This is a genomic window from Ruminococcus sp., from assembly GCF_024684275.1.
The window spans coordinates 1-57,671 of sequence record NZ_JAIKXF010000087.1 but is presented as its reverse complement, the minus strand read 5'-3'; the positions used below and the strand labels follow the sequence as shown (position 1 = coordinate 57,671).

The 57,671-nt window shown below is 47.5% G+C and carries 47 protein-coding genes (1 of these 47 running past the window's edge); 32 read left to right on the top strand and 15 right to left on the bottom strand.

The window, feature by feature from the left end:
* A protein-coding gene (locus K5677_RS09035) for a glycosyl hydrolase (RefSeq protein ID WP_296727055.1) crosses the window boundary here: on the top strand, positions 1-1,729 show its 3' portion. 512 nt of this gene lie to the left of the window's left edge; only the last 1,729 of its 2,241 coding nucleotides appear in the window; its start codon lies beyond the left edge, outside the window; it ends in the stop codon at positions 1,727-1,729.
* 425 nt (positions 1,730-2,154) lie between these two features.
* On the opposite strand, the gene K5677_RS09030 is transcribed toward K5677_RS09035, so the two are convergent.
* Together K5677_RS09030 and K5677_RS09025 are read right to left on the bottom strand one after the other, a co-directional pair.
* A complete protein-coding gene (locus K5677_RS09030) occupies positions 2,155-2,751 on the bottom strand; it encodes a cytidylate kinase-like family protein (protein WP_296727053.1) in 597 nt (198 codons plus the stop codon).
* Between the two features lie 20 nt (positions 2,752-2,771).
* Positions 2,772-4,124 carry an SLC13 family permease gene (locus K5677_RS09025; RefSeq protein ID WP_296727051.1) on the bottom strand — a complete coding sequence of 451 codons (1,353 nt, stop codon included), beginning with the start codon at positions 4,122-4,124 and terminating at the stop codon, positions 2,772-2,774.
* Between the two features lie 471 nt (positions 4,125-4,595).
* Here K5677_RS09025 and K5677_RS09020 point away from each other — a divergent pair, with 471 nt between their 5' ends.
* From K5677_RS09020 to K5677_RS09010, 3 genes are all read left to right on the top strand, one after another.
* Positions 4,596-5,534 (top strand): calcium/sodium antiporter, encoded by a 939-nt coding sequence (locus K5677_RS09020; protein ID WP_296727049.1) that lies wholly within the window; start codon positions 4,596-4,598, stop codon positions 5,532-5,534.
* A 13-nt stretch (positions 5,535-5,547) separates the two neighbouring features.
* Entirely contained in the window at positions 5,548-5,922 is a 375-nt protein-coding gene (locus K5677_RS09015) for a hypothetical protein (RefSeq protein WP_296727048.1), read from the top strand.
* A 90-nt stretch (positions 5,923-6,012) separates the two neighbouring features.
* A complete protein-coding gene (locus K5677_RS09010; RefSeq protein ID WP_296727046.1) occupies positions 6,013-6,375 on the top strand; it encodes a hypothetical protein in 363 nt (120 codons plus the stop codon).
* A gap of 62 nt (positions 6,376-6,437) precedes the next feature.
* Here the strand turns inward: K5677_RS09010 and K5677_RS09005 are convergent, their stop codons facing one another.
* Positions 6,438-8,861: a beta-propeller domain-containing protein gene (locus tag K5677_RS09005; protein ID WP_296727045.1), complete on the bottom strand. Its 2,424-nt coding sequence runs from the start codon at positions 8,859-8,861 to the stop codon at positions 6,438-6,440.
* Between the two features lie 19 nt (positions 8,862-8,880).
* Positions 8,881-9,390, bottom strand: coding sequence for a sigma-70 family RNA polymerase sigma factor (locus K5677_RS09000; RefSeq protein ID WP_296727043.1), 510 nt, complete (start codon positions 9,388-9,390; stop codon positions 8,881-8,883).
* A 339-nt stretch (positions 9,391-9,729) separates the two neighbouring features.
* Between K5677_RS09000 and K5677_RS08995 the strand changes: the two genes are divergently transcribed.
* On the top strand, positions 9,730-11,895 hold the full coding sequence (locus tag K5677_RS08995) for a substrate-binding domain-containing protein (RefSeq protein WP_296727042.1): 2,166 nt from the start codon (positions 9,730-9,732) through the stop codon (positions 11,893-11,895).
* A 174-nt stretch (positions 11,896-12,069) separates the two neighbouring features.
* Here the strand turns inward: K5677_RS08995 and K5677_RS08990 are convergent, their stop codons facing one another.
* The 3 genes from K5677_RS08990 to K5677_RS08980 are packed head-to-tail and all read right to left on the bottom strand — an operon-like array spanning position 12,070 to position 14,766.
* On the bottom strand, positions 12,070-13,023 hold the full coding sequence (locus K5677_RS08990) for an ROK family protein (RefSeq protein ID WP_296727039.1): 954 nt from the start codon (positions 13,021-13,023) through the stop codon (positions 12,070-12,072).
* A gap of 13 nt (positions 13,024-13,036) precedes the next feature.
* Entirely contained in the window at positions 13,037-13,996 is a 960-nt protein-coding gene (locus K5677_RS08985; RefSeq protein WP_296727035.1) for a type I phosphomannose isomerase catalytic subunit, read from the bottom strand.
* Complete coding sequence (locus K5677_RS08980) at positions 13,993-14,766, bottom strand: GH25 family lysozyme (protein WP_296727033.1); 774 nt, start codon at positions 14,764-14,766, stop codon at positions 13,993-13,995. The genes K5677_RS08985 and K5677_RS08980 overlap by 4 nt, the downstream gene beginning before the upstream one ends.
* A gap of 234 nt (positions 14,767-15,000) precedes the next feature.
* Between K5677_RS08980 and K5677_RS08975 the strand changes: the two genes are divergently transcribed.
* On the top strand, positions 15,001-15,516 hold the full coding sequence (locus K5677_RS08975; protein WP_296727031.1) for a hypothetical protein: 516 nt from the start codon (positions 15,001-15,003) through the stop codon (positions 15,514-15,516).
* Positions 15,517-15,587: 71 nt separating this feature from the next.
* Here K5677_RS08975 and K5677_RS08970 read toward each other — a convergent pair whose 3' ends face one another.
* On the bottom strand, positions 15,588-16,622 hold the full coding sequence (locus K5677_RS08970) for a hypothetical protein (protein ID WP_296727029.1): 1,035 nt from the start codon (positions 16,620-16,622) through the stop codon (positions 15,588-15,590).
* A 240-nt stretch (positions 16,623-16,862) separates the two neighbouring features.
* The gene (gene gap / locus K5677_RS08965; protein ID WP_024861751.1) at positions 16,863-17,900 is read right to left on the bottom strand and encodes a type I glyceraldehyde-3-phosphate dehydrogenase; all 1,038 of its coding nucleotides are present in this window, start codon (positions 17,898-17,900) and stop codon (positions 16,863-16,865) included.
* Between the two features lie 256 nt (positions 17,901-18,156).
* Between gap and K5677_RS08960 the strand changes: the two genes are divergently transcribed.
* The 24 genes from K5677_RS08960 to K5677_RS08845 all read left to right on the top strand — a co-directional run bounded on the left by K5677_RS08960 (position 18,157) and on the right by K5677_RS08845 (position 43,477).
* Entirely contained in the window at positions 18,157-18,903 is a 747-nt protein-coding gene (locus K5677_RS08960; RefSeq protein WP_296727024.1) for a hypothetical protein, read from the top strand.
* Between the two features lie 150 nt (positions 18,904-19,053).
* On the top strand, positions 19,054-19,566 hold the full coding sequence (locus tag K5677_RS08955; protein ID WP_296727022.1) for a hypothetical protein: 513 nt from the start codon (positions 19,054-19,056) through the stop codon (positions 19,564-19,566).
* 5 nt (positions 19,567-19,571) lie between these two features.
* Positions 19,572-20,540 (top strand): PhoH family protein, encoded by a 969-nt coding sequence (locus K5677_RS08950; RefSeq protein ID WP_296727020.1) that lies wholly within the window; start codon positions 19,572-19,574, stop codon positions 20,538-20,540.
* Positions 20,533-21,045, top strand: a complete 513-nt coding sequence (gene ybeY / locus K5677_RS08945; protein WP_026053048.1) for an rRNA maturation RNase YbeY — start codon at positions 20,533-20,535, stop codon at positions 21,043-21,045. Before K5677_RS08950 ends, ybeY begins: the two co-directional genes overlap by 8 nt.
* Positions 21,045-21,938, top strand: coding sequence for a GTPase Era (gene era, locus K5677_RS08940; RefSeq protein ID WP_296727017.1), 894 nt, complete (start codon positions 21,045-21,047; stop codon positions 21,936-21,938). Before ybeY ends, era begins: the two co-directional genes overlap by 1 nt.
* Positions 21,939-22,104: 166 nt before the next feature.
* Positions 22,105-22,848 (top strand): DNA repair protein RecO, encoded by a 744-nt coding sequence (gene recO, locus K5677_RS08935; protein WP_296727015.1) that lies wholly within the window; start codon positions 22,105-22,107, stop codon positions 22,846-22,848.
* Between the two features lie 135 nt (positions 22,849-22,983).
* Positions 22,984-24,891, top strand: coding sequence for a GGDEF domain-containing protein (locus tag K5677_RS08930; RefSeq protein WP_296727013.1), 1,908 nt, complete (start codon positions 22,984-22,986; stop codon positions 24,889-24,891).
* A 424-nt stretch (positions 24,892-25,315) separates the two neighbouring features.
* On the top strand, positions 25,316-26,086 hold the full coding sequence (speD, locus tag K5677_RS08925) for an adenosylmethionine decarboxylase (RefSeq protein WP_296727011.1): 771 nt from the start codon (positions 25,316-25,318) through the stop codon (positions 26,084-26,086).
* Complete coding sequence (locus tag K5677_RS08920) at positions 26,079-27,530, top strand: aminotransferase class I/II-fold pyridoxal phosphate-dependent enzyme (protein WP_296727009.1); 1,452 nt, start codon at positions 26,079-26,081, stop codon at positions 27,528-27,530. The genes speD and K5677_RS08920 overlap by 8 nt, the downstream gene beginning before the upstream one ends.
* Positions 27,531-27,565: 35 nt before the next feature.
* Positions 27,566-28,063 (top strand): hypothetical protein, encoded by a 498-nt coding sequence (locus tag K5677_RS08915; protein WP_296727007.1) that lies wholly within the window; start codon positions 27,566-27,568, stop codon positions 28,061-28,063.
* A gap of 186 nt (positions 28,064-28,249) precedes the next feature.
* Positions 28,250-29,101: a polyamine aminopropyltransferase gene (speE, locus tag K5677_RS08910; RefSeq protein ID WP_024862200.1), complete on the top strand. Its 852-nt coding sequence runs from the start codon at positions 28,250-28,252 to the stop codon at positions 29,099-29,101.
* Positions 29,091-29,942 (top strand): agmatinase, encoded by an 852-nt coding sequence (speB, locus tag K5677_RS08905; protein ID WP_296727001.1) that lies wholly within the window; start codon positions 29,091-29,093, stop codon positions 29,940-29,942. Before speE ends, speB begins: the two co-directional genes overlap by 11 nt.
* 24 nt (positions 29,943-29,966) lie before the next feature.
* Positions 29,967-30,563: a DUF3592 domain-containing protein gene (locus K5677_RS08900; RefSeq protein WP_296726998.1), complete on the top strand. Its 597-nt coding sequence runs from the start codon at positions 29,967-29,969 to the stop codon at positions 30,561-30,563.
* A gap of 35 nt (positions 30,564-30,598) precedes the next feature.
* Positions 30,599-31,057, top strand: a complete 459-nt coding sequence (locus K5677_RS08895; RefSeq protein ID WP_296726995.1) for a GNAT family N-acetyltransferase — start codon at positions 30,599-30,601, stop codon at positions 31,055-31,057.
* 12 nt (positions 31,058-31,069) lie between these two features.
* On the top strand, positions 31,070-31,516 hold the full coding sequence (locus K5677_RS08890; RefSeq protein ID WP_296726992.1) for a DUF3592 domain-containing protein: 447 nt from the start codon (positions 31,070-31,072) through the stop codon (positions 31,514-31,516).
* 93 nt (positions 31,517-31,609) lie between these two features.
* Positions 31,610-32,812 carry a saccharopine dehydrogenase family protein gene (locus K5677_RS08885; RefSeq protein ID WP_296726989.1) on the top strand — a complete coding sequence of 401 codons (1,203 nt, stop codon included), beginning with the start codon at positions 31,610-31,612 and terminating at the stop codon, positions 32,810-32,812.
* Complete coding sequence (locus tag K5677_RS08880) at positions 32,802-33,302, top strand: VanZ family protein (RefSeq protein WP_366849194.1); 501 nt, start codon at positions 32,802-32,804, stop codon at positions 33,300-33,302. The genes K5677_RS08885 and K5677_RS08880 overlap by 11 nt, the downstream gene beginning before the upstream one ends.
* A 5-nt stretch (positions 33,303-33,307) precedes the next feature.
* Complete coding sequence (locus K5677_RS08875; protein WP_296726985.1) at positions 33,308-33,973, top strand: peptidylprolyl isomerase; 666 nt, start codon at positions 33,308-33,310, stop codon at positions 33,971-33,973.
* A complete protein-coding gene (gene nspC, locus K5677_RS08870) occupies positions 33,973-35,109 on the top strand; it encodes a carboxynorspermidine decarboxylase (RefSeq protein ID WP_296727107.1) in 1,137 nt (378 codons plus the stop codon). The genes K5677_RS08875 and nspC overlap by 1 nt, the downstream gene beginning before the upstream one ends.
* Before the next feature lie 37 nt (positions 35,110-35,146).
* Positions 35,147-36,193, top strand: coding sequence for an acyltransferase family protein (locus K5677_RS08865; RefSeq protein WP_296726982.1), 1,047 nt, complete (start codon positions 35,147-35,149; stop codon positions 36,191-36,193).
* Positions 36,194-36,226: 33 nt separating this feature from the next.
* On the top strand, positions 36,227-36,799 hold the full coding sequence (locus K5677_RS08860) for a histidine phosphatase family protein (RefSeq protein WP_296726980.1): 573 nt from the start codon (positions 36,227-36,229) through the stop codon (positions 36,797-36,799).
* 380 nt (positions 36,800-37,179) lie between these two features.
* Positions 37,180-40,611, top strand: a complete 3,432-nt coding sequence (locus tag K5677_RS08855; protein WP_296726977.1) for a pectinesterase family protein — start codon at positions 37,180-37,182, stop codon at positions 40,609-40,611.
* A 294-nt stretch (positions 40,612-40,905) separates the two neighbouring features.
* Positions 40,906-41,739, top strand: coding sequence for an AraC family transcriptional regulator (locus K5677_RS08850; protein ID WP_296726975.1), 834 nt, complete (start codon positions 40,906-40,908; stop codon positions 41,737-41,739).
* Positions 41,740-41,749: 10 nt separating this feature from the next.
* Positions 41,750-43,477: a DNA mismatch repair protein gene (locus K5677_RS08845; RefSeq protein WP_296726973.1), complete on the top strand. Its 1,728-nt coding sequence runs from the start codon at positions 41,750-41,752 to the stop codon at positions 43,475-43,477.
* An 89-nt stretch (positions 43,478-43,566) separates the two neighbouring features.
* Here the strand turns inward: K5677_RS08845 and K5677_RS08840 are convergent, their stop codons facing one another.
* The 6 genes from K5677_RS08840 to K5677_RS08815 all read right to left on the bottom strand — a co-directional run bounded on the left by K5677_RS08840 (position 43,567) and on the right by K5677_RS08815 (position 51,422).
* Positions 43,567-45,543 (bottom strand): bifunctional 4-hydroxy-3-methylbut-2-enyl diphosphate reductase/30S ribosomal protein S1, encoded by a 1,977-nt coding sequence (locus K5677_RS08840; RefSeq protein WP_296726971.1) that lies wholly within the window; start codon positions 45,541-45,543, stop codon positions 43,567-43,569.
* Positions 45,536-46,174 carry a lysophospholipid acyltransferase family protein gene (locus K5677_RS08835; RefSeq protein ID WP_296726969.1) on the bottom strand — a complete coding sequence of 213 codons (639 nt, stop codon included), beginning with the start codon at positions 46,172-46,174 and terminating at the stop codon, positions 45,536-45,538. Before K5677_RS08835 ends, K5677_RS08840 begins: the two co-directional genes overlap by 8 nt.
* Before the next feature lie 67 nt (positions 46,175-46,241).
* Positions 46,242-46,907, bottom strand: a complete 666-nt coding sequence (gene cmk, locus K5677_RS08830) for a (d)CMP kinase (protein WP_296726966.1) — start codon at positions 46,905-46,907, stop codon at positions 46,242-46,244.
* Between the two features lie 31 nt (positions 46,908-46,938).
* Entirely contained in the window at positions 46,939-47,976 is a 1,038-nt protein-coding gene (locus tag K5677_RS08825) for a dockerin type I domain-containing protein (RefSeq protein WP_296726964.1), read from the bottom strand.
* Between the two features lie 40 nt (positions 47,977-48,016).
* Positions 48,017-50,620, bottom strand: a complete 2,604-nt coding sequence (locus K5677_RS08820) for a DNA translocase FtsK (protein ID WP_296726962.1) — start codon at positions 50,618-50,620, stop codon at positions 48,017-48,019.
* A 91-nt stretch (positions 50,621-50,711) separates the two neighbouring features.
* Positions 50,712-51,422, bottom strand: coding sequence for an ATP-dependent Clp protease proteolytic subunit (locus K5677_RS08815; RefSeq protein ID WP_296726961.1), 711 nt, complete (start codon positions 51,420-51,422; stop codon positions 50,712-50,714).
* A 379-nt stretch (positions 51,423-51,801) separates the two neighbouring features.
* On the opposite strand from K5677_RS08815, the gene K5677_RS08810 reads away from it, so the two are divergent.
* Both K5677_RS08810 and K5677_RS08805 read left to right on the top strand, forming a co-directional pair.
* Complete coding sequence (locus tag K5677_RS08810; protein ID WP_296726958.1) at positions 51,802-54,366, top strand: glycoside hydrolase family 9 protein; 2,565 nt, start codon at positions 51,802-51,804, stop codon at positions 54,364-54,366.
* 320 nt (positions 54,367-54,686) lie between these two features.
* Positions 54,687-57,671, top strand: a 2,985-nt coding sequence (locus K5677_RS08805) for a glycoside hydrolase family 9 protein (RefSeq protein WP_296726957.1), incomplete at its 3' end; no start/stop codon positions are given.

Genomic DNA, 57,671 nt, shown 5'->3' with positions numbered 1-57,671 from the left:
GGCAACAGTTGAAACACAGAGCCTTATGGCTTATCTTGCTGAGAACTACGGCAAGCATATAATCTCAGGTCAGCAGGAGATATACAGCGGCGGTCCTCACGGCCTTGAAACAGAATTTGAGTACCTAAAGGATACCACAGGTCACTATCCTGCTATCCGCGGCTTTGATTACGGCAACTTCTGCTGTCCTCTCTACGGCAGTGATGACGGCTCAACAGACCGCGTTATCGACTGGGTAAAGAACAAGGGCGGTATCGCTACTGCTTCTTACCATATCAACGTCCCGAAGGACTTCGCAAACTACACCATAGGCACAAAGATGGACTGGTCACTGTCCACATATACAGCTAAGGACACAGATTTTTCACCCTCAAAGGCTGCTACGGCAGGCACAAAGGAAAACGATTATTACCTCTCAACACTAAAAACTCTCGCTAAGGAGTTTAACAAGCTTGAAGCTGAGGGCATACCCGTTATCTGGAGACCTCTCCACGAAGCCGAGGGCGGCGGCGGAGAGAACGGCTCATGGTTCTGGTGGGGCAGAGAAGGCTCAGCAGCCTACAAGAAGCTCTGGATATACACCTATGAGACTCTCACAAACGAGCTGAACTGCCACAACCTTATATGGGAGTGGAACAGCTATAACTTCGCTACCTCTAAGGATTGGTATCCGGGCGACGCTTATGTTGATATAATCGGCTACGATAAGTACAGCTGTACAGACTGGTCAACAGGCAGCGCAAGATACTATCACAACGACAGCCCATTCTCCTCAACATTCTACGGTATCATGGAGAAGTACGACAGTGCTAAGATGATCTCACTTGCTGAGAACGACAGCTTCTCAACTCCCGATAAATTACAGGAGGAAAAGGCTGGCTGGCTCTACTTCTGTACATGGTATGACGGCGGATCGGACAATAACAACTTCCTGTCAAATCCGACTTTCAATACTAAGGAAGACACTATCGCAATGTATCAGAGCGATTACTGCATAACTCTTGATGAGCTTCCTGCTACCCTCTACAAGAAGGAGGGCGTAACTCCTCCCGATCCTTCAAAGACAACTACTTCTACAACAACTGCGACTACTACGGCAGATCCAAATGCAACAACAACTACAACTGCTTATAAGTTTGCTATCCAGAAGAAGACTGTTACTATCCCCGAGAAGCCTGACCTTGCAGTAGGCAAGACCATGACTATCGACATCACAGGCGCACCAAACGCTTCTATCGGCGGTGCTATCGGCTTCGGCACAACAGCTGACGACTGGCAGAACATTGAGTGGAAGGGCAATGCCGATAAGGACGGCAAGCTCACAGTAAATGTTGACCTCAATGAAATGCCTGATACCTTCAAGAGCTGCGAGGTGCAGGTATGGTGGTCAAATGTATGGAATGCTGCTACAGAAAAGGCTATCGACCAGCCTTATACTATTGACAGCTGCAAGGTGAATTACCTTATGGGCGGAGCACTTGAAGCCATATGGGGTGACGCTAACTGCGATAATACAGTAGATATGAGCGACGTTGTACTCATAATGCAGGCTCTTGCAAATCCGAACAAGTACGGACTTGATGGCACAGAAAAGACACATATCACGGAAATAGGCTGGAATTGGGCTGACGTTGATCTGTCCAGCAAGGGCGTAACCGCAAATGATGCTCTCAAGATACAGGAGTATCTCCTTAAAAAAGTGGAGACACTTAATCCTGCTGCAAAATAAAGCATAACGAAAAAAAGCTGCACTTCATGTGCAGCTTTTTTATGTGCAAATGCATGGGCGGATAAAATATCAGCCCATTAGGGGATGCCCTCACTTGCAGGGCGTCCCCTCTCGAAAAACAATTCACTGGATTGTTTTTCGATTCACCTCTTGCGGTGACTCCCTGTAGTACAGGGAGATGTCAGCGTAGCTGACAGAGGGTACTCGCTCCTGTTAGGAGCGCTTTGTAACTTCGGGGCTTTGCCCCAGGCTAACCGCCCCAGCCCCTCTGTCGCTTTGCGACATCTCCCCATTTTATGGGGAGTCACTCTGCCAAAGGAACGCAGTCCCTTTGGAATCCCGTTCATATTGTCAGGCAGTAATTACAACATTGAAAATACTATTTTCTAATTGCTTAGTTCTAAGTTCTTAGCTCTCAGTTCTAATTACTCTTCGCCCATTCTTGACCTGATATATTTCTCCAGCAGGTCAACTGTCCTGTCAAGTCCCAGACGTGAGCTGTTTATGCTGAGGTCGTAGAGACGTGAATCGCCCCAGTGACCGTCGCAGTGATAGTTGTGATAGCGCTTTCTCTTGCGGTCTTTCTTGTCAATGAACGCCTTTGCCTTGTCCTCTGTGAGGTTATATACGTTCATGACGCGCTTTATCTTTTCTGACATATCTCCCAGTATGAAAAGTGACACAAGGCACTTGAAATCGCGGAGCTTTGTTTCAGAGCAGCGTCCCACTACAACGAAGGACTCGCCGCCTGCTGCTTTTTCTCTCAGGAAGCTGAACTGCATTTCTGCGATATTGTCCTCGATAGAGTTGCTGTAGCCGTTGACTCTGCGCGAAAGCAGGTGATTCTTTGGCTTTTCGTTGTACTTCTCGATCTCATCGGGAGTAAGACCTGTTTTGTCAGCGATCTCCGTAATGAGATGACGGTCGTAGATCGGGATATTGAATCGCTTTGCAAGCTGCTCGGCAATAGCCTTGCCGCCGCTTCCAAACTCTCGGCCTACTGAAATGATTACCTGTGACATATGTATTCCCCCTTATTGAATTATAAATAACGAACAAATAAATAAACAGTTGATATTGCAAGTACTATGACTGTAGCAGGAGCAAGCTTCTTACAGTATCTGCCCCAGCCGATAGGATAGCCGTTTTTCTGTGCGACTGATGTTCCAACAACGTTTGCAGAGGCTCCGATAGGAGTAGCGCTTCCGCCTATATCTGTACCTATTGCAAGTCCCCATGCGAGAGTAGAGATAGGAACTCCCGAGGTATCGGCAAGGCTCTGAATGATAGGCACCATTGTAGCTGCAAATGGGATATTGTCCACGAATGCGCTGGCGATTGCCGATACCCAGAGTATGATAGCAAGCATGAGCATTACATTGCCGCCGCTGATGTCGCCGATGAAGTTTGCGATGAGCTTGAGTATGCCTGTTTCTTCAAGTCCGCTTACCACGATGAACAGACCGATGAAGAAGATGAGCGTTTTGTAGTCCACCTTCTTTATGAGCTCAGAAGCGTGTCTGCCAAAGGCGATAAGTGTTATTGCTGCGATAAACAGACCGATAGTGGCAACGGTGAGATGAGTTGTTGCATGGGTGACGAGGAGAAGAACTGCAAGAGCGAAAATTATGCTGCTGATAATGAAGTCCTTCTTGTTGGTGATAGCCTCTGAGGGCTTAGGGAACTTGCTCATATCCGTTTTTTCCTTGCTGCTTCCTGCGATCTCCTTGCGGAAAGCAAAGTACAGGAACACAACTGATACTGCCAGTGATATAGCGGCACAGAGACCGGTATTTGTAAGGAAATCGAAGAATGAGAATCCCAGTGAGGTACCGATGATGATATTCGGCGGATCGCCGCACATTGTAGCCGAGCCGCCAAGATTTGCGCAGAATATCTCGGAAAGTATCATAGGTACGGGATTGAATTTGAGCAGAGAAGAAAGCTCAATGGTAACTGCTGCAAGGAACATGATAACGGTGATACTGTCGATGAACATTGAGAGGACTGCCGACATTATCATGAATGTGATGAATATAGGAACTGTCCTGCATTTTACCAGATAGGCTATCTTCATGCAGAGCCAGCGGAAGAAGCCGGCTTTAGCCATGCCCTCTACCATGACCATCATTCCTGCGATAAAGATTATAGTTGCCCAGTTTATTCCTTTGCTTTCGCTTTCCGTGACCTGATACCAAAATTCCTTTGTAGCGAAGCTTTTAATAGCGAGGGTATCCATAATAGCGCTGCCGCTGCGCATACAGATGCCGAATACGGCGACAAGGGTGAGGATACCGCTGCCGAGGGTGACGTAGTGCCGTTCTATCTTGTCGAGAACTATCATGATGAACATTCCCACGAAGATGATAACGGCGAAGATCTGTGCTGCTGTCATATAAACCTCCATGTTCGCGGTGAACTACCGCATAATTGTTCTTCCTATTAAATAGGAAAAAATATACCAATCCGAATTATAGCACAAATGCGAAAGCAATTCAATACAAATATTGTTTTTTTTAAAATGAAGCGAAAATTTGGATAAGCTGTTGGAAATTGCCGAAAAATGCGATTATTTTTGGTCAGAGTGTCAAGGCAGGGCGGTTTTAGTTGAGAGTTGAGAGTGCAGAGTTGAGAGTTTATGTGTTCGCTTCGCTCATAAATTTAATAATGTCTCCGCAGGAGACACCATAACTCTTAACTCTCAATTCTCAACTCTCAACTGAAAAATCCGCAGGATTTTTTTTCGCCGTGGGTATTGCAAATAGTCAAAAGATGTGGTATAATAAAATATGCAGTCAAGAGACTTTTGAGCTTGTGATAGGTTCAAAAGAACCTATAATAATACTGCATAGGAGAGAATGGATAAATGCTGATGTATATTTTGCTCATAGGCGGATTTGTGCTTCTTATCAAGGGCGCCGACTTCTTCGTTGACGGAAGCTCTGCGGTAGCCAAGAGGCTGAAGGTGCCGTCCCTTATCATAGGAATGACCATTGTTGCTATGGGTACGAGCCTGCCTGAGACCTCTGTAAGCGTAAGTGCCTCGATATTAGGCAAGAACGACCTTGCCATAAGCAACGCCGTGGGCTCAAACATTTTCAACCTCATGGTAGTCTGCGGAGTCTGTTCGCTGCTGTGTCCTATGGCAGTAAGCAGGGAAACTCTGAAAAAAGACCTGCCGTTTTCTGCAATAGTTGCAGGAGTCCTTCTAGGACTTGGTGCCTTTACGGGAATAGTAATGCGCTGGGGCGGAGCTGTCCTTCTTGCGCTGTTTGCGGTTTTTCTGTACATGATGATAAGCTCGGCAAAAAAAGCCCGTGATTCCGGTGAACAGAGCGATGAGGACGAATACAAGGTAATGCCCGTGTGGAAATGTCTGTTGTGCATCATCGGCGGCGGAGCTGCCATAGCTGTAGGCGGAAAAATGGTAGTCGAGGGAGCTTCGGATATTGCCCGTACCTTTGGTATGTCGGACAACCTTATCGGAATGACTATCGTAGCTCTCGGTACAAGCCTGCCCGAGCTGGTCACCTCTATCGTTGCAGCCCGCAAGGGAGAGGTGGATATGGCTCTCGGAAACGTCGTAGGCTCAAATATATTCAATATCCTGTTCGTGCTTGGCATTGCGGCAGTTATATCACCAATTGCTTTCACTGTGCAGAACGCCATAGATACAGCTGTTCTCATTGCTATGAGCCTGTTCGTGCTCCTGCTCTGTGCGCCCAAAAAGAAGCTGGTGCGCTGGCACGGCGCTTTGATGCTGGCGGCTTATGCAGGCTATACAACGTATATTTTTATGAGATAAAGGGGAGAGGAATATGTATTGCTCGAATTGCGGCTCAATAATGGACGAAAGGCAGTCCTGCTGTCCCTTCTGTGCGGCTCCGAATCCGAATTATCGGCAGAATGTCCCGCCGCCTCAGTACGGACCGTATAACTATAGTCCGCCGCAGTTCTATCGTGACGTATCTCCTTATTCTCCGTATAATATGTCTCCTGAGAACGAGCCTGCGGAAACAGCACTTTTGGTCTTTTCTGCAATTGAGCCTATAATAGGACTTATCGCAGGCATAACAAGTCTCAGCAGGCACGAAAAACGTGCAGGAAGAGCTTATCTGCTGGCGGCAGGCATAAGCTTCGGCGTAAGAGTATTGCTTTTGCTTATGTACATATTCAGCATATTAATGATGTGACAATTAAACCTTGAAGTTCAGACTAAGTATCAGATTCAGGATTTGGTTGATACATAAATATTAGTTTCATGAAATATTGGGGGGAAGAAAATGACCTGTAAACACTGTGGAGCTTCTATATCCGAGAATGAAGTAAAATGCCCGTACTGCGACAGCTACATAGACCACGGTACGGCAAATAACAATGCCAACACTTACAATAACGGCTATCCGAGACAAAACAGACCTGTATTCCGCGTTCAGGGACCTGACGAGCCTCAGGCGATACTGATAGTTTTTTCGCTGCTGATACCGGCTTTAGGCGTCATACTCGGTATTCTGAATCTGACAGGCGGACACCCGAAATGCGGAAAGCTCTATCTGATACTTGGTATTGTTTCGTTCTTCATGGTATTCTGCGGAACTTTTATGTTTCCCGTTATGTTTATGCTGCCTTTTTACCATATGAAATGAGCAAAGCTCCCGTGTTTGGTCACGGGAGCTTTTTATTGCTTTCAGATATATGATCTCAAAAATCAGAATACGAGCTCGTCTGTTACTTCTAATGTGTTTATGTCAGCAGCTGTGAATTTTTTAGTACAAAGGACATAGACATAATCGCCTATATATACACAGCGGTCAAGGGAAGCCCAGTTTCCGTAATCCTCCCAGCCGTTATGAACCATAGTTACATCGCCCTTCTGTACGAATTTACCGTCCTCAAAGCTGAAAAATACATACTGTGAGGTGTGTTTGTAATCGCTTCCTCCGCCGTTGCTGTGATAGGTGTATTCGTCAAGCCCGACAGGTACGCCGATAAGGTTCTTTTCGGGAACTATGAGCAGAGCCTTTCTGTCCCACTGAGCAAAGGAGCTGTAGACTATCTCGTTCTTGCCATCGCGGTTTTCCCAATCGTCATCTGTCATATATTTGTTGTTCCATGTAACTGTGTCAACTGCCTTCAGATCATTGGGATCGGAGTTATCAAACATAGTCAGCTTGACGCCTGTTATCCTGCCGTCATCATCAGCGTCGCTTCCGAAGCCGAGGAGAAGTCCCTCGCTCCATGACTGCATATATGAGCTGAAACCGTTTATTTTCAGCTCGTCAAGAACTACAGGAGCTGTTGGATCACTGAGATCTACTGCGTAAAGGGGATCAGTCTGGCGGAATGTGACGATATAAGCCATATTTCCGCTGAAGCTTGCAGAACGTATCTGCTCATTGATGCCGAGACCATCGATCATGCCCACCATGTTCATATCCAGATCAAAAACGTAAACTCTGTTGTCCTCTTTTACTCTTTCATAGGTGTAGTAGCCGTCGCTCTCGCCCTTTATTCTGCTCCATAATCCGTCTATGAAGCCCTCGTCATCTGTGTATCTGTGGAAGGTCTCCTTCATTTCGGTATAGCTTGCGGCAACACGGAAGTATCCGCCGTACTCGCTCATTGAGAACTGATTATTTACTGTGCCGTCGATAGTACAGCCTGCCTGCGGCTCGATATTGCCGTCCTTTATAGAGATACGGGTGATTGTTGTGGTGCTGTATCCGTCCCATCTGGCTGCCGCGCAGTAAAGATTTTCTGCTGAGCAGTAAATATCTCCCAGATAGCCTGCAAGAGTCTTTGTATCCTTTACTGTGGGAGAGTCTGACTTGTTGAGGTCAATACTGCTGATAATGCCGTACTCCAGTGTGAATGAAGAACCGAAATCCTCGGGAAGGAGTATATCCTGCGGAGACATGACCTTGAAATCCTTAGTCATACCGCAGTGGGGGATATATCTTTGAACGTCATCAATGCCGCTGAGCGCTTCAAATGTGCAGGTGGAGTATGTTGATGTCATGAGCATATATCCCTCGGGACTTATTCTGACGTCACCGAAATATCCGTCCTGCTGGTAGACATCTATGAGCTCCGGCTCATCACCTGTTGTAAAGAAGGCGATATATGTGCGTGAGCCTGATGCATCTATATCTGAATAGCTCCATGTCTCTCCGATGATGATTATCATGTCGTTGTAGATATACATATCTCTGACGCTGTTGGTGTTTGTGCCTTCTCCGCAAATATAATTGAGCTCGATTGTGAAGCTGCCTGTGAATTTGCCGTCCTTTACGTCTGCTACGCGGAGTACATTTGCAAATGAACCGTTTTCGTCATAGGAGGTCCCTACGTAATAGATGCGCTTGCCGTCAGTCTTGACGATGTCGGCTTCGAGAACGTCCTGCTCCTGATAGTAGGTCTCTGAGTGCTCGGTGTCAGCCTCTGTAGTGGGCTCCTCTGTGGGAGCTTCTGTTGTTTCCTCGGTAGTCGGCTCTGTAGATGTTTCGGTGGTAGGCTCTGTAACAGGCTCGGTATCGGGCTCTGTGGGGAGCTCGCCGTCTATTACAGGTATCTCGGGCTCGGAGCTGTAGCCGGCATCACCGCCGCCGCCCTTGCCTCCTGTGAATTCGCCGTTTGTCATTGGCGCCTCGGCGTATGACTCATCAGCCCCGGCTATAGCAGCAGAGGATACATCAGCTTCTTCTGCATATACTTCTTCGTCCACTGCGTATTTACTTGTGTTTCTTGTGTTTTCTTTCTTGTATTTATCGGAAGCTTCTTTGAACATGGTGTATACCTGTTCATAGTCCTTTGCGCCGCTCATATAGCTTGCCTGCTTTTTTATTTCTGATGCAGGTTCTGTGCTGACGTCGCTGTTTTTCTGCTTTTCAGGAGTTTCTAAAAAGCTTGCTGTATTTTTATCAAACTTTCCATTGTTCAGTGTGTATGCGGCAGTTCCGCCTATAACAGTGCAGGCAGCCGCAGCGGCAGCTATCCTTCCTGCAAGCTTTATGCCGCTTCTCTTTTTCTTGGGTGCTTTGTTATCCAGCATTATCTTTATATTCTCGGGTTTGAGCCTGTCGGGAACGGGCTCTGACTTCATCTGCTCTCTGAGCTTATCATCGTTATTCATGTTGATTCTCCTTTCACGATCATAATTCGGGAGTCAGCTCAAGGCGCAGCTTCTGCTTTATCCGCGTCAGCTTTGAGCGCACAGTACCCGATCTGATACCGCACATTTCCGATATCTCGCCACTTGTATAGCCGCCCAGTACGGACATTGAAAGCAGCAGCCTTGATTCGTCGTCCAGCTTGCCAACAGCCTCGCGGAGCTCCACCGACTCGAAGCTGAAACCCTCCGAAAGGGGCGAGTCATCGCTGAGCTCGTCGGCAGGCTCAAAATACGAGCGCTGTTTGCGTTTTATCTTAGCAGCGAGGATAGACATGATCCAGCTTTTAAAGCTTTCGGGACTGCGGAGCTTTTTTATAGAGCAAAAAGCGTCCAGCACAGTATCGCTTACTGCGTCGGCAGCGTCATGGGAGCTTCGCAGGCTATATAGGGCTATATGGTAAAGGTCCTCGTATACTGTAGCGTAGAGTCTTGCGAAAGCTTCGGTATTGCCCTGTCGGGCGAGATCGACGTCATTAGAAAAGTCGTTCATGCGAATCCCTCCTTTGAATCCGAATTCATAACATAAGTGTCGACAGAGGTGTAAATTGCTGCAAAGGCAGTGACAGATTCTGCTATTTGCACAAAAAATTGATTGCTACATTATGCAATATAACGACATATAAATATTCAACCCACAAAAATGCGTTTTTGGTGGAAAAAACGCAGGAAACTTCATTGACATTTCTTAATAAATAATGTATAATATATGTGAATTCTAATGCTCCATATCTGAAATTATACATTAAAGTACTGTGAAAGTAAAGAAATATCATAGAAAATAGGGAAATAAAAATTGTGTCTCCCTGACAAAAATTAACGGGGTGGGAACATGGTAAGAAAAAAGAGAATGATTTTCGGCGTTGTGGCAGGGGAAGCCAACAGCATCGAACAGAGACAGGTCATAAAGGGCATTGCACGATTCGATCAGTGTGTCGGAGTGGATACTGTCGTTTTTTCAAACAATTATAATCCTAACGTCAAGGAAAATGAGCTTTTCTGCGAAAACAGGATATATGACCTGATACTTTCAGATGAGCTGGACGGCTTGATACTGCTCTCTGAATCTTTTGTGAATGAGGAACTGAAAAAGCTTATTGCCGACCTTATATCGCGCAAGAGCATACCTATCGTAGTTGTCGGCACTTATATCGCAGAGCTGAATCTTCCAAACTGTACCTTTATAAATACCAGCGATGAGAACGATATGGAGGATATTACCGATCATCTCATGGACGTTCACGGATTTAACGATATAGATATCCTCACAGGCTATGATTTCATCAAAGCCTCAAGCCTCCGCGTAAACGGATACAGAAAGTCTCTTGAAAAGCACGGCGTTGAGTTTGACGAGAGCCGCGTTCACTTCGGCAACTACTGGATGAATTCGGGCGAGGAGCTTGCCGAGCGCTATCACAGCGGCGAGCTGAGACTTCCGCAGGCGATAATCTGTGCAAATGACTATATGGCTTACGGACTTATCGACAAGTTCGACGAGCTTGGCATAAAGATACCCGAGGACGTTACCGTAGTGGGCTATGAGTACATAGGCGACCGCTTCATGCATACTCCTCTGCTGACTACATATAAGCGCAACCGCGAGACAATAGGCGAGGACGCCGCAAATATGGTCTACAGCCGCATAAAGAAAAGAGAATTTCTCTTTGCTCCCCCACAGGGCGAGATAATCTGCGGTACAAGCTGTACCTGCGGAGTTGACCGCAGGATATATACTACCGAGCTGAAAAACGCAAGGCAGAAAAAGGAATATGACAACTGGAACCTGTTCAATCCTCTCGACCAGAAGCTGACTGAGTGCCGTACTCTCAACGAGTTCGTGGATATATGCGGTCAGTTCCACTGGCAGGTAAGAGGCATACAGAGCTTTTATCTGTGCCTTTACAAGAACTGGTACGACAGCGACGCAGAGCTCAGTGATATACTCTCCTGTCAGAGCATGGTCAACTGGGACGACAAGACGCCCTTTGATATGCAGAAATATAATTTCTCGGCACTTCTTGCCCAGAATTATGAGCCCGCAATATACTATTTCAATCCGCTGTTCTTCAATGACCGCCTATTTGGTCATCTGGTGCTCAAATTCCACGATCCCGATACCTACGACGATATCTACAGAAACTGGCTTAAATCCGTTTCCAACGGTCTGGAATTCCTGAGAATGAAGAACGATATCCAGTATCTGACGCAGTGCCAGAACCTTTCCGACCTCCGCGATACTCTCACGGGAATGTACAACGAAACAGGAATGAGAAAGGCTTATCATACCATAGACTTTGAAAATCAGGAGCACTGCCTTGTCATGATGAGGATAGGCATCTCAAACGCAGGCTTCTATGAGCTCAGCGGCAAGATACCTGCTATAATGGACGCCGCCGAGGCTGTAAAGCAGTTCTGCGGAAGCAACGACATCTGCGGCAGGGTAAACGATAATACCTTTGCCTGCATTATCAGCGGCGAGAACGATGAGGCTCTCCTTGAAAACAGGCTAAACTCAATAATGCTCCAGCACGGAGTATATATCGACCAGTACGGACTTGACTCCTTCGTGTGTGCGTCGGTGAAGTGTACAGAGAAGTCATACACCCGTATTACGGGAATATGCTCGGATATACTTGCTGAGCGCCAGAGAGAAAAAATGGAAATGCGTATGCGTCCCCACTACGAGGATATGCTCCATATCAGAAGCTATATCTACAGCAATCCGCAGGACAGCTTTGAGTCGGAGAAACTCCAGAAGCTCTATCCCTACAGCGCAGGTCATCTCCGCGAGGTATACAAGAAGTGCTTCGGGGTAAGCATACATAAGGACTGCATAAACGCCCGAATGGCAAAGGCGACCTACTGCCTGACGGTAACGCCGCTGAGTATGGCGGAAATTGCGGAGCAGTGCGGCTATGTGGACAGCAAGTACTTCCTGCGCCAGTTCCTTGCAACAGTTGGCGTAACTCCAAATCAGTACCGCAATATGGCTAAATGAGCCCTTAGGCTTTAGCTGTTAATGACTGCATAAATAAACCAAAAAGCCCGAAAGCAATTACTTTCGGGTTTTCTTTTTTTGATATCCAAATTAAAAGGGCGGATAATATCCGCCCATACAAGGAATGCCGAGGCGTCATTCTCTGCTTAGATCGAAGTTCTAAGATCTAAGTTCTTACTTTGCCTTGCCGAGGAATGCTGCACCGATGATACCTGCGTCGTTGCCAAGCTTTGCGATAACGATCTCGGTGTTCTTAGGTGAGTTGCGTGTGTAAACCTCCTTTGCAACAAGCTCCTTCATAGGCAGGAGGAGAGGATCGCCCTCGTTGCACACGCCGCCGCCGATACAGAGTATATCGGGCTGGAAGATATTGATAGTGTTTGTGATACCTGCTGCAAGGTACTTGATGTACTTGTCAACAACAGCCTTTGCGTACTTGTCGCCTGCTCTCATGCAGTCAAATGAGGTACGTGCAGTTACCTTGCCCTTTTCCTTTTCGGACTTAGCCATGATACAGTCAGGGTGCTCTGCAATAGCCTCCTTAGTCATGCGGATAAGACCTGTAGCTGAGGAATAAGCCTCGAAGCAGCCCTTTCTGCCGCATGAGCACTGTGCGCCGTCCACCTCGATAACTGTATGACCTATCTCAGCGCCTGCAAAGTTAGAGCCTGAGTATATCTTGCCGTCAACGATGATACCGCCGCCGACACCTGTGCCGAGAGTAATGCATACTGCGTTCCTTGCGCCCTTTGCAGCACCTGCCACGAATTCGCCGTAAGCTGCTGCGTTAGCGTCATTCTCTATGAATACAGGCTTGTCGATAGTTTCCTGTATGTATTTCACCATAGGAGTATCCTTGAAGCCCAGATTGTTTGAGTACTCGATGATACCTGTCTCGCTGTTTGCAATACCGGGAGTACCAACGCCTATCCACTCTATCTGGTCAATAGTGAGGTCAGCATTCTTTACAGCTTCAAGAGCCATTTTTGCCATATCGTCTGCGATCTCTTTTGCAGGACGAGGGCAGTTTGTCTTTGTGCTTGCCTTAGCGATGATGTTGTATTTCTCGTCAACAACACCTGCAACGATGTTTGTGCCGCCGAGGTCGATACCTACGTAATATTTCATGTTTATATCCTCCTTATTGGATAGTTGTGACTATTATATCACAGTTTCCTTTTATAGCAAATGCGCCTGTTCCTGCGGGAACGAAAACGCTTGAGCCCATAGTAAGTGGTAATGTACAGTTATCGGCGATAAGCTCGCCGCCGCTTCCGCCTATGACAAGGACGTGTGCGAATGAGCTTTTGTCTGCGAAAAGCTCCAGCTCCTTGATTATCCTGTGGCGGTTCACATTGAAGTACTCGCAGTCTGCGAGGAGCTGAGTGACAACGCCGTCAAGCTCCATGCCGTAAACAGGGCTTTTCGGCTCGGCAGGAGAGGTGTTTGTGACCTCAAGAGCCTTTTCGATATGCAGCTGACGGGGCTTGCCGTCAGTGCCGAGCCTGCCGTAATCGTATACGCGATAGGTCACATTGGAGCTCTGCTGTATCTCGGCGATAAGGATACCCTTGCCGATAGCGTGGAGAGTTCCTGGTTTTATGAAGAAAACGTCGCCCTGACGGACGGGGACTCGGCAGACCTTGTCCATGAGGGTATTATCCTCGATAGCCTTTCGGAACTCATCTTTAGTGAGCTCCTCCTTGAAGCCGTACACCAGCTCTGAGCCTGTATCCGCAGAGATGACATACCACATCTCGGTCTTGCCGCTGTCGTTTTCGTATTTTCTTGCGTAGTCGTTGTCGGGGTGTACCTGTACGGACAGGTCGTTCTCAGCGTCGATGAGCTTTACAAGCACAGGGAAGCTGTCGCCGCTTTTAAAGCTGCTGCTCACAGCCTCGGGGTGCTCCTTTACGAAGTCGCTGAGCTTCGTGCCGTCGAAGTCTCCGCCGATTATGCTGCATTCACCGTCGGGGTGACAGCTGAGCTCCCAGCTCTCGGCAAGCCTTTCGGTATCGCTTTCTTTGCCGAAGACGGTGCGGAGCTTTGTACCGCCCCATATATAATCCTTGATAGGTGCTTTCAGAAAAAATGGTCTCACGTTGCTGCCTTTCTTGTCGGAATTGCGGAATTATCCGCTTTTTTTGTGATTTTTGCAAATTCTCTCACGAAATCCTCCTCAGAGCCGTTATATACGTTGAGGTCGATGTGCTCCTCGTCGCCGTCATAGCCTGTGAGGGTACCCTTGTCACTGTACTGCCAGAACTTCCAGTCCATAAGGTCGGGCTCAAAGCCGACGCTTCTTATCCACAGGGGATAATCCGAGAAGCTGCTCCTCACGTACCTGAGGTAAACGGGGAGAGTAGTGTATATGATCGGCTTTACGCCGTAATAGGCTTCAAGCCGGCTGAGAAGGGGCTTTAGTATGCTTTCCGTTTCCTCCTGAGAGGGTTTGTTTTTTCGCTTGTCGCCGTAGTATTCAATGTCCACCACAGGGGGCATATCTATCTCGTCCCTGCCCACAGAGGCGATGTAGTTGTCAGCCTGAGTTTCGCCTGCGCTGTCGAAGCTGAAGAAGTGGTATGCAGAGACACTGATGCCTGTACCGGCGGCACGGTCAAGGTTGCGCCTTACGGATTCGTCGGTATGACCGCTTCCCTCGGTAGCCTTGATAAAGGCAAATGAAACGTCCTGCGCTTCCAGCTCCTGCCAGTTGATGTCGCCCTGATAGTTTGATACGTCAACGCCGAAAACGGGATATTTAGCTCTGTTAACCTTTGCGGTCGAGAAGAGCATAGCGCCTGCGGCTGCGGCTGTCATAAAGACCGAGCCCAGCAGGGTACACAGGATATTACGTTTTAAGGTCTTCATATTACGGGCAACACCTTCCGAAGCTCACTGAGGCTCCTACAGAAGGAGCGGAGCAAAAAGTCATACTCTATTATAATAAACTAAAATTGCAAAATAGTCAATAGTTTTCGTGAAATTCCGGAATAGAACTAAGAACTTAGCGCTTAGAACTCAGAGCTGAGCTTATATGTATTGACATTTTTGAGGAAAAATGATAAAATCTTTCTGAAAAGTCATTTTTCGGAGGCGATGAACATGGAGTATGAGGAAGAATACAAACAAAACAGAACAGCAATGAAAAAGCTGAAAAAAGAAGGCACCATGATACTTATTATATTTGCAGGATGTTTAGCAATGGCTGTATGGATGCTTGTTGCTTTTTTTATAACTCAGAATAAGATGATATTGCTGTCTTCTGTTCTGGGAGCGGCTGCCGCGGTAACAGGATTTTTCAGCGCATACAGGAAGGATTCAGCCCTTGCCATAGCGGCAGGAGTGCTCCTTCTGGCAACAATAGCAGTCATGTTCTTCTATGATGGCTTTTCTGTCTTAGGAGTTGCAGAACTTGCCGTATTCGGCTGGTTTGCAGCCAGAAACTTCCTGAATATAAAAAAGTACAAATGGCTTGAACAGCAGGAAGGCTTTCCGCAGTTTGAACCAAAGCTCAGGGAATACGACATGGAAAAAGCACAGAGAAATATCGGGGATACCTATGCTGCAAAAACGGAGGAAAGGCAGAAGAACTCCACAGACAGTATGGACGAGCTCTGAATCAGGAAATAAATGCAAAAAGCAGCCGAGTGAAAGGTGATCACAGGCTGCTTTTTTATTTGTTTATAATTTTATAATATAGTAAACAACTGCTCCATATCACGGGGGTCAAAGCTTACGAGCTCTCGGCTTTTGTGTGACAGTACGAGTCCGTCGGTGCAGTTCACAGAAGTAAGACTGAAACGTCCCTCAAAGCGGTGGGCGGCTCTGAAAATGCTGCCGAGACGGGTGTTTACCGGAGTTCCTTCATGCTCAAAGGTGATACCTCTTTCGGTTACCCTGACCTCAAGGGGAGGGAAGTCGCCGAAGGGACGGCAGGTCATACCGTCTGCGATATAGTGACCGTGAATGGCGTCAACCCTTGTGTCACGGTAAAAGCGGTACAGCAGTGCGGCAACTGCGGACTCGGTATCGTAAAGCCGTTTTTTTATCTCTGCCTCGGGAGAGGTGAATAGCTCCGGTATCTCTCTGCAAATTGCAGCGGCGTTCCTGTTCAGTGCAGCTGTAAAGCTGCTTCTCATGGCGAATCGGCGGAGCTGTTCATAACCGATGTGCTGTTCGGGTACGAACTCGGGATACATAGCACGGGCAAGCTCCTCGTAATTTATATGGATAATGCGCTTGCTTGAAAAATAGGTCATCTTTGCGGCGTGGGGCAGACAGCACATATCCGAAAGCATATGCACAGCACGGGCAAGGTAAACTGCACCCTGCTTGACAAAGCCGCCGCAGTACATAGTCAGCGCCATTGTGTAGTCCTCCTCGAACATAGTACGGGCACTTTTTGCGAAGAGGTCCTTGCCGTTTCTGAGGTAGCCGCGGACGGGCTTTTTTATAGTTCCGTTTGTGTCACAGCCGCAGTAATAATGCCTGCCTGCGCCGTTTTCGCGGTCACCCTTCTGGTCTGCGATTATGGTGTATGGCAGCATAATGCCGAGATACTGGCGTATGAGGGCTTCGGCTTCATGGGAGACCTCACCCAGCAGTTTCAGTGCGCGTATTAGTATTTCCTGATGTATTTCGGTGGGCGGCAGGAGCTTTTCTGCCGTATAGCTGTCTGCAAGGCGTCTCAGCTCCGCAGCGGCTTTTTTCCATTTATTGTACATATCAGACTCCTTGTGTCGGTCAGGAATGTAAACGTTTTGTCTGTTCATTGTCTTTAATTATACCACAACCTGCGCAGTATTGCAAGCAGCGAGCCGCTGCACCCTGACTCCGCGCATGGATTTATTTGTGTGGGTAGTTTTAGCCGCGAGGGATAATAAACAGCGCCATGCTCTCAATGCATTATAAATAAAAAGGGCACTCATAAAGAGTGCCCTTGAATGTTGCATATATATCAGCTATTAGCCGAGCTCTGCAAAGTACTTGATAGTTCTTACCATCTGTGATGTGTAAGAATTCTCGTTGTCGTACCATGAAACAACCTGTACCTCGTAGAGGCCGTCACCGATCTCAGCTACCATTGTCTGTGTAGCATCGAAGAGTGAACCGAATCTCATACCGATAACGTCAGAAGAAACGATCTGATCCTCGTTGTAACCGAATGACTCGGAAGCAGCAGCCTTCATAGCAGCGTTGATGCCTTCCTTAGTTACGTTGCTGCCCTTAACAACAGCTGTGAGGATTGTTGTAGAACCTGTAGGAACAGGAACTCTCTGAGCGCTGCCGATGAGCTTGCCGTTGAGCTCAGGGATAACAAGGCCGATAGCCTTAGCAGCACCTGTGCTGTTAGGAACGATGTTAGCAGCACCAGCTCTTGCTCTTCTGAAGTCGCCCTTTCTGTGAGGACCGTCAAGGATCATCTGATCGCCTGTGTAAGCGTGGATTGTGCTCATGATACCGCTCTGGATAGGAGCATAATCGTTGAGTGCCTTAGCCATAGGAGCGAGGCAGTTTGTTGTGCATGAAGCAGCAGAGATGATCTTGTCATCCTTTGTGAGAGTCTTCTCGTTTACGCTGTAAACGATTGTAGGAAGATCGTTGCCTGCAGGAGCAGAGATAACAACCTTCTTAGCACCTGCATCGATATGAGCCTGTGACTTGTCCTTTGAGCAGTAGAAACCTGTGCACTCGAGAACAACGTCAACGCCGATCTCGCCCCAAGGGAGCTCTGCAGCGTTAGCCTTAGCGTAGATTGTAAGTGTCTTGCCGTCTACAGTGATTGTGCCCTTCTCATCGTCTGCAGAAACAGTGTGAAGATTCTCACCGATCTTTCCGCAGTAACCGCCCTGAGCTGTATCATACTTGAGAAGCTGAGCGAGCATTGAAGGCTTTGTAAGGTCGTTGATAGCAACTACCTCATAACCTGGAGCATCAAACATCTGTCTGAATGCAAGACGACCGATACGGCCGAAACCGTTAATAGCAACTTTAACTGACATTGGATATACCTCCTAAAAATTTGTATGAATTAATTATACTCCAACTTGCAAATTTTTTCAAGTGGTTCGATAAAAAAATAACAGAATTTTCTATAAAATCACAGATTGTATAAAACGGGCACTGTTGAAACGAAAAATTTTGTCAGCATTTTACTGTGTAAAATCCTCTGTGTAACTATTTCTTTTTTTACTCAAATGGTGTATAATATATACATATATTATGTCTCTGCATATTTGCAGAGAGACTGGAGATATTATGGACGATAAAAATGATCTTGCAGAGTTTTTTATGAGTTCCTTTGCTTCTGAGCTAATAAACAGCACAGAAAATGTGATAAGGCGCTCTGTATCCGGGATAGCGGCTTCCTGTGAGAGCCTGCGCGAATCGGCAGACAAAAAGCGCTCAAAGCAGGATAAAAGGCTCATCGACGGCATAATGGCGTCGTGCCGTGACCTTATGCGCACTGCTCAGCTTGGCAGGGCTCTGACGGCGGAAAGACTCACCGATGAGGATATGTGTACGATCCGGGCTGACATCTTTCTCAGGGACTTTGCGTCAGGCTGCGAGGCGGCTTCAAAAGGCAGATGTACCGTTAAGGTCGGAGAGGTATGCCCTTCATATATCAGGACTGACAGAGAGACTCTGCGGTTTCTGCTGCTGAGCTTTGTCAGGAGACTTACCTCGGGCGGAGAGGACGGAAAAAACGCCTTTGAGGTGTCCTGCGAAGAAAAGTTGAAAACTTTAAACATTTCTGTCAGGGCTTTGGGGACATTTGTGGACGAAGCTCATGCGGGGCAGACTGATATTTTTGATTCGCATTACGGTGAAGTGTGCATGGGTTTCGCAGAGCATATAGGCGCATTTGCAGAGCTTTCGGACGATGTGCTGACAGTCGGTATTCCGCTTAGTGACGGCAATAGCAGCGCTGTGGCAGAGGCTGTGCTGCCTGAGGCTGAGAGCAGCGGCTTTGATCCCTTTGGCGTTATGCTGGGAAATATTTGAAGCTGTGTGTGACAGGATTGTGACAAATTCGTAAAACTAAGCAATATTGACAGAATACTCCGAGAATTTTGTTGACATTATTCAAAAAAAGATGTATAATAAAAATGTTGAAAGATCTCAGCGAAAAATTCATTGTTTTGGAGTGCTTTTATGGGAAAGAATTATGAGATCGAGAGGAAATTCCTCGTTGAATTCCCTGATGTTTCACTGCTGGATGTAAAGCGAAGGATAGCTATAGTCCAGACCTATCTCAAAAGCGGCAGCAACGGCTCTCAGCGGAGAGTAAGGTCTGTTGACGAAAACGGCAGTGTCAGATATACCTACACGGAAAAGATATTCCTTACTCATGTGACAAGAGAGGAAAATGAATCCGAGATAACCAGCGAAAGGTATCAGCAGCTTCTCAGAGAGCGCCGCTTTGACTGCCCTTCTGTGGAAAAGGTGCGTTACTGTTTTGACTATAAGGGACAGCTCTTTGAAATGGATAAGTATCCCTTTTCGGATAAGCTGGCTATTATGGAGCTTGAGCTCAGCTCTCCCGAGCAGGCTATTGATTTCCCCGACAGAGTCAGAGTTATCAAGGAAGTATCCGATGATCCGCGTTACTCCAATGCGGCTCTTGCAGCAGCAGGGGCATTTCCCAAACAGCAGATTGGAGAATAGATTCAATGTCGGAAAAATTTGTACCCGCTGACAGCCCCGAACAGCTCTCCGCTTTATTCGGACAGCTTGACGGCAATATCAGCGGTATCCAGAAGGATTTCAATGTTACCGTCGTAAGCAGGGACGGAGGCATTAAAATAATCGGCGACGGCGATACCGAGGGCGCCGAAAAGGCGCTGAGGGCTCTTATGAGGATAGCAGGCAGCGGCAGCTCGGTCAATGAGCAGACCGTCCGCTATGTCACCTCTATGGTGGCTGACGGCGTAGAGCAGGAGCTTCAGGAGCTCGGCGGCGACGGCATATGCGCTACAGCCTCGGGAAAGATACTCCGTCCGCGAACCGTCGGTCAGAAACGCTATACCGACGCTATAAAGAACAATACCATAGTCCTGGGAATAGGTCCTGCGGGTACTGGCAAGACCTATCTTGCTGTGGCTATGGCTGTAAAGGCGTTCCGCGAGCACAAGATAAAAAAGATCATTCTTACCCGTCCTGCCGTTGAAGCAGGTGAGAAGCTGGGCTTCCTTCCCGGCGACCTGCAGGATAAGGTGGATCCTTATCTTCGTCCGCTCTACGACGCGCTTTTCGATATGTTCGGAGCAGAGAGCTTTGCCCGATACATGGAAAAGGGGATAATCGAGGTGGCTCCGCTGGCTTATATGCGCGGACGTACTCTCGATGAGGCTTTCATTATCCTTGATGAGGCACAGAACACTACCTCCGAGCAGATCAAGATGTTTCTCACACGACTGGGAAACGAGAGCAGAATGGTCATCACAGGTGATATCACACAGATAGACCTGCCTGATACGAAAAAATCGGGACTTGTTGAAGCCATTAAGGTGCTCAGGGGAATAGATGATATCGAAATACACCGCTTTACCGAGAAAGACGTTGTACGCCACAGATTAGTACAGGATATCATCAAGGCTTATGAAAAATACAATGAAGGGAGAAAGAATTATCATGGCTAAGTTAAAGGTTTATGTTAAGAACAATCAGACAGAGGTGAAGGTGCCTGTAGGTATCAGACTTCTTATCAGAAGATGCTGTCAGGCAGTACTTACTACAGAGAATTTCGGAAAGGACGCTGAGGTGAGCGTTTCCTTCGTAAGCAACAACGAGATAAAGAATCTCAATAAGATATACAGAAATAAGGACGCTGTTACAGACGTTCTCTCGTTTCCGCTCACAAGCGAGGACGGCACTGTTGAGATAAATCCCGAGACAGGCGCTGTTCAGCTGGGAGATGTTGTTATCTCACTGGAAACTGCCGTAAAGCAGGCTCAGAATTTCGGCCACTCACTTGAGAGAGAGGTGGGCTTCCTTACTGTTCATTCAATGCTCCACCTGCTGGGCTATGACCACGAGACAAGCCAGCTCGACCAGCGCATCATGCGCGAAAAGGAAGAATCCGTGCTTGAAAAGCTCGGTATCTCAAGAGATGCCACATTTATCGTCAACGGAGAAAACAACTGATGTCAAGAACGGCTTTCGTTACTATCGCAGGACGTACAAATGCAGGCAAATCCTCTCTCCTCAACGCTATAGTGGGCGAGAAGATAGCTTCTGTCAGCAACAAGCCCCAGACTACCCGTACGCGCATAACGGGTATCAGAAATATAGATGACGTTCAGCTGGTATTCTTCGATACCCCCGGGTTACATAAGCCCGTGAACAAGCTCAGCGAGCATATGCTCAATACCGTCAGGGAGTCAGTAAGCGACATCGATGCGGTAGTGTTTGTCATGGACTGCACCAAGAAGATAAACGAGCAGGAGCTGAACCTGCTGAAGTCTATGAACAGCTCAAAAATGCCCGTGATACTTGTGCTCAACAAGATAGACCTGCTGAAAAGCAAGGACGAGCTTGCTCCCGTTATCGCTGAGCTTACGTCAAAAATCAAGTTTCAGGCGGTAGTTCCCGTCAGCGTTACTGAAAACAGCGGAGTTGACATCGTTATCGACGAGATAATCGCCCTTTCTGAGGAGTCTGTTCACTTCTTCCCCGGGGATATGATAACAGACCAGCCCGAAAAGGTGCTGGCGGCAGAGATGATACGTGAAAAGCTCCTTATGCTCCTCAGCGACGAGGTGCCTCACGGCATAGCTGTCGGCGTTGAGCAGATGAGCGAGCGCGAGGACAAGGATATCCTTGATATATCCGCTGTTATCTACTGCGAGAAGGAGTCCCATAAGGGCATCGTCATCGGCAAGGGCGGAGCTATGCTGAAAAAGGCTTCCACAGCCGCAAGAATAGAGCTGGAGGACTTCTTCCAGATAAAGGTCAACCTCAAATGCTGGGTAAAGGTGAAGGAAGACTGGCGCAACAGGGAGAACCTCATCAGAAGCTTCGGACTTTCAGAGAAATAATTACCGCAAATAATAACAGGCTTTCCGCAGATGATATTTTCAGAGCTATGGCTCGTATCTTATCTGCGGAGACTTTTTATGAATGAAGACATTTTATGGAATAATTTCGCCGAAAGCGGCTGGATAGCGGACTATCTTCTGTATTCGGCATATAAGGAAGATAACCATGACTACTGTTGAAGGCATCGTCCTTAAAGAGCGTTCTGTCGGAGAACAGGACAAATTTATTGATATACTCACCAAAGAGAGCGGAGTTATCGAGGTTTCCGTGAAAGGCGCAAGGAAAATAAACGGAAGATCGGGCAGCTCTACTCAGCTTCTGGCGTATTCTCGGTTCTGCATAGACAAAAGGGGCAGCTATATGTACCTCAACAGTGCAGAACCGATACATATTTTTTACGGACTTCGTCAGTCTCTTACCAAGATATCTCTTGCCTCTTATTTTGCAGAGGTCCTTCGCTTCTGCATAAGACCTGAGACTCAGAACGGGGATATACTGCGGCTCATGCTGAATTGCCTCCACTATCTGGAGAGCGGTGAGCGCGATGAAGCCTTCCTCAAAGCCGTGTTCGAGCTCCGCCTTATGTCAGAAACAGGCTATATGCCTGATATAGTGGCTTGCAGGGGCTGCGGAGTTTTTGAACCTGATGAGCTCTTTTTTTGTATCTGCGACGGCGGATTTTTCTGTACAGACTGCTTTGAGAGCGAGACAGCCGACGACTTTATGAAAATAAAGCTGCCTGTGCTCAGCGCAGTCCGCCATATAGTGCTTGCGGATATGGGCAGACTTTTCAGCTTCCGTGTGTCCGAGGGAACTCAGCAGAGACTTTCGGCGCTGGCAGAGTCCTATGCGCTGACTCATCTTGAGCGTGGCTTCGGAACGCTGGATTTCTATAAATCACTTCTCTGAAACAGCTTTTTTTACACCTGAAAGACGTGATTTTTATGATTTTTAGCATAAATAATAAAAAGTTATTGCAATGTCACGTTTTTTGATGTATAATTATAATACATGATTATATGTTTTCAGAGGGAGGTGCGCACTGTGAAAAAGAAAAAAACCATAGCGGTCATTGCTGCTGATGTGTTCAACGACTATATGAACCGCATTTTTGTGGGCATTTCTGAGCAGTGCAGGGCGCTGGGCTATGACGTCCTGACCTTCCTCATGGCTTTCAATCTTGACAGCGGCAACCTTATCCAGCAGGGAGAGGAGAATATCTTCACCCTTGTAAAGAAGAATATCATTGACGGCGTGGTGCTTATGGCAGGAAATCTCGCCAGCCAGAACCTTATTGACAAGTTCGTCAAGGTGTTTTCTCAATGGAGCATACCTGTTGTGGCACTTGACCATGACTTTGATTTCTGTGAAAGCGTCTATGCCGAGGATTCTGCTCTGTTCGAGCACATGACCGACCACTTTATCGAGGTACACGGGTGCAGCAGGATAATGTGCCTTACAGGTCCCGAGGGCAGCAAGCCTGCGGAAACAAGACTTGCGGGCTATAGAAACTCTATGGAAAAGCACGGTCTTGAGGTGCGCGAGGAAGATATAGTCTACGGCGATTTCTGGAAAATAGTTTCGCAGAGACTGGCTAAGGAATTCATAGACGGGAAAAGAGAAATGCCCGAAGCGGTCGTCTGCGCTAACGACACTATGGCAAGATACCTTGCAGGCGCTCTCGTCAAGGGCGGAGTCAATATCCCCGATGATATAAGAATATCCGGCTATGATGGCACTAACGACGCTATACTGAATATCCCGTCCATATCAACAGTGCTCCCCGAGAACGAGCGCATGGGCGCAAGAGCAGTATGTATGCTCCACAAGAAGATAACCGGCATTACCGCTGAGCCTGTTGAGACACTTGCTCACGGAAGACTGCTTTTTGCACGTTCCTGCGGCTGCGGAAGCGCTACATATCACAGCGTTTCTACCCGTGATGAGTATCACAACCGTGTGGAAAGATACGAGAACTACTTCAGAAAGAGCGGTATGCTGGAAAGCCTTATGGAGGAAGAAAACCTCGACGGACTTCTCCATAAGCTCAACGGTTTTGTTTACGTCATAAACGGATTGGATACATATATGCTCTGCCTCAATAAGAACTGGGACAACATCGAGGGCGATGAGAAGGATTACGTCCGTGACGGCTATGCCGCCTTAATGGAGGCAAGAATGGTCTATACCAGAACAAGGACGGAGTTCGGCAGCAGAAGCTTCCGCTCAAATGATATACTGCCCCATTTTATCGACGAATACTGCAGTGAGCCGTCTACATATTTCCTGCTGCCCGTTCACTTTATGGACAGGTGCTTCGGCTACTCGGTATTCAGATTCAGTGATATACGCTGTGCGGCAAGCAATGTTTTTGCTCTCTGGAACAGGAATATCAGCGTTGCGCTGGAGTTCCTCCGCGTCCGCACAAAGCTTCTCAGCATAAATCAGCGTATTTTTATGAGCTCTATCCGTGACACCCTTACGGGTATCTATAACCGTCATGGCTTTAACCGTATGGCGGAGGGAATATTCCGCAAGGCTTGTCAGGAGAAGAAACAGCTCTTTATCATTATCGCTGACCTTGACAGGCTCAAAATGATAAACGATAATTACGGTCATATAGAGGGTGACACAGCTATTACGGCTGTGGCGAATGCCCTTAATACCTCATGTGAGCTGAACGAGGTCTGCGCACGTACAGGCGGCGACGAATTTGCGATCATAGGCTGCGGAAACTATACCCCCGATAGGATACAGGAGCATTACAGGTATATTTACGACTACCTTACAAGATATAATGCCTCTGCGAAAAAGAGCTATACCGTGGGAGTCAGCCTCGGCTGCTTCTGTGAGGTGCCCGATGAGAACGAGCCTCTGGATAAATATATCAAAATAGCTGATACTCGTATGTACGAAAACAAGGTCAAGCGCAAAAAGCTCCGCGAGGACTGAGGCTGCTGTGGAAACACGGCAGCTTTTTTGTGCGTTTTGCCTTAATATAAAATATGTATTGCTATTGACAAAAACACTGAAATATGATAAAATAAACTGAATTGCAAAAGAAGCTTCGGTTTCAGCGCAAGACTATTGACCACTCCTTTCGGAGTCGAGGCCATACGGACAGCCGGGTCAAATGCCGAATGCCGAATTATCGGCTGGCAACTTCTGTTGCCTTATTGATTCGACTGTGCGTCGATAAAGTTTTTATAAGTTCTCATCAGCTTGTGAAAGGTCAATAAGAGTAGTAAAAGGTAGTACTTGCTTGTATAGACTCTGAAACCGTATATGAAGTTTCTGCGTTTTCCGCATAATATTTCATGCACACAATGGCTGATAAGGTCTTTTGTGTGCATTTTTTGTTTAAAGGTGTGGTATTATGGAGAATAAACTGAAACTTTACGGATTCAATAACCTTACGAAGTCTTTGAGCTTCAATATATATGACGTCTGTTATGCCAAGACAGCCCGCTCTCAGCAGGAGTACATCGCCTATGTTGATGAGCAGTACAACTCTGAACGTATAACCGACATAATGACTCACTTAACAGAGATGATAGGAGCTCAGGTGCTCAGTGTTTCCCGTCAGGATTATGATCCTCAGGGAGCCTCCGCTACCTTTCTTATCGCCGACGATACTATGATACCCGCAGGCGGTACCGAGACTGTGGCTCACCTCGACAAGAGCCACGTAACAGTCCATACCTATCCCGAGTTCCACCCCGATACTTCCATCGCTACCTTCCGCGTGGACATCGACGTTGCTACCTGCGGCAAGATAACTCCGCTGACTGCCCTCGATTACCTCATCGGAAGCTTCGATTCGGATATAATCACAATGGATTACAGGGTAAGAGGATTTACCCGTAATCTTGACGGCGAAAAGCTCTTTATCGACCATAATATCACTTCTATCCAGAACTATATCGACTCTAAGATACTCGATAAATACGACGCTGTGGACATAAACGTATATCAGGCGAATATGTTCCACACGAAAATGCTCATAAAGGAGCTCGACCTACAGAATTATCTGTTCAATACAGATGTTGATGAGCTTCCGCCGAGGCGCAGACTTGAGATAACAGATGCGCTGAAGCGGGAAATGATAGAAATTTTCAGCGGAAGGAACGTGTTCGGAAATGGCTGAACTCTCACAGGTAAATGCGCCTATCTATGAGGCACTGAGAAAATTCCGCCGCATGAGAGTCGTGCCCTTTGATGTTCCAGGGCATAAGCGCGGCAGAGGAAATATGGAGCTCACCGAATTTCTTGGCGAGGACTGTATGAACGTGGACGTAAACTCCATGAAGCCTCTGGATAATCTCTGCCACCCTGTATCCGTCATCAAGGACGCGGAAATGCTGGCGGCTGAGGCATTCGGCGCGGCTAACGCCTTTTTCATGGTGGGCGGAACTACTTCTGCGGTACAGAGCATGATAATGTATGCCTGCAAGGAGGGCGACAAGATAATCATGCCCCGAAATGTCCACAGAAGTGCTATAAACGCCATAATACTCACAGGTGCTGTGCCTGTGTATGTAAACCCCGACGTCAATCATCAGCTTGGCATTGCGCTGGGTATGTCTGTTTCTCAGGTGGAGCAGGCTATCCGCGAAAATCCCGATGCTAAGGCTATTATGATAAACAACCCGACATATTACGGCATATGCTCTGATTTGCAGAGGATAACCGATATTGCTCACGCACATGGTATGCTGGTGCTTGTTGATGAGGCTCACGGTACTCATTTCTATTTCGGGGATAATTTCCCATTGACTGCTATGGCGGCAGGTGCGGACTGCGCCTCGGTAAGTATGCACAAGTCGGGAGGAAGCCTTACCCAGAGTTCTTTTCTGCTCATGGGAAAGAACATCAACGCCGACTATATGCGGCAGGTCATAAACCTCACCCAGACTACAAGCGCTTCCTACCTGCTTTTGTCAAGTCTGGATATTTCAAGAAAGAGACTTGCTCTCAGCGGTAAGGAGATATTTGCTCAGACTGTGGAAATGGCGGAGTACGCACGTTCAGAGATAAATGAGATAGGCGGTTATTACGCCTATTCAAGAGAGCTTATCAACGGCGACAGTATCTATGACTTTGATGTTTCAAAGCTGAGCATCTACACTCTGCCAATAGGTCTGGCAGGGATAGAGGTCTATGACCTTCTCCGCGACGAGTACGATATACAGATAGAATTCGGCGATATAGGCAATGTTCTCGCCTACATCTCAGTAGGCGACAGAAAACGCGATATTGAGCGCCTTATAAGCGCCCTTGCCGAGATAAAGCGCCGCTTCGGAAAGAGCAGCGCCCATATGCTCACTCAGGAGTACATAAGCCCTGTAGTTACAGAGACTCCGCGAAAGGCGTTCTATGCGCCAAAGCGCTCACTGCCTCTTGCAGAGGCGGCAGGTCATGTTTGCAGCGAGTTCGTTATGTGCTATCCGCCGGGTATACCTATACTTGCGCCCGGAGAGCTTATTACTCCCGAAATAATCGAATATATCAGATATGCTAAGGAAAAGGGCTGTCAGATGACAGGCACGGAGGATATAAATATCGAGAGACTCAATGTCCTTGATATATAGAGCAGCTTGAATTTTTTTATCTGGGGGGAATGGATATGAAAAAAGTCGGTATCATTATGAGCGTGTTTATGGGAGTTACCATGAGCTTTTGCCTTTCACTTACGAACTCTATTGTGTCAGCGGATAAATTCGATATGACACAGTTTCTCATAAGCTTCGGTGCAAGTACGGTATTAAGCCTGATAATAGGCTTTATAGTGCCTATGAAAAGGGTAGAGGACAGAGCCTGCCGGGCTATGAAGCTGAGAGAGAACAGTGTTCCTGCAAAGCTTGTGTCTGCATTTATCTCGGATATTATATATACTCCGATACTCACATTGTCAATGATAATCATAGTGCGCAAAATGGTCATGAAGATGAGCCACGGACACGCAGTGCTCCCACCATTTGCGACAATGTTCATAAAGTCTTTTATACTCAGTCTGGTGGTTGCGTATGTCATCATTCTTATCGTAACACCGATATTCCTGAAGCTGTCATTGAAGCTTGCAGGCGTTAATCCCGCAGGAGGTCCGCCTGCTGATAAAAAATAATTTGCGCATAAGCGCAAAAGTTGAGAGTTGAGAATTGAGAGTTGAGAGCTGTGGTATCGCCTGCGGCGATATTATTCAAATAATGTGAGCGAAGCGAACACATTAACTCTAAACTCTTCACTCTAAACTTTAAACTTGATACCAATTTTGCAAAGCATAATGGGTATCATAGAACGGAGGTATTGTATGGAATTATGGTTCACGGAGAGACATACTCCAAACGTTAAATTTTCTATAAAGGTCGATCATCAGCTCTACAGCGGCAACAGCGAGTTCCAGCGTATCGACGTTTTCGACTCAAAGGAGTTCGGGCGGTTCCTCACTCTTGACGGCTACATGATGCTGACAGAGAAGGACGAGTTCATCTACCATGAGATGATAACCCATGTGCCTATGGCTGTCCACCCAAATCCTAAGAATATACTCGTTATCGGCGCAGGCGACGGCGGAGTTGTCCGCGAGCTTACGCGCTATGCTTCTGTTGAGAGCATAGACCTTGTAGAGATAGACGAGCTTGTAGTGGAGGTCTGCAAGAAGTACCTGCCCACTACTGCCTGCCGATTCGACGATCCGAGAGTTCACGTATACTACGAGGACGGCGTTAAGTTCATACGCCGCTGCACTGACCAGTACGACGTCATCATCGTGGATTCTACCGATCCGTTCGGTCCCGGAGAGGGACTTTTCACTAAGGAGTTCTACGGAAGCTGCTTCAAGGCGCTCCGTGATGACGGTATCATGGTGAATCAGCACGAGAGCCCGTTCTATGACGAGGACGCAGCCGCTATGCAGCGTTCACACAAGCGCATAGTGGAGAGCTTCCCCATAAGCAAGGTATATCAGGCTCATATCCCCACCTATCCCTCGGGACACTGGCTTTTTGGCTTTGCTTCAAAGAAATATCACCCCACCAATGATTATAACGGCACAAAATGGAGTATGCTTGGTATCAAGACACGCTATTACAACCCAAGACTCCATACGGGAGCATTTGCACTCCCATGCTATGTAGAGGAGCTTCTCAGAGATGTTGAATAAGAATATACAGACCTTTATTGCCTGCGACAGCGAATATAAGGACGCAAAAATAGCCCTTTTCGGTGCAGGCTTCGACGGTACCACAAGCTTCCGCCCGGGAACGAGGTTCGCTCCCTCGGCTATCCGCAATGAGAGCTTCGGTATCGAGACCTACAGTCCATATCAGAATAAGGATATGACAGACTACAGCTACTTTGACAGCGGAGACTTAGAGCTGCCCTTCGGAAGCACCAAGCGAGCAGTTGCTGACATCGCTGTTCGTGCAGACGAGATACTTGCCGACGGCAAGCTGCCTTTTATGATAGGCGGCGAGCACCTTGTTACACTGGGCTCGGTAATGGCTGTGAATGATAAGTATGATGACCTTTGCATCGTACACTTTGATGCACACGCTGACCTCCGTGACGACTATCTCGGGCAGAAAATGTCCCATGCCTGTGTGCTGAGGCGTTGCCATGAGCTTGTGGGTGACGGTCATATCTTCCAGTTCGGTATCCGCAGCGGAGACCGTGAGGAGTTTTACTTTGCGGACGAGCATACGGAAATGCATAAATTCAGTTTCGACGGACTTGAAGAAGCCGTTGAGAAGCTCAGAGGCAGAAATGTTTACTTCACCCTTGACCTCGATGTGCTTGATCCGTCAATATTCCCCGGTACGGGTACCCCCGAGGCAGGAGGCGTCACCTTTGATGAGCTGAGAAAGGCTGTTACTCTTGTTTGCAGCAGGCTCAATATCGTTGGCTGCGACGTAAACGAGCTGAGCCCTGTTTACGATCAGAGCGGAGTATCTACAGCAGTTGCCTGCAAGATCATCAGGGAGATGCTTCTGGCTCTTTCATGATTTGAGCTGGCAAGGGGGAGCATTATGGAACATAACTCTTATAATGATACAAATACTGAAGAAAACAGCAGGAAAAGTCCTGCTGCAAAGATAATCATTGCAGCTGCAATAGTTATATTCCTTATATGTGTCGGTGTAATGATACCGTTTATAATGGCAAAAAATCTTATCGGAGATGCCATAAAAAAGGACACTACTCAGTATAATGTCCCTATTACTGCGGTCATTACGGAAAACCGCGTCAGAGAATCTGACGGCGTCAACAGTGCAGACACCAAAACGGGCAAGGTCTATACTCCCGTTTACGAATATGAATACAGAGGCAAGACCTACAGCGTGGCAGGCAGTGTAGCATCAGCTGATAAGAAGTATGATGTGGGACAGAAGGTGAACGTCCTCATATCGGATGTTAATCCGGGCAGAATGTACGATCCCGAATATAACCCCACTAAGGTCATAGATGACTTCGGGCATAAGGTGTCGGGGACGCTCATACTTGTGCTGGTTATCCCGCTGATACTGCTTGCAGCGGTGACGGCTGCTGTTATTATAATAATCGTCCGTGCTTCAAAAAAGAAAGGTACTGCCAAAACAGATGAAGCAAACAATTATGACGGCTGAAGAGACTGAACACAACAAGAAAGGCAGGATATGACATGAATATTTTCAGAGCACAGAACGTCTCGGGACTTGCAGAGATACGCATGAAGTATCTCCGTGAGGATTTCCCTGAGATGACTACAGCACAGGCAGCACAGATCAAGGCTAAGCTGCCGAGGTACTACTCAGACCACCTCAACTGTGATCTTTTTGCATACCTTGCAGAGGACGGCGGAAAGATAGTCGGCTCGGCATTCCTTACGGTAAGGGAGCTTCCGCCCAATCCCAACTTCCCCAGCGGACGTGTGGGAACGGTGCTGAATGTATTCACTGAGGCAAGCCACCGCCGACAGGGCATAGCTACGGCGCTTATGGAGCTGCTCATATCCGACGCAAAGGTCATGGAGCTTGACTACATCGAGCTGAAAGCCTCTGAGGACGGCTTCAAGCTTTACAAGCAGATGGGCTTTGAAGTTGAAAACACAGGCTTTACAAATATGAAGCTGAAAATTTAAAAGGAAAACGCTATGATTCCAATAATGTTATTCATTGCATTAGCTTTTCTGATTATTGCTTTTATATTTCTTATATTTGAAATGATCAAGGAGATAAAAAGAAAAAGTCGCTGTACGGAACGTGTTTTGGCAGAAGTAGTCAGTTATACCGATGTCAGGTTTTATGACAATGAGACCAAGTCATATTACAATAAAAGGGCACCTCTTTATGAGTATTCCTACAATGGTGAATTATGCAGACTTGCAGGCAGCACCGACAGTAAGTGGGTCAAGAAGGTTGAAATCGGTTCGCACACCGAGGTTTTTGTGGATCCAGATAATCCGAAATCATTTTTTTGTCCTGAGGAAACACGTTTTGTCAGGATCCATGGCATAAAAATTACGTGTGTTATCATTGGAGTTTTGCTGCTGATATTTCTGACGATCGCGATACCTGTGTGGTATGCTCAGCAAGTATAAAACGAATTTGGCTGACATTAAAAAGTAAATCAGAAAAAGAAAAGTATTTTTGAAGTATATAAAAAAATAAATTAAGATACGGAGGAATAAAAAATGGGAAAATGTATGATCATCGGCTGCGGCGGTGTTGCGTCCGTAGCGATCCACAAGTGCTGCCAGAACAGCGAGGTATTTGAGGGCATAATGATCGCAAGCCGTACTAAGTCAAAGTGCGACGCGCTGAAGGAAAAGCTCCAGCCTACAACAAAGACAGTTATCGAGACTGCACAGGTAAACGCTGACAACGTGGACGAGCTCGTTGCTCTTATCAACAGCTACAAGCCTGATGTAGTGCTCAACCTTGCGCTCCCATATCAGGACCTTACTATTATGGACGCTTGTCTCGCTACAAAGACTCATTACGTTGATACAGCTAACTATGAGCCTCTTGATACTGCTAAATTCGAGTACAAGTGGCAGTGGGCTTACCGCGAGAGATTTGAAAAGGCTGGTATCACAGCCCTCCTCGGCAGCGGCTTCGATCCGGGCGTTACAGGAGTATTCTCCGCTTACGCCATGAAGCATGAGTTCGACGAGATAAACTACATCGACATTCTCGACTGCAACGGCGGCGACCACGGTTATCCCTTCGCTACAAACTTCAACCCCGAGATAAATATCCGTGAGGTCTCCGCTAAGGGAAGCTACATCGAGGACGGCAAGTGGGTAGAGACTGAGCCTATGGAGATAAAGCGCGTTTACAACTTCAAGGGCGTCGGCGAGAAGGATATGTATCTTCTCCACCACGAGGAGCTTGAATCACTGGCTCTCAACATCAAGGGCATCAAGCGTATTCGCTTCTTCATGACATTCGGTCAGAGCTACCTCACACATCTCAAGTGTCTCGAAAATGTCGGCATGACATCTATCGAGCCTATCATGTACGAGGGCAGGGAGATAGTACCTCTCCAGTTCCTCAAGGCTGTACTGCCAGATCCTGCTTCTCTCGGTCCGAGAACAGTGGGCAAGACCAATATCGGCTGTATCTTCCGCGGAAAGAAGGACGGCAAGGACAAGAACTACTACCTCTACAATATCTGCGATCATCAGGAATGCTACAAGGAAGTGGGCTCACAGGCTATTTCCTATACAACAGGCGTACCTGCAATGATAGGTGCTATGATGATAATGACAGGCACATGGAAGAAGGCAGGCGTTTACAATATCGAGGAATTCGATCCCGATCCGTTCATGGAGGCTCTCAACAAGTGGGGACTTCCGTGGGAGGAGGACTTCAATCCTACTCTTGTTGACTGATTTGAGAATAAAAAGCATCATTGTCTTTACGCTTTTTGCTGTTTACCTTATATGCGCAGTCTTTATGCTGTTCTTTATGAGGGAAAGCCTGCTGGGGATATGCTCATACAGGGAATACTTCCGCGAGAATACCAATTTTGTGCCCTTTCGCACGATCATTGAGTTCGCAGGATACCTCCGCGACGGAGATACGCTGTACGGAGACATCTCATTTGAGAATATATTCGGCAATCTTGCTGCATTTCTGCCCACAGGTGTGCTTTTTCCTGCAATATGGAGAAAACAGCGCCGATTCAGGAGCTTTTTGCTTACGGCTTCGGCAGCGATAACAGGCGTGGAGATGATACAGTTTATCACAATGTGCGGTGCCTGTGATATTGACGACTTTATACTTAATCTCACAGGCGCTGTTATCGGCTTTGGCTTTTCAAGGCTTGATATAGTAAAAAAGCTGATGTTTACCGACGTCGGCTTAAAAAAAGGAGAATAATGGAAATGTCACATTTCAAGAATATCAAGAAGATCATGGCTGTTGCCGCAGCAGCTTCAATGCTTATGATAACAGGCTGCGGAAAGAGCCTTTCCACCTCTGATGTAAACGATACACCCCCAACTACAAACTCAGATCAGTCGGGAAATACTATCGTTCTCACACTTCACCCTAATGAAGCTCCTATCACCTGCGAGAATTTTGAAAAGCTGGTAAATGAAGGCTTCTACAACGGACTTACCTTCCACCGCGTAGTAGACGAGTTCATGGCTCAGGGCGGCGATCCTAAGGGTGACGGCACAGGCGGCAGCCCTGATACTATCAAGGGCGAATTCGCTGCAAACGGCGTTGACAACCCTATCTCACATCAGCGCGGAGTAGTTTCAATGGCTCGCAGCATGGATTATGACAGCGCTTCAAGCCAGTTCTTTATCTGCTATACAGGCAATTATGCTTCTTCACTGGACGGACAGTACGCTGCATTCGCAAACGTTACCGAGGGCATGGAGGTCGTTGACGACTTTATGAAGGTAGAGCGTGACCTTAACTCTATGGGCGAAATGGCTGTTCCGAAAACTCCGATAGTAATGGAGAAGGTGGAGATGATCGAGCCCGATGAGAGCGGATCTCCAAGAGTAAAGATAACCATGAATGACTTTATCAAGAAATGATGAGGTATAATTTTGATGTTAATAAAGTGCCGACTCCCTGCTATATAGCGGACGAGCCGGCGCTTATCCGTAATCTGGAGATACTCCGCGGCGTTTCCGAAAGAACTGGCGCGAAGATACTCCTTGCTCAGAAGGCATTTTCCTGCTATCACCTCTATCCCATGATAGGCGAGTACCTTGCAGGTACGGCTTGCAGCGGACTTTTCGAGGCAAGACTGGGCTTTGAGGAAATGGGAAAGGAAAATCATGTTTTTTCCGCAGCCTACCGCGAAAGCGAGATAGACGAGATAATCTCTTACTGCGGACATATAATCTTCAATTCCTTCACTCAGCTTGACAAGTACCGTGACCGTGTGCTTGCGGCAGGGAAAAAGATAGGTCTGCGCATAAATCCCGAGCACTCCACTCAGGAGGGGCACGAGATATACGATCCCTGTTCGCCGAAATCGAGACTTGGCATAACACGTAAAAGCTTCCGTGACGATGACCTCCGCGGTGTTACGGGACTTCACTTTCATACTCTCTGCGAGCAGAATTCCGACGATTTAGAGGCTACTCTTGACGCTGTTGAGGAGAAATTCGGGGACATACTGCCAAAAATGGAGTGGATAAACTTCGGCGGCGGTCACCACATCACCCGTGAGGACTACGATATACCGCGGCTGGAGCGCTGTATCCGCCGTATACAGGAGAAGTACGGACTGGAGGTCTTTCTTGAACCGGGAGAGGCTATAGCTCTCAATGCAGGCTGGCTTGTCACTGAGGTGCTTGACATCACAGAAAATGATATGCCAATAGCTATACTTGATACATCGGCTGCCTGTCATATGCCCGATGTGCTGGAAATGCCCTATCGTCCGCCCCTTGTGGGCTCAGGAGAAAAAGGTGAGAAGCAGTTCAGCTATCGCCTCGGCTCACAGACCTGCCTTGCAGGGGACGTTATCGGTGAGTACTCCTTCGACCAGCCCCTTCACATAGGCGACAGGCTGGTATTCGGCGATATGGCTATCTACTCAATGGTCAAGAACAACACATTTAACGGTATGCCGCTGCCCGACATAATGCTGCTGAAAAAGGACGGCAGCTTTGAAATGCTCCGCAGCTTTGGCTATGAGGACTTCAAGGAGAGATTGTGATTATTGATATGTAATATATACTATAACGGAGGATAAAATGAGTAAAAGGAACCAGGGTATAGAGCTTCTGAGATTAGTTCTGATGTTCATGGTATGTATGCTGCATATTCTTGGGCAGGGCGGATTATTGAATATGTATACGCTTGAGTCATTTGAGTGTAAGGTGTTGTTGTTATTTGAAACAGTTGCTTTTTGTGCGGTTGACAGTTTTGCTATTATTAGTGGTTATGTTGCAAGTAATAAGCCGACAAAATATTCAAGACTTATAGAATTATGGTTTCAGGTATTATTCTATTCCTGTATTTTGAATCTTTTTTTCAGAATTGCAGGATTGGCTGATAAATACGACAAAGAAGATTTTATCGTGTTGCTTTTCCCTGTGACATCGGATACTTATTGGTATTTTACTGCATATTTTTCAGCATTTATATTTTTCCCATTGATAAAAAAATTTGTTTTTGAGCTTGACGAAAAGGCTGCAAAAAAATGGTTGATAGTATTATTTATCATTTTTACGATAGTAGATATGAATTATAATTTATTCATGTTGAATGGCGGTTATTCGTTAATATGGATAATGCTTCTTTATATGTTTGGTGCGTTAGCAAAAAAGAGTAATCTATTTGCTGAAAAAAAGACGAGCGTTTTGGTGTTGATTTTGGTTGTATGTAGTATTATTACTTGGTTGTTATATGTAACTACAGGAATAAGCTCATTGCTGACATATACATCACCGACAATTCTTTTAAACGGCATGATACTGGTTATTGTTTTTTCCCGTATTCAACTGAAGGGGAATGTCATAGGCAAAATTTCTCCTTTGGCATTTGGTATTTATCTTTTTCAACTTAATCCCGTCATATGGGACAATCTTGAGGACGCAGTTATCAAGCTTGCTTCATCTAAAATCCTGATAGTTATATTACAATTTATCGGGCTTTCATTAGTATTATTTATACTTGGTCTTATAGTTGATCTCATAAGAAAAAAGCTGTTTGATTTGCTGCATATACATAGATTTTCAGAGCTTCTGGAGCAGGCTTTGAGAATAATATTAAGCAAATGTATAAAAGTTTTAAGATAACAGGACTTCCATATATAAACAGGAGAATAATAAATGACAAACATCTACTTTGTGCGCCACGCATTGCCTGACTATTCGTGCGGTGATGCAGCACTTCGCCCCCTTACCGAGGAAGGAATGAGAGACACTGCCGAGGTAGTCCGCGCAATGAGGGATATACACCTTGACTGTGCCATTTCAAGTCCCTATAAGAGAAGCTTTGACACCATAAAGCAGACTGCTGATGAACACGGGCTCAGAATAGAGCTTGATGACAGGCTTCACGAGCGTATCAGCGGCGCAAACGGCAACAACCGCGAGATGTTCCATAGGCGCTGGAGCGATTTCGGCTATTGTGAAGAGGGCGGCGAGAGCCTCGGCTCGGTCACTGAGCGCAATATGGCGGCTGTACACGAAATGCTGCGCAGACATGAGGGCGAGAATATCCTTGTCGGCACACACGGAACGGCACTCAGCACTATACTCCACTATTATGACAACAGCTTTGGTGCGGAAGGCTTTCTTCGCATTATAAACTTCATGCCCTATATTATCAGACTTGGCTTTGAGGACATGGAGCTGGCGGAAAAAGAGGAGATTCTTATCGTAGATAAGCATTTTGATTGAGAACTAAGAGCTAAGAACTAAGAACTAAGATTGTAGGGGCGGCGGAACGCCGCCCCTACAAAATACGTCTGCGTTAGCGGAAATATTAATTATGAATCAAAAAAGGACTCGATAAAGTCCTTTTTTCTTATATCTCCCGATTTACAGCCATTTATACGTTAAAACTGCCAAATAGCGGAAGAAGATATTGTATAAATAGACAAAGCTGATTTAACTTTTCATGATTTTATTTACAACTGTTACTACCTGTGCTATAATTATGGTGTGTAGGTGTATATTCTGAAGTTCTGCTTTCCCTGTGCTCAGCTTCCGGACTCACCGTATTTAATGGCAGTTCCGCTTTAGGCAGCGGACTTACGTTATGAAAAGGAGTAAAAACTATGGTTTCAAGAACAAAAAAGCTGGCGTTGCAGCTTTTTGCCTTTGCAGTATCCGTATTGATACTGCTGACGGCTTTTGCGGCAGTGCCCCCCGTCAGCGTTCATGCGGCAGGTACAGACCTGTACGTCGGCTACTCAGGCAGAAACAACAACTTCTCAACAGTGCAGGCGGCTGTTGACAAGGCTGCAAGCCTCAATCCCTCATCAGAGGCTAACCGCGTTACGATACACATTGCTCCCGGTACTTACCGTCAGCAGGTCATCGTACAGACGCCTTACATCACGTTCGTAAACGACGAGCCACAGAATGGCAGCGCAATTCTCACATGGTACTACGGTATCGGCTACAAGTACTACAGCGCAAACTCAAAGGGCTACTATGACGCAAATCTTGCTAAATCAAAGAGCGGCAAGAACGTTTCAAACTACCGTTGGGGCGCTACTGTTCAGCTCTGGCCAAAGGCTACAAACTTCAAGGCTAAGAATATCGTTTTCGAGAATTCCTTCAACCGCTACCTCACACAGGAGGAGCTTGCAGATGGTGTTGAGTGTACCAACGAGACATTAAAGGTGCAGCGTACCAACGGCGTTGACGTAAAGTCAAAGGCTTATACCGAACGTGCGGCAGCTCTCTCAGTTGATACAGGCTATGCTGAGTTCCTTAACTGCCAGTTCCTGTCAAGTCAGGATACTCTCTACACCGGCGGCTCACCTCAGTATTACAAGAACTGTCTCATTGAGGGACAGACAGACTATATCTTCGGCGGAAGCAATGCTGTATTCGACAGCTGTGAGCTCCGCTGGAAGGGCTACAGCAGCGGTTCTGTAGGCGGTTACATTACAGCAGCAAGAGAACAGGGAAGTCCATATACAGGATATCTCTTCAAGGACTGTAAAGTAACTGCTAATTCAGGTCTCACAGTAACAGCAGGTTATCTCGGCAGACCGTGGGGACAGACCGCAAAGGTGCTCTTTGTGAATACTACTCTCCAGAACGGAAATATGATAACAGCGGCAGGCTGGACTTCAATGAGCGGCGTACAGCCCGAGAGCGTTGACGGCTTCAAGGAAAACGGCACTAAGCTCTCCAACGGACAGCGTGTTGACCTTTCACAGAGAAAGGGACATATCGTTTCCGACAGCGACGCTGCAAACATCAATATCAAGAACTACATGAACAACTGGACTCCCTCATTCCTTAATGGAGAATCATCAGACAGCAGCGGAAATGGTCAGCCCTCATCAAATGTTGACGGCGCTGTAAAGTCCTGCGGCGGCTGGTTCGAGGAAGCCTTTGTTGAGTGGGACAGCTCAAAGCTTGGCAATAACGTCAAGGTAAGCTATGCTCCAGCAGGCAGCTCAAATTATACAGCTGTTGATTCACAGCTCATAAGGAACTCAAGAGTCGATATAGTAGGGCTCAAGGGCAATACAGAGTATACTGTGAACATTCAGGGCTCTAACGGCTCTGCAAGCTGTAATATCAAGACTATGGCTTTTGACCGCAGCGGCTATGCACACTGGAACGTTTCCGACGGTATCGGCGCTTACAACAACGACGGTACTCTGAAATCAGGCGTTACAGTCATCTATGTGAACAACTCAAACAAAGACAGCATTACCTACGGCGGTCAGACAGGTCTTTACAACATCTTCTACAGCGGAAAGCCTAAGAACGTTGTATTCAGACTTATTGGCAGCATTGATGTGCCAAAGGGTGCAAAGGCTAACGACGGTCAGCAGAACGACGGCTCAAATATGCTGTATCTCCAGAATGCTGAAAACGTTACTATCGAGGGTATCGGCTATGATGCCGCACTCAATCAGTGGGGCTTTGAGATGAAGCGCTCAAAGAGCTGCGAGGTCCGCAACCTGTGGCTGGGCAAGTACCCTGATGACGGCGTATCCATGACAGGCTCTGCCGACAACAAGTCAAATCATATGTGGGTACACAACTGTACTATCGAAAAGGGCTATAATGCTTATGCAGGCAACGGTATAGTAGATGCCGACAAGGCAGACGGAGACGGTTCACTGGACATAAAGTGGAGTGAGTATATAACAGTTTCATATAATCTGTTCAAGGATGGTCACAAGACCTCACTTGTAGGCGGCGGAACCAATCATGAGCAGGACTGGATAACCTATCACCACAACTGGTTCAACAATACCGAGTCACGTAATCCCCGTGCGAGAAACGCACATATCCACAGCTACAACAACTACTTCTACAATAACAAGCAGTACGGTATCGGAGCTTCCTACAACTCAAAGGTATTCTCTGAGGCTAACTACTACGAAAAGACAAATCTTCCTCTTGATGCTGAGAATATGGGAAATGACGCATATTCGGGAACTATCAAGTCCTACGGCGACAAGTTCGACAGCTGCAATATGGGCAGTGGACTCGCTTATCAGATAGTGAGCTCAAGAAATGACAAGTCCTATGTAGGCAACCTCAAGAGCGGCGGACAGGGCTACGACAACTTTGATACCGATTCTTCCAAGATATACGGCAGCTATAAGGTGCAGTCCGCAGACGCAGCTAAGACTGAGGTAATGGCTTACGCAGGACGTATGCAGAACAAGGCTTACAATGCAGGTACAGTCTCAGGCGGCGGAGATGTGGTCATCGACGAGCCTGTAAAGAGCGCTCTTATCTCGAAATTTGAGGTGAAGGACGCAAGCTACGGTGCTCAGTGGGGTATTGCCGAGACATTTGCAGCAGGCGACAAGGCATTCGGCGACCGCGAGCACGTTATCGCTTCTGTTCCAAACAGCATAAGCGGCGGTGAGCATATCATCACAGCCTGCAACTCAAAGAACACAGACTCTGACCTTGCAGTCATCACAGCTGCAAAGGACATCACAGTGTATGTCTGCATGGACGAGAGAGTAACAACTATCCCCTCATGGCTGAGCAGCTTCAATAAGAACGGCGAGATAGTCGAGGTAAATGACAGCGAGGCTATAAGACCCTTTGATGTTTACGCTAAGGAGATAAAGGCAGGGGAGACTCTTACTCTCGGAACAAACGGAATGAGCGGTGCTTGCATGAACTACATCGCATTTGTGAACGAGACACCCGTAGTCACAACAACTACCACAACTACGACAACCACCACCACAACAACTACTACAGCAGCGACTACTGAGTCCACAACTACGACCACTACATCACAGAAGCCTTCGCAGGGAATGGCAGGCGACGCTAACTGCGATGGTAATGTTGATATGTCGGATATAGTTCTCATAATGCAGTCACTGGCAAATCCGAATAAGTTCGGACTTGAAGGCACAGACGAGCACCGTCTCACAGAGCAGGGCTCTGCAAACGCAGACGTAGAGGGCAGAAACGGTGTTACAGCCAATGATGCTCTTGCGATACAGCGCTATCTGCTTCACCTGATAACAGCGCTTCCTGTAGACTGATATAATATAACAAATGTATCCTCAATAACCGCGCAAAGCGGCTGATGAGCAGACATTAATAAACAGGAAAGACAGATACCTTTCGCAGAGGTATCTGTCTTTTTTACGCTTCAGGTGTTTTATGGGAGTTTTGAGCAGACTTTAAATACTGATTGACTTTTGCGGCAGGATTTAGTATAATAATTTATATAGGACAGAGCGGAACATTTTTATCCGACAAAGAGAGCATAAAAAGTCGGGACAATGGTGCTTTGATATGGTATACTGAAACTACAGCGGAAAGAGGTGAATGTCGTGCAGGGGTGGATAGACGGATTTCAAAGGTCAATAGAGTACATAGAGAGAAACCTTTCCGAGACGCTTGACATCGGTGAGATAGCAAAAACAGCTGCGCTTTCTTCCTTCTATTATCAGCGTATCTTCGGTGCTATGTGCGGTATGACCGTGGGAGAATATATCCGCGCACGACGTATGACAATGGCAGCGCAGGAACTTACTTGCTCTGATTGTAAGGTGATAGACATTGCTGCTAAATACGGCTATGATTCTCCTGACAGCTTTGCAAAAGCCTTTCAGCGCTTTCACGGCATCACCCCGACACAGGCAAGGGAGTCAGGTGCGAACCTGCGGTCTTTGGTTCCGCTGCATATCAAAATATCATTGGAGGGCGGAAATATGCTGGATTATAAAATTGTGGAAAAAGCACCGTTTACGGTAGTAGGCGTCAGAAGGAGATTCGACTGCGATACGAGCTACAAGGAGATACCTGTATTCTGGGACGAATGGATGTCAGACACGAAGGGCTTAAAAGGAATGTTCGGCATATGCTCGGATATGGACGGAAAAACCTTTGACTACTGGATAGCCGACCTGTATCAGCCGTGGGAGAATATCCCTGCGGACTGCGAAATATATCAGGTCCCCGGAGGACTTTGGGCACTGTTCCGATGCGAAGGTCCTTTGCCTGACAGTATGCAGACTGTCAATACACAGATATGGTCAGAGTGGCTTCCTGCTTTGCAGGGCTACACCTTAGCAGGCAATTATTCGTTGGAGTTCTACCTGCCGCCGACGAAAGATCCCGCCGATACGGTCAGCTATATCTGTATTCCTATTAAAAAAGTGTGAGAGGTGAGCTATGGATCAACATACAGGGTTCAGTCTGATGCAGCCTGCTGGGACAAACGCAGAATACCGCAGGCTTTCTGATCATGTAATGCACGATCTTGGGTTGGAGGCATTTTGTCAGGCTGTATCGAGCGACGCTAAAGAGAGCCGTTTTATCACAAATGTGCTTTCGCAGATAACAGACGATGCGAAAGTCTCAGAATACCGGCGGCAGATATTCGGGGATATACTCAGGCTGCCTGAGTTGAGAAGCACCATGCTGGAGCTGTTCGGCAAGATACAATTCATGAAGGATTTTTCCACCATGCACAAGACCACCGATGAGGAGCTTGGATTGTGGCATCTCTTTCACCGCCTTGACGAGCTGGACAGCTACATCAGGACCGTAGAGACTATGCGTGAATGTCTTTCCGATGAAAGGATACGCTCTGAGGGACTGACCTCCCTCAGGGACTACATTACCGAGCTTTATGATGAAGCCTGCTTTGCAGAAATGAAGAAGGACATCGCTGCACTGAAAATGAAGGCATCTGATGTGCAGAGCGTCACCCTCGGAGTCAATGTCAACGAGCGCTTTGAAGCTGTCAGCATAGGGCTTGTTTCTGTGAATAAAAAGCCCTTTAAAAAGTCTGGTATCGTCAGCAATTTTGCGGACGCTATCGCTGCCAGAGATAAGCTCCGTGACACCGCAGACTGGGACGGTGATATGCATTATCAGTTCATTGATAAGGAGAAAACTTCTGATGTCAGTGCTTTTATCGAAAAGCTGGGCGGATTATCTGCTGTGCGGAATATGCCGTTTGTTGACGGACATATCCGCTCGACGGTGTTGAATACCATAAATGACGGCGCAGCGGCAAACTCGACCTTCTATCTCGAAACTGTAATGAATAAAATGCTCAGCTCTCTTGTGAAGAAGCTGAGAGATACCCTTACCAAGTACGCAAATGTGGCGATAGTGAATGTTTCAGGATTGGTGCCTGAGTTCATATATTACATCAGATGTGCTGAGTTCATCGGCGGTCTGATGGAAAAGGGCTGTGTTTTCTGCGAGGCACAGCCTGCAGCTGATGATGAGACTTCCATGACTGCAAGAGGCTTCTACAATCTGAAGCTTGCAATGAACATGGAGGATGTCAGCGAAATCGTGTCCAATGACCTTATCTTCGATAAGAATCATACCGTCTATATCCTCACAGGTGCAAACCGCGGCGGAAAGACTACTATTACGCAGGCTGTCGGTCAGCTGTTCGTTCTGGCACAGGGAGGGCTTTTTGTTCCTGCGGAGAGCTTCCGCTATGTTCCCTGCGACTGCATATACACTCACTTTCCTGCGGACGAGGACAAGACAATGGATCTGGGAAGACTTGGAGAGGAATGTGTCCGCTTCAAAGAGATATTCTCTCAGGCTACAAGCAGAAGCCTTCTGCTGCTGAACGAGACCTTCTCCACCACCTCCTTTGAGGAGGGGTACTACATCGCAAGAGATTCCGTAAAAGCCCTGCTTACCAAAGCTGTGCGGACGATATACAATACCCATATGCACAAGCTTGGCGGTGATGCCGAGGAGCTTAGCCGTGAAAGCAGCGGTGCAGGAGCTGCCTCGCTTATCATGCGGACTGAGAACGGTAAGCGTTCCTTCAAGGTGGCTCTGGCGCAGCCTGAGGGCTCGTCTTATGCAAAGGATATTGCTGAAAAGTACGGCGTTACTTATGATATGCTCGTCAGCGGCTCATGAAAAAAGTCAGACGGTGCATTAATATATGGCGCTATTAAAAAAGAAAGGCTGCATAACCTGAATGGTTATGCAGCCTTATTTTTAATGATTTATTCAGCGTCCTCAGCAGGAGCTTCTTCCTCAGCCTCGTCATCTGCATTCTCAAGAAGAGCGCGCATAGAAATGCTGATTCTCTTTGACTCCTCATCGATATCGATGATCTTTACATCGACCTCGTCGCCAACGTTAAGAACGTCCTTGACATTCTCTACCTTCTGGTCAGCGATCTGAGAGATGTGGATAAGACCGTCAACGCCGTCGATGATCTGAGCAAATGCGCCGAAGCTTGTGATAGAAACGATAGTAGCCTTAACTACATCGCCTACCTGATACTTGGACATGAAGATCTCCCACGGATTATCCTCAGCCTTCTTGAAGCCGAGAGAGATCCTGTTAGCTTCTCTGTCGAGATCCTTGATGTAAACCTCAAGAGTATCGCCTACATTTACTACCTCACTTGGGTGCTTGATACGCTTCCATGAGAGCTCTGAGATGTGAACCATGCCGTCGATGCCGCCGAGATCAACGAATGCACCGAAGCTTGTGAGTGACTTTACCTTACCTGTGTAGGTCTTGCCTACCTCAGCTGTCTCCCAGAACTTAGCCTTTGCTTCTTCCTTCTTAGCGTTCTGAACAGCTTTGATAGAACCGACTGCTCTCTTTCTGCCGCCCTCGGAAACCTCGATAACGATGAACTCTACCTTCTTCTTGAGGAGCTGGTCGAGCTCTGCGCCTCTTGGGAGACCTGTGAGTGAAGCAGGGATAAATACTCTAACGCCGAGAACTGTAAGTGTAACGCCCTTGTTTACGACGCTCTGAACAACGCCCTCGAGAACTGTGCCTTCCTGCTGAGCCTTTACGATCTTCTCGTAGCCGGCCTGCTCGTCAACCTTTCTCTTAGAGAGTGCTGCTGTACCCTCAGCATCGTTTACCTTGATAACAACGAGCTCGATCTCGTCGCCAACGCTTACGATGTCGGAAGGCTTCTTTGAAGGATCGTCTGTAAGATCGTCAAGAGCAACATAGCCAGTGTGCTTTGTGCCGAGGTCAACGATTGCTTCTGTATTGTTTACGGCGATAACAATGCCTTTAACTTTCTCTCCTGTATGTATTTTTTTGAATGATTCGTCGATAGCCTGTGCAAAATCGAAATCTTCATTCTGAGCTGCAAGAATTTCATTTTCTGCCATTTTGGTTTGTACCTCCTTGATTATATAGGCGGGGGTTGATGCGCCTGCAGTGATGCCGATCTTCTCGGCATTTGGAAGCTTTAAAGTCCGAAGCTCGTCCGAATTCTCAATATGATACGTTTTACAATAGCGGCTGCAAACCTCATAAAGCTTGACAGTATTGGAACTGTGTCTGCCGCCGACTACAAGCATTATGTCAGAGTTTTTAGCAAGCTCGGCAGCGTCGGACTGACGGGTGTCGGTAGCGTTGCATATGGTATCATATATGACGATATCGGGATCGTCCTTCGGGATCACGTTTAAACACTCACCCCATACTACTATATTATACGTCGTTTGCGCCACAATTGCAAGCTTTTTTCGCAAATTTTTATAATTTTTTTCAAAAAAGGCTTTTAGCTCAAAGTTGTCCTTAAAAACAAGGCAATTTTCGTCACAATGCCCAACTATTCCCTGTACCTCGGGGTGGTCACGGTCTCCTGCGATGAGGATAAAATATCCCTCGGCAGTCTTTTCAGCCACTATTTTGTGTATTCGTGACACAAACGGGCAGGTAGCGTCCAGCATACGGTTGCCCTTGGCTTTTATCTGTTCGTATATATCTCTGCCTACGCCGTGAGAGCGTATAACAACGGTCTCATCGGGCTTGAGCTCGTCAACTGTCTCGATTATCCTTGCGCCCTTAGCCTGCATATCGTTTACAACGTCCTGATTGTGGATGATAGGTCCCAACGTCGCCACATTGGTGTTTTTTTCAAGCTCGCCGTAGACCATTTTCACGGCTCTGTCAACGCCGAAGCAAAAGCCTGCCGACTTTGCCACTGTAACCTTATTCATCAGCGTTATCCTCCTTTTTCTCGTCTGCGGAAACAGCCTGTTCGCCCTCGACGAGAAGCTTTATATCAGCCATATAGCGATTCTTCAGCTTTACAAGCTGGCGCGGATTCGGGGTATCGCTTATCTCGCAGTACTCCGCAGGATCAATGGGAGAACCGAATTTCACGGTGATATGTGTGCGGAATTTAAGCTTTCCCTTGAAAACGATACCAACAGGGACTATCTGCTTTCCCGAACGTGCAGCGATAAGAGCGGCGCCTGTGTGACCTCTGCCCACTTTGCCGTCCTTTGAGCGTGTGCCCTCGGGGAATATCATAAGGCTTTTGCCGCTGCTGAGACGTTCAACGGCAGTATCTATAACTCCCGTATCGCCCTTGCCGCGTGAAACGGGGAAGGCTCCGAGAGTGCGTATGAGCCATGCAAAGAGCTTGTTGCGGAAGAGCTCCTCCTTAGCCATGAATGCGTATTTGCCTCTGCCGCCTGCACCGAGAATAGGCGGATCGGCATTTGAGCGGTGATTTGAGGCGTAGATAACAGGGATCCCCTTTGGGATATTTTCTCTGCCCTCAAAGCGGAGCCTATATGCGATGTGCATTGCAAGCCATACCAGAAACTTTGCTATGTAAAACATAATGTCTCACCTCTGTAATTGTTTTGCCATTCTATATCGGCAGGGACAGCTTTTCTGAAAGCGGCTCTCATCGGCCTGTCTTCTCGTTTATTATTTTCACGATAGCCGCCGCGGACTGCTCTAAATTCAGCTCGGTTGTGTCAACGAGGACAGCGTCCTCAGCCTGCTTCAGCGGAGCTGTTTCACGGTGCATATCCTGATAGTCGCGCTTGATTATATCGTCCAGTATCTCCTGATAAGTGGGACAGTTCGGCTTTTCGGCAAGCTCCTTATAGCGGCGGTTTGCCCTTTCCTCGGCAGAGGCTGTGAGGAATATCTTTACGTCAGCGTTCGGCAGTACGACAGTACCGATGTCGCGTCCGTCCATGAGGACATTGTTCTCACGGGCTATTTTCTGCTGAGTTTCAAAGAGATAAGCTCTTACCGCAGGTATAGCAGATGTGCGTGAAGCCGCCATTGAGATCTCGGGAGTACGGATAAGGTCGGAAACGTCCCTGTCACCGAGGAAAACGCGCTGTGCGCCGTCGATGAATTTAAGTGACACGTCAGCCTTTTCCAGAGAAGCCTCTATGTCCTTGTCGGCAATGTTGTTTTCGGTGATATAGAGTGCAATGGTGCGGTAAAGAGCGCCTGTGTCCACATAGATGTAGCCAAGCTCCTTTGACACCATTTTTGCGATAGTGCTCTTGCCTGCGCCGGCAGGTCCGTCTATAGCGATATTTACAGTTTTCATGGTAATAGCTCCTTTTTATGGGTATATGATATTATTTCTTGGCTTTGGCTGTTTCCTTTGCCATGTAAGCCTCAAAGTCCTCTGCTGTTCCTGCTGAGGTCGAGGTATAGGCGTAATAGGAAAGTATATACGACGCATCAACGGCATTTATCGCACTGTTTTTATCAACGTCTGCCGCAAGAGTCTGGCGTTCGTCAGTAAATGTGGTCTTTTTGCCGCTGGACACGGAAGCGTACTCGGTAAGTGCTGTAGAAGCGTCAACGGCGTTTATGGAAAAGTCGTTGTTTATATCGCCCAGCTTGTAGGGCGGATCGGCAGTAACAGTGATATTTGCCTTTGCGAGACCGTTTGTAAAGATATGCTTTGTCATATCGTCACCCTTGCTGTCGTAGGCGAAATTAGTGAACAGAGGCTTTATCTTGCCGTATTTTGAGTCACCGATGCTTACGCTGAAAACATCTCCTGCCTTGCAGTCCGCAGGGAGAGCAAATGTGAGCTCCCACATAATGCCGTCAGCGCCGAGGTCGGAATCTCCACTTGTGGTAAGGACTAAGAAGTCCTTTGTATCGCCGAAAGCCTGTCCGGTAGCGAGCTTTTCCACAGCCTTGCCTGCAATGGCTGTATCAGCCGTCATGCGGCTGTCGTAATAAACATATATGAGAGTATCACAGTAAAGCCCGTTTGCGCCGTCAACAGTCACATAGACCTTCTGTTTTTTTGTTCTTGCCTCGGTCTGGCAGACCTCAGTGCTGTTGAGATGAAAAACAGGCTGTCCCTGCACCGCAGGCTTGTATGTTGTAGTAGTTGTCGTTGGTGCAGCTGTAGTAGTTTTTACTGTTGTGGTCACAGTCGTTTTAGCAGCAGTTGTGGTAACAGCAGTCTTTGCGGTTGTGGTGGTTACTGCTGACTTTGCTGTAGTTGTTACAGCAGGCGCTTCCATATTGTATCCATTATAAATAGTATCACCTATGACAGCTGCTTTTGCTGCCTTTGTCACTGTAGGAGCAGGGAGTGCCCCCACTGTCAAGGCTGCGGCAGCTGCCGCGGAAATAAGCCCTTTAAGCTTCATAAAAACCTCCAAAAATTACGGTATATCCCTGAGTGTTGGATCATTCGTCCATTCTGCGCAGTCTCCACTCGTCGTACTGCATTTTCGACATGAGTACCTTACGGGGCTTTGCACCCTCGCTGGCACCGATGACACCGCGTTCCTCAAGCTCGTCCATGATACGGGCGGCTCTTGCGTAGCCCAGCTTGAGCTTGCGCTGGAGCATAGATGTGGAGAGCTGACCTGCTTCAACAGCTACCTTTATCGCAGCTTCCACTATATCCTCGTCGCTGCCGCCGCCTGTGGCAGCACCGCTGTCAGAGCTGCCTGAGCCGCCCTGAGCCTGTGGAGAATAGCCGTCAACAGTTGCTACGACCTCGGGATCGTATTTTACCTCAGCCTGTGACTTGATAAAGCGTACTGTCTCAGCGATGTCGTCGTTTGGCGAGAAGCAGCCCTGTACACGGACGGGTTTGCCTGCGCCTATAGGCATATAGAGCATATCGCCGTTGCCCAGCAGCTTGTCCGCGCCGCCCATATCAATGATAGTGCGCGAGTCAGTGACGGATTTTACCGAGAGAGCGATACGGCTTGGGATATTAGCCTTGATGAGACCTGTGATAACGTCGGTGGTAGGACGCTGTGTAGCGACTACAAGGTGCATACCTGCGGCACGTCCCATTTGTGCAAGACGGCAGATATAGTCCTCAACGTCCTTGCCTGCTACCAGCATCATATCAGCCAGCTCGTCGATGAAAACGACTATCTGCGGCATTTTTACAAGGTCAGCGTCGATCTCTGCCAGCTCGTTGTAGGACTTCAGGTCGTTGGCGCCTGCCTCTGCGAAGATATTATAGCGGCGCATCATCTCGTTGACCGCCCAGCAGAGAGCTCCTGCTGCACGTTTGCAGTCTGTAACGATAGGAATGAGCAGATGCGGTATATTCTCGAATATTTTGAATTCAACTATCTTAGGATCAATAAGTATGAGCCTTACCTCGTCGGGAGTTGCATTGTAGAGGATGCTCATTATAATAGAACGGGTGCAGACGGATTTACCCGAGCCCGTAGTACCGGCGATGATAACGTGGGGCATTTTTGCAATATCGCCCACAATGGCATTTCCCGTGATGTCCTTGCCGACGGCGAAGGCGAGCTTGCTCTTTGAGTCTCTGAACTCTGATGAGGTCAGTATCTCACGGAGAGTTACCATATCCTTTGTTGAGTTAGGTATCTCAATACCTATAGCTGCCTTTCCGGGGATAGGAGCTTCTATACGGACGCCCTGAGCTGCGAGGCTCAGAGCAATATCGTCCTCAAGTCCCTTTATCTTTGAGACCTTGATACCGGGGGCAGGCTGTATCTCATAGCGGGTGATAGCCGGACCGCGGATAAGATCCTTTATCCTTACTGCGACACCGAAGCTTTTCAGGGTGTTTACGATGACCTCTGCCTTTTCACGCATTTCCACCATAGCCTCGTTGCGGTTAGAGCGTATCTCGGGGCGTGAGAGTATGTCGATAGGCGGAAGTATATAGACGGGCTTTTCTTCCTCGGGCTCTTCCTCCTCGATGACCTCTTCCTCGTCGGCAGCAGACTTCTTGTCGGCAGCCTTGCTTATGAGCTTTTCAAGTCCCTCGTCGGGAATATCGGAATAATCCTCCTCGTCTTCGTCTACAGCTATAGAAACGGGAGCTTTGACCTTTTTGAGAGGCGGCAGCTTTGGCTCGGGAGCATCAGTCGGCTCCGTATCCGCATCTGTGGAGCCTTCACTTTCCTCGGGCTCAGCACTGTCATGTACGATAAGGTGGTCTGTAGGGAGAGGGATATCCAGATCGAAGAATCCGTCGGGGAGAGCCTCTACAGCCTTTTTGTTCTGAGCCTTCTTTTCAGAGGGCTTCTGTGAAGACCTGCGTGAATTTGCAATATTTATCGCTTCAAGGTCGGCGTCGAAATCACGCTTTTCACGGTCGTCGTCATTGTCGTCGTCTTCAAAGGCGTCCACAAAATCGCCGCCTATGAACATATTCTGTATGCCGTTGACGCATTTTCCGATGAATACAAAGGGCGTCGCAAGGAGCTTGAGGAAGTCCACAAGTCCGCGCCCCGAAAGGAGCATACCGAACACGAAGAACAGCACCAGTGATATGAGCCTTGCGCCCAGCTTTCCGAAGAACTTCAGCAGAGGACCTGCAAACAGGAGACTTGCCACGCCGCCGCTTCTGAGCTTTGCGCCCTCCTCATAGAGTATCTTGAAATGACCGCTCCATGTGCCGCCGGGGATACGTCCCACCGCGAATATCTGGAATGCGGCGCTTGCGAGGAATATCATGGCGATACACCAGATATTTCTGCCGCTGAGGTCTTTCTTTGTCTGCTCGGTGCCCAGCTTAACGGCTGTATAAATGAGTATAACGGGTATGAGAAATGCCGCTATACCGAATGTTCCCAGCAGGAGATTATGTAAAGCCAGCCAGCCCTTTGTGCCCTTTACGAGCACCATGAGAGCTGTGAGGACTCCAAGTGCGAAAAGGAGTATCGACCACAGCTGGTTGCTTTCGTTTTGCGGAGCCGCTGTCTTAGCACTGCTTTTGACGGGCTCTCTTTTGGGAGCATCGGTTTTTTTCTTGGCAGCTCCCTTAGTAGTTTTCTTTGCTTCTGCCATATTTGCCTCCGTTTTGTTCTGTTATAACTATGTAGCTGTGCCATTATAGCATATTTTTTGCGCAAAAAAGCACATTTTGGCACAGCCGCGGTCAGTCCGCGTATCTTTTTTCTGTATTTTCTATCATATGGTAAAGACAGTCCATTGCGTCGCCGAGGCTTCCGAGGCTGTCGATAAGTCCGAGCTCTACTGCTTTTTCTCCCTCAACAACGCTTCCCACATCGAGGACAAGCTCCTCGGTGTTCATCAGCAGGGTGCGGAATGCCTCCTCTGTGATACTGCTGTTTTTTGTGACAAAGCGGACTATCCTGTCCTGCATTTTATCGAAATATGAGAGAGTCTGGGGCACTCCGAGAACAGTGCCGTTCATGCGGACGGGGTGGATAGTCATTGAAGCTGTAGGGACGATGAATGAGCGCTTTGCGCTTACTGCAAGTGGAACGCCTATGGAGTGTCCGCCGCCCACCACAAGTGATACAGTGGGAGTTTTCATGCCCGAGATAAGCTCGGCAAGGGCAAGACCTGCCTCCACGTCGCCGCCTACAGTGTTGAGTATGATGAGCAGTCCCTCAACGCTCCTGTCCTGCTCGATAGCTACAAGAGCAGGGATGATATGCTCGTATTTCGTGGTCTTGTTCTGCTCTGCGAGGACATAATGCCCCTCTATCTGCCCGACAACGGACAGACAGTGGATAAGGTGCTTGGAATTTTTTGATACCGCCTGACCGCTTTCACGGGCGAGCAGGGCTTCTTCAAGCGCTTCCTCCGCAGGAGAACCGACGTTTTTGTTTTCGTCTGTCATGGATACACCTCCGAAGCTATTTTGTGCAGGCTTCGTGAGCGTATACATTATTTATTATATACTTTTGTATTTTAAAAGTCAAGGGATTTTCATGTCCCTCCATATATATCCCGAAAAGCGGCAAGATCCAACATGAATACGTTGAATTTCAGAGATGTCATTGATAATTTACATCTGAGGTGGAGTTTCTGAACCGAGGGCTGAGAGTATATGGGAGCTTTGTATGGCTGATCCGGAATAGGCAGTACCAATTTTTTAAAGCTTTGTGAAAAATGCCGTTTTTGGCTTGACAAATCTGCGGTTTTATTGTATATTTAAGGTGTATAGGTGTGGTGTGATACCATATCTGAAAATATTTAATACGAGAGGGGTATTAAAAATGATAATCAAAAAGATCACGGCGGCAGCTTCTGCACTTGCCATGTCTATGGGTATGCTCTCATATGCTCCCACAGCAGGTCAGCAGGACGCTGTTTCCACAGCAAAGGCGGCTTCAAGCTACAACTACGCTGAAGCTCTCCAGAAGTCAATGTTCTTCTACGAGGTACAGCAGTCAGGCAAGCTCCCGGAATGGAATCAGGTAGCATGGCGTGCAGATTCTATGGTCGACGAGGACGGCAACGAGACAGATGCTGTTCCTGGCGGCTGGTTCGACGCAGGAGACCACTTCAAATTCACACTTACAAACGCTTATTCAGCTTCTATCATGGCGTGGGGCTATATCCAGTACAAGGACGCTGTTGACAAGGCTGGTCTCGGCGAGACCTACCGCAACAATATCCAGTGGGGTATGGACTACGTTATGGCCTGTGACAAGGGCAGCGGTGAAATGGTCGGCACTATCGGCGATTTCGAGGGCGGCTCTACAGACCATAATATCTGGTGCAGCGCTGAGGTATATCTCCGCAAGCATCACCTCAACAGCAAGGACTGGAAGAGACCTTACGATACTATCAAGAACGCTTCTGTAGCAGGTCTTTCGGCAGCTTGTCTTGCACAGGGCTATATCATCTTCAAGGACAGCCAGCCGGATAAGGCTGCTCAGTACCTCAAACACGCAAAGGACCTCTTTGAGGGCGCTGACAAGATAAGAGCAAACAAGGACATCGGCGGCATGAGCGGAATGTACAATACAGACTCATGGCTTGACGACTGTATGTACGCTGCTAACTGGCTCTATATGGCTACAGGCGACAAGAGCTACCTCGACAAGATAGAGAAGGATTATATCCCTAATTTCCCGTTGGAGAACCAGTCAACTTCACGCAAGTACACATGGGGACTCTGCTGGGACGATACTTCTCAGGCAGCTGCTTACCTCTATGCCCTTAACACAGGCGACAAGGAGTGGATCGAGCACGTTTCACATCACCTTGACTACTGGATAGACGGCTACGGCGGAAAGAAGGTAGACTATACTCCCGACGGTCTCGCTTGGCTCTTTAACTGGGGCAGTGCCCGTCACGCTACAACAACTGCATGGCTGGCTAAGCTTGCAAGCGATACTATCTTCAAGGACGATGCTTCACTCTCTAAGAAGTACAACGACTGGGCTAAGTCTCAGATGGACTATGTATTCGGCGACAACGGCTTAAAGATGAGCTATGTTCTCGGTATGGGCGACAATCAGCCTTCTGCATTCCATCACAGAACAGCTTCGGGTATCCACGATGACCACTGGAATGACCTCGGTCAGAAGTCAGGCGGGGATGAGGGCTGGCAGACAGAGTACGCTCATACTCTTTACGGCGCTCTCGTAGGCGGTCCTGACAAGTCGGGAAGCTACAAGAACAGCGTTGCTCAGTATGAGTACTCAGAGGTAGCTATCGACTATAACGCAGGCTATACAGCTTGTCTCTGTGCTATGGTAGATGACTACGGCGGAGATATTGACCCTGCATTCCCGCCTGCTGAAATGCCTAAGTGGGCTGAGTGGGAGGTCGTTGCTGTTATCAACGGTACTCCTGCTGCAAGCTATACCGAGATCAAGGCATGGGCTATGAACCACACAGCCTGGCCTGCAAGAGTTGCAAAGGACGTTGAGTACAGATACTTCTTCGACGTATCAGAGGTACTCGAAAATGGTCTTTCTGTTGACGATATCAAGGTAGAGGGCAAGTCACAGCAGTATGAGAGCGGTCAGGGACACGCTACAGTAACAGGTCCTCACAAGTATGAGGGCGATCCTACAGGCAATACATACTATGCAAGCATCAAGTTCGAGGACGGCAGAGCTATCCAGCCTACAGGTCAGAGCGAGCACAGAGATGAGGTGCAGTTCAGGATCTCTATCCCTGATGCAGTAGACGGCAAGTCAACAGCAGGTGCATGGGATACCTCAAACGACTGGTCATACCTGGGCGGTCTTGAAAAGGCTACAGACCTCAAGAAGGCTGATTCTCTCAATGAGCATATGCCTATGTATGTTGACGGCGTTATCGCCTGGGGCGAGGAGCCTGACGGCACTAAGTTCGTGGCTAAGCCATGCACAAAGGGCAGCGGCAGCACTGTACCTTCAACAAGTACAACGACTACAGCTCCGAAGCCAACAAGCACAACTACAACAAAAGTTACAACTACGACCGTCAGTTCAACAAGCGGCACAACAACTGCTACAACAACTAAGAACGATCCTGACAAGGTTACAACAACTACAAATGTAGGACCTAACCACGGCGGAGAAGGAAATGTTAAGTGGGGCGACGCTAACTGTGATAAGGAAGTCGATATGTCTGATATAGTTCTTATCATGCAGTCACTGGCAAATCCTAACAAGTACGGCACAAGCGGCAGCGATGAGCACCACATCACAGAGCAGGGGACTATAAACGGCGATGTTTACGAGAACGGCACAGGCATTACCTCTGCTGACGCTCTGAGCATTCAGAGGTACCTCCTGCACCTCATTGATAAGCTCCCCGAGAGCTACAAATCGCAGGCTTGATGAGCTTAAAAATGAGCATTTGAGAAAAACAATAAATCAATTCATAAATAAGAAATAAGAGGGTTGCACAGCCCTCTTATTTCTTTTACCTTTTTGTCATTGTACACAAAATTCTCACAATCCCATTAGGGAAATGAACGAAATTCCAGAAAACTATTTACTTTTTTTTCGTGATATAATATAATATGATTGGTAAACAGAGGTCGGTGCAAGCTCCGCTTTGGAGGCTCTGTTTAGCCCATAATACAAGCATATAACCGCAGCGTTTGCACTGACACTGCGTTATAAGTTATATTCAAATTTTCAGGGAGGGTATTCAAATGCACAAGAATGCAAAGAAGCTTATTGCCAGCGTTATGTCTATGGCTATGATCATTCCTTCAGCAGCTAATCTGGTTGCTCCTATGAATGCATCAGCAGGACTTGTAGTTGGTGAGAGCACATTCGAACACAAGGCTCTGCCATGGCACACTTGTGAATCATCACCTGCTAAGCAGAACTTTAAACTTGAGGACGGCGCATTCCACGTAATAGTTGAAGTTCCGGAGGGCGCTGACCACGAGAAGTGGGACCTTCAGGTAAGACACAGAAACCTCAACTTCAAGGCTGGCCACGAGTATAAGGTAAGCTTTAAGGCTAAGGCTAAGAGAGCCGGTATGGAGCTTTGCTCAAAGATCGGTGATATCTCAGGTAACGAGGAGTATTTCGAGCTTGACGGTCAGTCAAACGATATGCACATGGGACCTCAGATGGGCGGTCAGTATCCTGCAAAGGCTGTTTCTCTTACAACAGAGTATCAGACATTCGAGGGTACATTCAAGCCTACTAAGGACCTCGAGGCTTGCGAGTGGTGCTTCCACTATGCAAAGGGTACTAAGTATCAGGGTAATGCTAAGGAAGGCGACGAGATCTGGTTCGACGATATGGTTATCGATTGTGTGACCTGCGGCGATGCTGATCCTGAGGGCAGCTGTAATGCTGATCCTAACGAGGGCTACGGCGCAACAAACCGTGATTACAGTGCTAATACAGATCCTAACCTCAAGAAGGACGGCAAGACTGTAAACTTCATTTCTGTAAACCAGGTTGGTTACTTCACAAACTTCGCTAAGATGGCTACACTCGGTGATAATGCCGGTGACGTTCTCTACGGTGCTACAAAGATCAACCTTTCAGGCACTTATACATGGGAGCTCGTTGATGCTAAGTCAGGCGATGTTGTTGAGACAGGCGAGACAGGCGAAATAAAGAAGGATGCTGATTCAGCAGACTCAGTTGCTAAGATCGACTTCTCAAAGGCTAACAAGCCGGGCAGATATTATCTCCGCATCAAGGGCAAGGATTGGAGATCTATGGAATTCAATATCGGTGACGACATCTATTCAGATTCTTCACACGATATGCTCAAGAACGCTCTTAACTACTTCTATCAGAACCGTTCAGGTATCGATATAGAGGAGAAGTATATAACATCAGGCGACAAGAGCACTCTTGCTCATGAGGGTGGTCATAAGACTGATACAGCTTACGTTCAGAAGATCTGGAAGAACGAGTACCTCGAGAAGACAGAAGCTACTTCTACATACGCTTCATCAAAGATCACAGCTAACAAGGGCTGGTACGATGCCGGCGACCACGGTAAGTACGTTGTAAACGGCGGTATCTCAGTATGGACTCTCCTTAATATGTATGAGAGAGCTTCACTCGGTAACGACAATACAGCTAAGAAGTTCGCTGATGGTTCAGGCACAGTAAGCATTCCTGAGACAGGAAATAAGCTCCCTGACATCATTGATGAGTGTCTCTATGAGCTCGAGTTCATGACAGCTATGAAGGTTGACAAGTCCGAGCCTACATGGGGCAAGTATGCAGGAATGGTTTACCACAAGCTCCACGATCACAAGTGGACAGGACTTGCTACAAGACCTTGGGACTATTCAGGCGCTACACTTTCCGACGGTACAAAGGGTTGGGAGACTGAGCGTATCGTAAAGCCACCAACGCTTGCTGCTACACTTAACTATTCTGCTTGTGCAGCTCAGATGGCAAGACTTATCAAGCCTTATGATGCTGAAAAGGCTGCATTCTACCTCCAGGAGGCTAAGGATGCATATCAGGCTGCTGATAAGAACTGGTATGAGGCTGCTGATGACGAAGAGACCAACGAGAAGTCACTCTACGCTCCGTTCAACCAGGCTAAGGGCGGTGGTCCTTACGGTGATAACGAGGTTAAGGATGACCTTTACTGGGCTGCTTGTGAGATCTTCACATCTTGTAAGGCTCTCGAGGACTCTGAGGCTGATACATACCTCGCTGAGCTCTCTGAGTACAAAAACGCTTTCAAGGTTCCTGAGAGAATCACCGGCGGTGAGAACCAGTCAGGTACATTCTCAGTTCTTAACTGGGGTAATACAGCTTCAGCTGGTTCACTTTCACTCCTTCTTAACAACCAGTACCTCACAGATGAGCAGAAGGCTACTCTTAAAAAGTCTATCGTTGATACTGCTGATGCATATATCGAGGAAGAGGAGAAACAGGGTTACGGTATCCCATACAAGTATGACGGACCCGGATACACTGACGAGAACAACCTCTCTAAGGATATCATCATCAAGGGCTACGAGTGGGGTTCAAATTCAATGGTTATCAACAACCTCATGGCTATGTCTTATGCTTATGATATTACAGGCGAAGATAAGTACATGAACGGTGTTCTTACAGGTATGAACTACCTCCTCGGCTGTAACCCGCTTTCATTCTCATATGTAACCGGTTACGGTACATACAAGGAGAAGAATCCTCACCACAGATATTGGTCATATGAGCTGGATAAGACTCTGCCTATGGCTCCTGACGGAGTTCTCTCAGGCGGTCCTAATGCCGGCCTCCAGGATCCATATGTACGTGCTCTCGGATTCGTTCCCGGCGAGGCAAGCAACCCATCACAGAGATGTTTCGTTGACTCTATCGAAGCTTGGTCTACAAACGAGGTTACAATCAACTGGAACGCTCCTCTTGCTTGGATCGTTGAGTTCCTCCAGGATAAGGACGAGAAGTATGGTTACATAGGACAAACTCCAGATCCTGGTAAGACTACAACTACAACAACTAAGGATCCCGGCAACACGACAACAACTACAACAGTTAAGACACCTGATGAGACAGCTGATCTCTGGGGCGATGCTAACTGCGATAAGGACGTAGATATGTCTGACGTTGTTCTTATCATGCAGAACCTCGCTAACCCGAACAAGTACGGTCTCAACGGCTCTGATGACAAGCACATCACAGCTAAGGGTCTTGCT

Bases quoted from the DNA above. Each gene is read 5' to 3' on its own strand.
- K5677_RS08815 (WP_296726961.1), bottom strand. From the start codon at position 51,422: ATGACAGACGAAAACAAAAACGTCGGTTCTCCTGCGGAGGAAGCGCTT.
- K5677_RS08980 (WP_296727033.1), bottom strand. From the start codon at position 14,766: ATGAAGACCTTAAAACGTAATATCCTGTGTACCCTGCTGGGCTCGGTC.
- K5677_RS08860 (WP_296726980.1), top strand. From the start codon at position 36,227: ATGACAAACATCTACTTTGTGCGCCACGCATTGCCTGACTATTCGTGC.
- ybeY (WP_026053048.1), top strand. From the start codon at position 20,533: ATGGCTAAGTTAAAGGTTTATGTTAAGAACAATCAGACAGAGGTGAAG.
- speB (WP_296727001.1), top strand. From the start codon at position 29,091: ATGTTGAATAAGAATATACAGACCTTTATTGCCTGCGACAGCGAATAT.
- K5677_RS08865 (WP_296726982.1), top strand. From the start codon at position 35,147: ATGAGTAAAAGGAACCAGGGTATAGAGCTTCTGAGATTAGTTCTGATG.
- K5677_RS08855 (WP_296726977.1), top strand. From the start codon at position 37,180: ATGGTTTCAAGAACAAAAAAGCTGGCGTTGCAGCTTTTTGCCTTTGCA.
- K5677_RS08820 (WP_296726962.1), bottom strand. From the start codon at position 50,620: ATGGCAGAAGCAAAGAAAACTACTAAGGGAGCTGCCAAGAAAAAAACC.
- K5677_RS08885 (WP_296726989.1), top strand. From the start codon at position 31,610: ATGGGAAAATGTATGATCATCGGCTGCGGCGGTGTTGCGTCCGTAGCG.
- K5677_RS08920 (WP_296727009.1), top strand. From the start codon at position 26,079: ATGGCTGAACTCTCACAGGTAAATGCGCCTATCTATGAGGCACTGAGA.
- gap (WP_024861751.1), bottom strand. From the start codon at position 17,900: ATGTCAGTTAAAGTTGCTATTAACGGTTTCGGCCGTATCGGTCGTCTT.
- K5677_RS09030 (WP_296727053.1), bottom strand. From the start codon at position 2,751: ATGTCACAGGTAATCATTTCAGTAGGCCGAGAGTTTGGAAGCGGCGGC.
- K5677_RS08875 (WP_296726985.1), top strand. From the start codon at position 33,308: ATGTCACATTTCAAGAATATCAAGAAGATCATGGCTGTTGCCGCAGCA.
- K5677_RS08990 (WP_296727039.1), bottom strand. From the start codon at position 13,023: ATGAAATATTACGTAGGTATCGACCTCGGCGGCACAAACATCGTTGCA.
- K5677_RS09010 (WP_296727046.1), top strand. From the start codon at position 6,013: ATGACCTGTAAACACTGTGGAGCTTCTATATCCGAGAATGAAGTAAAA.
- cmk (WP_296726966.1), bottom strand. From the start codon at position 46,907: ATGAAAACTGTAAATATCGCTATAGACGGACCTGCCGGCGCAGGCAAG.
- K5677_RS08955 (WP_296727022.1), top strand. From the start codon at position 19,054: ATGGGAAAGAATTATGAGATCGAGAGGAAATTCCTCGTTGAATTCCCT.
- K5677_RS09015 (WP_296727048.1), top strand. From the start codon at position 5,548: ATGTATTGCTCGAATTGCGGCTCAATAATGGACGAAAGGCAGTCCTGC.
- K5677_RS08900 (WP_296726998.1), top strand. From the start codon at position 29,967: ATGGAACATAACTCTTATAATGATACAAATACTGAAGAAAACAGCAGG.
- K5677_RS08970 (WP_296727029.1), bottom strand. From the start codon at position 16,622: ATGTACAATAAATGGAAAAAAGCCGCTGCGGAGCTGAGACGCCTTGCA.
- K5677_RS08950 (WP_296727020.1), top strand. From the start codon at position 19,572: ATGTCGGAAAAATTTGTACCCGCTGACAGCCCCGAACAGCTCTCCGCT.
- recO (WP_296727015.1), top strand. From the start codon at position 22,105: ATGACTACTGTTGAAGGCATCGTCCTTAAAGAGCGTTCTGTCGGAGAA.
- nspC (WP_296727107.1), top strand. From the start codon at position 33,973: ATGAGGTATAATTTTGATGTTAATAAAGTGCCGACTCCCTGCTATATA.
- K5677_RS08975 (WP_296727031.1), top strand. From the start codon at position 15,001: ATGGAGTATGAGGAAGAATACAAACAAAACAGAACAGCAATGAAAAAG.
- K5677_RS08915 (WP_296727007.1), top strand. From the start codon at position 27,566: ATGAAAAAAGTCGGTATCATTATGAGCGTGTTTATGGGAGTTACCATG.
- K5677_RS08995 (WP_296727042.1), top strand. From the start codon at position 9,730: ATGGTAAGAAAAAAGAGAATGATTTTCGGCGTTGTGGCAGGGGAAGCC.
- K5677_RS09005 (WP_296727045.1), bottom strand. From the start codon at position 8,861: ATGAATAACGATGATAAGCTCAGAGAGCAGATGAAGTCAGAGCCCGTT.
- K5677_RS08825 (WP_296726964.1), bottom strand. From the start codon at position 47,976: ATGAAGCTTAAAGGGCTTATTTCCGCGGCAGCTGCCGCAGCCTTGACA.
- speD (WP_296727011.1), top strand. From the start codon at position 25,316: ATGGAGAATAAACTGAAACTTTACGGATTCAATAACCTTACGAAGTCT.
- K5677_RS08895 (WP_296726995.1), top strand. From the start codon at position 30,599: ATGAATATTTTCAGAGCACAGAACGTCTCGGGACTTGCAGAGATACGC.
- speE (WP_024862200.1), top strand. From the start codon at position 28,250: ATGGAATTATGGTTCACGGAGAGACATACTCCAAACGTTAAATTTTCT.
- K5677_RS08835 (WP_296726969.1), bottom strand. From the start codon at position 46,174: ATGTTTTACATAGCAAAGTTTCTGGTATGGCTTGCAATGCACATCGCA.
- K5677_RS08890 (WP_296726992.1), top strand. From the start codon at position 31,070: ATGATTCCAATAATGTTATTCATTGCATTAGCTTTTCTGATTATTGCT.
- K5677_RS08960 (WP_296727024.1), top strand. From the start codon at position 18,157: ATGGACGATAAAAATGATCTTGCAGAGTTTTTTATGAGTTCCTTTGCT.
- K5677_RS08810 (WP_296726958.1), top strand. From the start codon at position 51,802: ATGATAATCAAAAAGATCACGGCGGCAGCTTCTGCACTTGCCATGTCT.
- K5677_RS08845 (WP_296726973.1), top strand. From the start codon at position 41,750: ATGGATCAACATACAGGGTTCAGTCTGATGCAGCCTGCTGGGACAAAC.
- K5677_RS09000 (WP_296727043.1), bottom strand. From the start codon at position 9,390: ATGAACGACTTTTCTAATGACGTCGATCTCGCCCGACAGGGCAATACC.
- K5677_RS09020 (WP_296727049.1), top strand. From the start codon at position 4,596: ATGCTGATGTATATTTTGCTCATAGGCGGATTTGTGCTTCTTATCAAG.
- K5677_RS09025 (WP_296727051.1), bottom strand. From the start codon at position 4,124: ATGACAGCAGCACAGATCTTCGCCGTTATCATCTTCGTGGGAATGTTC.
- K5677_RS08840 (WP_296726971.1), bottom strand. From the start codon at position 45,543: ATGAATAAGGTTACAGTGGCAAAGTCGGCAGGCTTTTGCTTCGGCGTT.
- era (WP_296727017.1), top strand. From the start codon at position 21,045: ATGTCAAGAACGGCTTTCGTTACTATCGCAGGACGTACAAATGCAGGC.